This window comes from Acidimicrobiia bacterium (assembly GCA_041394025.1).
Classification (GTDB): Bacteria; Actinomycetota; Acidimicrobiia; order IMCC26256; family JAOSJL01; genus JAOSJL01.
In genome coordinates this window covers 807,017-852,082 of record JAWKJA010000003.1, presented here as the reverse complement: position 1 = coordinate 852,082, position 45,066 = coordinate 807,017, and the positions used below count along the sequence as shown (strand labels likewise).

Annotated in this window: 39 protein-coding genes (1 of these 39 running past the window's edge); 30 read left to right on the top strand and 9 right to left on the bottom strand. The window is 68.4% G+C overall.

The genetic code is table 11. The annotated features are described in order from the left end of the window. Positions 1-134: 134 nt before the first annotated feature. Positions 135-917, bottom strand: coding sequence for a hypothetical protein (locus tag R3A49_11435; protein MEZ5171346.1), 783 nt, complete (start codon positions 915-917; stop codon positions 135-137). 135 nt (positions 918-1,052) lie between these two features. Between R3A49_11435 and R3A49_11430 the strand changes: the two genes are divergently transcribed. The 7 genes from R3A49_11430 (at position 1,053) to ric (ending at position 6,167) form a co-directional block, all read left to right on the top strand. Beyond that, the gene (locus tag R3A49_11430; protein MEZ5171345.1) at positions 1,053-1,622 is read left to right on the top strand and encodes a TIGR03086 family metal-binding protein; all 570 of its coding nucleotides are present in this window, start codon (positions 1,053-1,055) and stop codon (positions 1,620-1,622) included. An 18-nt stretch (positions 1,623-1,640) separates the two neighbouring features. Next, complete coding sequence (locus R3A49_11425; protein ID MEZ5171344.1) at positions 1,641-2,156, top strand: shikimate kinase; 516 nt, start codon at positions 1,641-1,643, stop codon at positions 2,154-2,156. Between the two features lie 289 nt (positions 2,157-2,445). Continuing rightward, positions 2,446-3,567, top strand: a complete 1,122-nt coding sequence (locus R3A49_11420) for a DUF222 domain-containing protein (protein ID MEZ5171343.1) — start codon at positions 2,446-2,448, stop codon at positions 3,565-3,567. Between the two features lie 100 nt (positions 3,568-3,667). After that, entirely contained in the window at positions 3,668-4,237 is a 570-nt protein-coding gene (locus R3A49_11415; GenBank protein MEZ5171342.1) for a TIGR03086 family metal-binding protein, read from the top strand. A gap of 202 nt (positions 4,238-4,439) precedes the next feature. Continuing rightward, positions 4,440-4,838, top strand: coding sequence for a hypothetical protein (locus R3A49_11410; GenBank protein ID MEZ5171341.1), 399 nt, complete (start codon positions 4,440-4,442; stop codon positions 4,836-4,838). Between the two features lie 98 nt (positions 4,839-4,936). Continuing rightward, positions 4,937-5,353, top strand: a complete 417-nt coding sequence (locus R3A49_11405) for an Rrf2 family transcriptional regulator (protein MEZ5171340.1) — start codon at positions 4,937-4,939, stop codon at positions 5,351-5,353. 106 nt (positions 5,354-5,459) lie between these two features. Further along, on the top strand, positions 5,460-6,167 hold the full coding sequence (gene ric / locus R3A49_11400) for an iron-sulfur cluster repair di-iron protein (protein ID MEZ5171339.1): 708 nt from the start codon (positions 5,460-5,462) through the stop codon (positions 6,165-6,167). A gap of 91 nt (positions 6,168-6,258) precedes the next feature. Here ric and R3A49_11395 read toward each other — a convergent pair whose 3' ends face one another. From R3A49_11395 to R3A49_11375, 5 genes are all read right to left on the bottom strand, one after another. Continuing rightward, positions 6,259-7,446 carry a DUF1214 domain-containing protein gene (locus R3A49_11395; protein MEZ5171338.1) on the bottom strand — a complete coding sequence of 396 codons (1,188 nt, stop codon included), beginning with the start codon at positions 7,444-7,446 and terminating at the stop codon, positions 6,259-6,261. Between the two features lie 10 nt (positions 7,447-7,456). After that, on the bottom strand, positions 7,457-9,190 hold the full coding sequence (locus tag R3A49_11390; protein ID MEZ5171337.1) for an NAD(P)/FAD-dependent oxidoreductase: 1,734 nt from the start codon (positions 9,188-9,190) through the stop codon (positions 7,457-7,459). Positions 9,191-9,340: 150 nt separating this feature from the next. Then, complete coding sequence (locus tag R3A49_11385) at positions 9,341-11,008, bottom strand: NAD(P)/FAD-dependent oxidoreductase (protein ID MEZ5171336.1); 1,668 nt, start codon at positions 11,006-11,008, stop codon at positions 9,341-9,343. Positions 11,009-11,083: 75 nt separating this feature from the next. Then, a complete protein-coding gene (locus R3A49_11380; protein ID MEZ5171335.1) occupies positions 11,084-12,799 on the bottom strand; it encodes an NAD(P)/FAD-dependent oxidoreductase in 1,716 nt (571 codons plus the stop codon). Positions 12,800-12,881: 82 nt separating this feature from the next. Further along, complete coding sequence (locus R3A49_11375) at positions 12,882-13,391, bottom strand: MarR family transcriptional regulator (protein ID MEZ5171334.1); 510 nt, start codon at positions 13,389-13,391, stop codon at positions 12,882-12,884. Positions 13,392-13,634: 243 nt separating this feature from the next. Here R3A49_11375 and R3A49_11370 point away from each other — a divergent pair, with 243 nt between their 5' ends. After that, entirely contained in the window at positions 13,635-14,432 is a 798-nt protein-coding gene (locus R3A49_11370; GenBank protein ID MEZ5171333.1) for an SDR family oxidoreductase, read from the top strand. Between the two features lie 24 nt (positions 14,433-14,456). Then, the gene (locus tag R3A49_11365; GenBank protein ID MEZ5171332.1) at positions 14,457-15,638 is read left to right on the top strand and encodes an acyl-CoA dehydrogenase family protein; all 1,182 of its coding nucleotides are present in this window, start codon (positions 14,457-14,459) and stop codon (positions 15,636-15,638) included. 45 nt (positions 15,639-15,683) lie between these two features. Here the strand turns inward: R3A49_11365 and R3A49_11360 are convergent, their stop codons facing one another. Next, positions 15,684-16,373: a TetR/AcrR family transcriptional regulator gene (locus R3A49_11360; GenBank protein MEZ5171331.1), complete on the bottom strand. Its 690-nt coding sequence runs from the start codon at positions 16,371-16,373 to the stop codon at positions 15,684-15,686. 188 nt (positions 16,374-16,561) lie between these two features. On the opposite strand from R3A49_11360, the gene R3A49_11355 reads away from it, so the two are divergent. From R3A49_11355 to R3A49_11330, 6 genes are all read left to right on the top strand, one after another. Then, positions 16,562-17,086 (top strand): hypothetical protein, encoded by a 525-nt coding sequence (locus R3A49_11355; GenBank protein ID MEZ5171330.1) that lies wholly within the window; start codon positions 16,562-16,564, stop codon positions 17,084-17,086. Continuing rightward, positions 17,083-18,903, top strand: a complete 1,821-nt coding sequence (locus R3A49_11350) for an NAD(P)/FAD-dependent oxidoreductase (GenBank protein ID MEZ5171329.1) — start codon at positions 17,083-17,085, stop codon at positions 18,901-18,903. The genes R3A49_11355 and R3A49_11350 overlap by 4 nt, the downstream gene beginning before the upstream one ends. Before the next feature lie 94 nt (positions 18,904-18,997). After that, a complete protein-coding gene (locus R3A49_11345; protein MEZ5171328.1) occupies positions 18,998-20,644 on the top strand; it encodes an NAD(P)/FAD-dependent oxidoreductase in 1,647 nt (548 codons plus the stop codon). A gap of 118 nt (positions 20,645-20,762) precedes the next feature. Further along, on the top strand, positions 20,763-22,256 hold the full coding sequence (locus R3A49_11340) for an NAD(P)/FAD-dependent oxidoreductase (protein ID MEZ5171327.1): 1,494 nt from the start codon (positions 20,763-20,765) through the stop codon (positions 22,254-22,256). A 67-nt stretch (positions 22,257-22,323) separates the two neighbouring features. Further along, positions 22,324-24,078, top strand: coding sequence for an NAD(P)/FAD-dependent oxidoreductase (locus tag R3A49_11335; GenBank protein MEZ5171326.1), 1,755 nt, complete (start codon positions 22,324-22,326; stop codon positions 24,076-24,078). Further along, the gene (locus R3A49_11330) at positions 24,075-25,625 is read left to right on the top strand and encodes an NAD(P)/FAD-dependent oxidoreductase (protein MEZ5171325.1); all 1,551 of its coding nucleotides are present in this window, start codon (positions 24,075-24,077) and stop codon (positions 25,623-25,625) included. The genes R3A49_11335 and R3A49_11330 overlap by 4 nt, the downstream gene beginning before the upstream one ends. Positions 25,626-25,685: 60 nt before the next feature. Here the strand turns inward: R3A49_11330 and R3A49_11325 are convergent, their stop codons facing one another. Beyond that, the gene (locus R3A49_11325) at positions 25,686-26,366 is read right to left on the bottom strand and encodes a TetR family transcriptional regulator (protein MEZ5171324.1); all 681 of its coding nucleotides are present in this window, start codon (positions 26,364-26,366) and stop codon (positions 25,686-25,688) included. 157 nt (positions 26,367-26,523) lie between these two features. On the opposite strand from R3A49_11325, the gene R3A49_11320 reads away from it, so the two are divergent. The 6 genes from R3A49_11320 to R3A49_11295 are packed head-to-tail and all read left to right on the top strand — an operon-like array spanning position 26,524 to position 32,367. Next, entirely contained in the window at positions 26,524-27,483 is a 960-nt protein-coding gene (locus tag R3A49_11320) for an SDR family NAD(P)-dependent oxidoreductase (protein ID MEZ5171323.1), read from the top strand. 45 nt (positions 27,484-27,528) lie between these two features. After that, entirely contained in the window at positions 27,529-28,065 is a 537-nt protein-coding gene (locus R3A49_11315) for a MaoC family dehydratase N-terminal domain-containing protein (GenBank protein MEZ5171322.1), read from the top strand. A gap of 32 nt (positions 28,066-28,097) precedes the next feature. Next, the gene (locus tag R3A49_11310) at positions 28,098-28,559 is read left to right on the top strand and encodes a MaoC/PaaZ C-terminal domain-containing protein (protein MEZ5171321.1); all 462 of its coding nucleotides are present in this window, start codon (positions 28,098-28,100) and stop codon (positions 28,557-28,559) included. 27 nt (positions 28,560-28,586) lie between these two features. Beyond that, a complete protein-coding gene (locus R3A49_11305) occupies positions 28,587-29,753 on the top strand; it encodes an acyl-CoA dehydrogenase family protein (GenBank protein ID MEZ5171320.1) in 1,167 nt (388 codons plus the stop codon). Between the two features lie 47 nt (positions 29,754-29,800). Beyond that, complete coding sequence (locus R3A49_11300; GenBank protein MEZ5171319.1) at positions 29,801-30,850, top strand: acyl-CoA dehydrogenase family protein; 1,050 nt, start codon at positions 29,801-29,803, stop codon at positions 30,848-30,850. 50 nt (positions 30,851-30,900) lie between these two features. Further along, complete coding sequence (locus R3A49_11295) at positions 30,901-32,367, top strand: amidohydrolase family protein (protein ID MEZ5171318.1); 1,467 nt, start codon at positions 30,901-30,903, stop codon at positions 32,365-32,367. A 20-nt stretch (positions 32,368-32,387) separates the two neighbouring features. Here the strand turns inward: R3A49_11295 and R3A49_11290 are convergent, their stop codons facing one another. Continuing rightward, a complete protein-coding gene (locus tag R3A49_11290) occupies positions 32,388-33,470 on the bottom strand; it encodes an enoyl-CoA hydratase/isomerase family protein (GenBank protein MEZ5171317.1) in 1,083 nt (360 codons plus the stop codon). 41 nt (positions 33,471-33,511) lie between these two features. Here R3A49_11290 and R3A49_11285 point away from each other — a divergent pair, with 41 nt between their 5' ends. The 9 genes from R3A49_11285 to R3A49_11245 form a co-directional block, all read left to right on the top strand. Then, on the top strand, positions 33,512-35,074 hold the full coding sequence (locus R3A49_11285; protein ID MEZ5171316.1) for a CoA transferase: 1,563 nt from the start codon (positions 33,512-33,514) through the stop codon (positions 35,072-35,074). Between the two features lie 115 nt (positions 35,075-35,189). After that, on the top strand, positions 35,190-36,038 hold the full coding sequence (locus R3A49_11280; GenBank protein ID MEZ5171315.1) for a sulfurtransferase: 849 nt from the start codon (positions 35,190-35,192) through the stop codon (positions 36,036-36,038). Then, positions 35,990-38,368, top strand: coding sequence for a hydantoinase/oxoprolinase family protein (locus R3A49_11275; protein MEZ5171314.1), 2,379 nt, complete (start codon positions 35,990-35,992; stop codon positions 38,366-38,368). Before R3A49_11280 ends, R3A49_11275 begins: the two co-directional genes overlap by 49 nt. Then, positions 38,368-40,548 (top strand): hydantoinase B/oxoprolinase family protein, encoded by a 2,181-nt coding sequence (locus tag R3A49_11270; GenBank protein MEZ5171313.1) that lies wholly within the window; start codon positions 38,368-38,370, stop codon positions 40,546-40,548. Before R3A49_11275 ends, R3A49_11270 begins: the two co-directional genes overlap by 1 nt. Positions 40,549-40,594: 46 nt before the next feature. Beyond that, positions 40,595-41,101 (top strand): acetone carboxylase subunit gamma, encoded by a 507-nt coding sequence (locus tag R3A49_11265; GenBank protein MEZ5171312.1) that lies wholly within the window; start codon positions 40,595-40,597, stop codon positions 41,099-41,101. A gap of 18 nt (positions 41,102-41,119) precedes the next feature. Further along, a complete protein-coding gene (locus tag R3A49_11260) occupies positions 41,120-41,998 on the top strand; it encodes a xanthine dehydrogenase family protein subunit M (protein MEZ5171311.1) in 879 nt (292 codons plus the stop codon). A gap of 8 nt (positions 41,999-42,006) precedes the next feature. After that, positions 42,007-42,540: a (2Fe-2S)-binding protein gene (locus tag R3A49_11255; protein ID MEZ5171310.1), complete on the top strand. Its 534-nt coding sequence runs from the start codon at positions 42,007-42,009 to the stop codon at positions 42,538-42,540. Between the two features lie 48 nt (positions 42,541-42,588). Continuing rightward, positions 42,589-45,039, top strand: coding sequence for a xanthine dehydrogenase family protein molybdopterin-binding subunit (locus tag R3A49_11250; protein ID MEZ5171309.1), 2,451 nt, complete (start codon positions 42,589-42,591; stop codon positions 45,037-45,039). Next, positions 45,039-45,066, top strand: the 5' end (the start) of a protein-coding gene (locus R3A49_11245; protein MEZ5171308.1) for an amidohydrolase family protein. Its footprint extends 962 nt past the window's final position; only the first 28 of its 990 coding nucleotides appear in the window; the start codon lies at positions 45,039-45,041; the stop codon falls past the right edge of the window. The genes R3A49_11250 and R3A49_11245 overlap by 1 nt, the downstream gene beginning before the upstream one ends.

The window sequence follows — 45,066 nt, the reverse complement described above, 5'->3', positions numbered from 1 at the left end:
TGAGGGTTCCGTTCAGAGAGCGCGCACCCTTGGCGAGGCCATCGAGGGCCGGTCAGGCTCTGGAGATATCCGATCGGCTGGAGAACATGTCGCCAATGGGAAGGTCGCGACGACCAGTTCCGTTCTCCGACGTCCTATTGGGTGAGACCGACGGCGACGGGGAGGTGGTCGCTCAGGTCTCGTAGCTCGGGAGTGTCGAGTACCTCGGCGTGGGTGAGGACGTTCTCGTTGAAGAGCGGCTCGCTGGCGAAGACGTAGTCGTCCTGCCAGGGACGGTCAGATCCTTGGTGGACGTGGGTGTGGATGTGGCGGCATACGTCGCCGTCGGTGCATCCGCAGCCTTCGAGAGGGCAATCGGCCCTGAACGCGTCGAGGCAGTCACGGAGCCCGAAGGCTTCGATGCGCTGGAACGCTGCCCGGTGCCAGGGCAGATACCGCTCGTCGCTTCCTGTCCACTGAGTCGTGATGTTGAGATCGCCTCCGAGGATGACGTACTTGCCGAGACTCGGCTCGTCGAACAGCGGTACGAGATCGGTGAGGATCCTGTTGACGGTCGTGACGGCGTAGCCGTTGTCGATGACTCCGTAGGCGGACACGAGCGTGATCCGACGCCCGCCGACATCGACCCGGCCGACCGCAACCGATCCCGGCCACGTTTGGAGGAGATCAGAGTCTCGCTTGTTGGCACGCCCGCGCGCCTGCGCAATGACCTCGACCTCGATACCGAAACCGATGACGCCGGAGCCCCAGTCCTGCGTGTCGTGAATCGGTTGGAAGGACTCCGACCGGAGCTCATCCGGGGGAGAGGCCTCCTGCACGAGCGCCACGTCGGCGTTCTGCTTCAGCCACTCCCAGGCCTTCGGCCGAGTGTCGGCGGGCTGCCGCCAGTGGTGCATGTTCCAGATGATCAGCCGCACCGCGGACACTCCTCCATGAGTTGCTGCGACGACCGTATTCCCCTCCTGGGACTCGTCGCGTCCGACGCGCACCCTCCGTCTTTCGTCGTTGGGGCGCCCCACGTATTCTCCACGGACTCGAGCCGGGAGGGACCAATGGAGACGAAAGAGCTGGAGCAGGCGTTCGCGTCGACGCGAGGCGTTCTCGCGAACGTCTCACCCGATCAGATGGACGCATCGACGCCGTGCCAGTCGTGGAAGGTCAACGAGCTGGTCAACCACATCGTGGGTGGCGCGATGTGGTTCGGCAGCACCGTGGAGTCCGGCGGTTCCGACGACGACGGGTCCGACCTGCCCGACTTCGCCGCCGGCGACTACCTCGCTGCGTTCGACCAGGGCGTCGAGAGCGCGATCGCGGCGTTCGGCAAGCCCGACGCCGGCGACAAGATGCTCACGCTGCCCTTCGGCACGATGCCGGGCTCGGCGTTCTACGGCCTCGCCACGACCGACGCGTTCGTACACGGATGGGACCTGGCCAAGGCGACCGGCCAGGGGACCGACCTGGAGCCGGAGCTCGCGCAGATGCTCCTCGACGTGTCCCGGGAGAACCTCGACGACAACTGGCGCGGGCCCGACCCCGATGCTCCGTTCGGTCCGGAACAGACCGCACCCGACGGCGCGACCACGGCCGACCAACTCGCCGCTTTTCTCGGACGCAGCGTCTGAGCCGATGGGCGCCGAGGGGTGACGTCGCCGCCCCGGATTCTGTTGGTCGGGATGATGGGTGCCGGCAAGACGACTGTAGGGCGCGCTGTTTCGGCGCGGACAGGCTGGCGCTACCTCGACAACGACGAGTTGGTCCAGCGTGCCACCGGAAAGCCCACACCGGAGGTGCTCGGCGAGGCCGACGAGACGACCCTGCGTCGGGCCGAGGATGCGGCGCTCGACGAAGCCCTGGCGATCGCTCCGCCGGTCGTGGCGGGCGTGGCCGCGGGTGTGATCGAGAACGCCGACGCCAGGGAGCGGATGCAGCAGGAGGCGTTCGTCGTCTACCTGCGCGCACCGCTGGAGGTGCTCACGGCCCGTGTCGGCGACGGTGAGGGCAGGCCGTGGCTGGCTGAGGACGCCGCCGACGCCCTGGCGCGGCTCTTCGACGGCCGTGGGCCTCTGTACGAAGAGGTCGCCGATCTCGTCCTCGACGTGGCGGACGCAACGCCTGCCGACCTGGCGGCACAGGTCGTCGAGGCCGTCGGACGCTGATCCGTCGGGCTCCTTCCGGAGTTTCCCGGATTTCTCGGAGCTCGCCCCGGACCCAGATGGACCCTTCGATGTCACACCCGGTTGTTAGGTTGATTCTGTCGATCCGGCGGGTGTTTCCGCCGGTCGGTCTCTTCCCCCGATGGCTACGGCCGCGTGCGCTTGACTGCGCGCGGCTCGGTACCGGAAGGGGTGAGGAATGACTGGTGGAGGCGACAACAGGGGGCTGGGGGCGGCCACCGCTGGCGTGCCCCGCGTTCCCCGGGTTCGTCGTACGCCCGCGCCACCCGCGGTGCCGGCCGGTCCACTGGGTCAAAAGCTGCTCGACCTCCAGGGAGAGATCAACCGCCTGGAGGCTCGTTTCGTCGCCAGGCTGCGTGAGTTCGACCGGTCGGGAGAATGGAAGCTCGACGGCATGGCGTCGCCACAGGCATGGCTTCGTCACCACGGCCGGATGACGGGTCCCGCGGCGTCGAGTCGAGTGAAGGTGGCACGCCGCTTGGTGGAGCTTCCGAGGACCACCGAGGCGTTCGACGAAGGTGTGATCTCGCGTGACCACGTTGCCGTGATCGTGTCGGGCACCGAGCTCACCGACGGCCTCGACGGTTCCACCCGGGTCGATCGTGCTGAGATCGAGCAGGCGATCGCAGCCGGCGAGGAGATCTTCGTCGACTCCGCTCGCGAGATGGACCCGTCGAACCTGCGGAGGGTGGCAACGCACTTCCGCCACGCGGTGGAGCCCCAGGTCGTCGTTGCCGACGAAGTTGAGTCCGTGGCGCGACGCAGTCTCCACATGTCGCAGTCGCTCGACGGACGGTTCCATCTGAAGGGTGAGTTCGACGTCGAGGGCGGCACCATCGTCAGAACAGCACTCGACTCGCTGATGGTACCCGGCGGCACCGACAGCGAAGTCGCTGATCCTGCCGACACGCCTCCGCGGAGCGCTTCGCGTCGCCGTGCCGACGCGCTCGTCGCCACGTGCGAGAAGGCACTGAGCACCGGGGAACTCCCGAGCACGGGCGGCGAACGGCCTCAGGTGTCGGTCGTCGTCGACCTCGAGACGTTGACACGCCTTGCCGGTGTGCCCGCCGCCGAGTTGGAGGACGGAGCCCTCTCAGCGGTGAGGCTGCTCGTCGCCTCGCCTGCGACGCCGGTGTGGTGCGGGTCGTCACCGACGGCGTCAGCCAGCCGCTCGACGTGGGTCGCAAGATGTCGACGGTGCCCGCCTACATCCGACGGGCACTCGTCGTACGGGATGGCGGGTGCGCCTGGCCGGGATGTGACCGACCGCCCGGCAGGACCGACGCACATCACATCGTCCACTGGGCGCACGGCGGCGACACCTGCGTCGAGAATCTCGTGTTGCTCTGCCGGGCTCACCACACCAAGGTCCACGAGCACCGCTGGACCGTGAAGCTCACCGGCGACGGACGACTGGACGTGAAACCGCCCTAGGGACGTCCACGTTGGCGAGGTTCCACCTATGCTCCGCAGGTTCGAGCCGGGAGGAACTCATGGACACCGCACCGATGGAGCAGGCCTACGCGACGACGCGAGGCGTCCTCGCCAACGTGTCACCAGAGCAGATGGACGACCCGACGCCGTGCGCGTCGTGGACGGTCCGCGAGCTCATCAACCACATGATCGGGGGAGCGATGTGGGCCGCCGGCGCCGTCCAGTCGGGAACCTCCGACAGCGACGGGTCGGACACCCCCGACTTCACCGACGGCGACTACCTGGCGTCGTTCGACGAAGGCGTCGCGAACGTCACCGAGGCCTTCGGGAGCCCCGAGGCCGGCGACAAGACGCTCAGCCTTCCGTTCGGTGAGATCCCGGCTCCGGTGTTCATGGGCTTCGCCACGACCGACGCTTTCGTCCACGGCTGGGACCTCGCCAAGGCGACGGGTCAGTCGACCGACCTCGACCCGGAGTTCGCCCAGGGGATGCTCGACGTCTCGCGGGCGAACATCCAGGACGAGTTCCGCGGCCCCGACGGTCAGGCGCCTTTCGGTCCCGAACAGCCGGCCCCCGCCGGTTCGAGCGCCGCCGACCAGCTCGCGGCTTTCCTCAGGCGCACCGTCTGAGCGAATCGGCGTCACGGCGTGTCGCCGCCGGACACTCCGACCTGCGCGACGGCACCTCCACAGCCACGACGAGAACGACGTCCACTTCGTCCGCCGCTCCCACCGGGATCCGGGGGTTGCTGTCACACAGTCCCCCTATGGTGTGTCGAGGCTCGGAGCCCGGCCATCTGGCTCCCGTGAACGCAGACGACAGGGAGACGAGATGGCCATCGACGAGCACACCCGCCACCACCTTCACGAGGTCGCCCGCGAAACGTGGGACGACGAGGCCGCCGATACCCTGATGGAGATGCTTCCTCCTGTGGGGTGGGCCGACGTCGCCACGAAGCGGGACCTCGACGCCCTCGAGGAACGGATGGACTTCCGCTTCGGGGCCCTGGAGGCCCGTTTCGATGCGCGCTGCGACGCCCTGGAGGCGCGCTTCGGAGCCCTCGAAGAACGCACCGACGCACGTTTCGCGGCGGTGGACCATCAGATGCAGGGGCTCCGCCACGAGCTGATCGGCGAGATGCACGCCATGCAGTCGCGTCTGGTGATGTGGCTGGTGCCCACGATCCTCGCCGGTGTGGGAGCGTCGGCCGCCGTCGCCCGGCTCCTGTAGAGCGGCTCCGGATCGGTCGGGAGCACCTCCCGGGTCCTCGCTCGGGCGCCCCGTCCGAGCCGTTCGACAGGACGGGAAGTATCGTATAGTCTCGTACTATGAGATTAGAGGTTACGAGGCGCTCCGATCTGGCGACCCGGGCGCTGCTCGTGCTCGCCGAGTCGGGGGAGCGGCGCAAGGCGGCGGAGCTCGCCGACGTGCTGGGAGCGTCGCCCGGTTTCCTGTCCCAGGCGATGACGCCGCTGGTCGACCGCGGATGGGTGCGCTCCGAGCCCGGGCGGTCCGGCGGCTACGCCGCGGCAGCATCGCTGGCCGACCTGTCGGTGCTCGACGTCGTCGAGGCGGTGGAGGGCGAGACCGACCGCGACCGCTGCGTCCTCGAAGACCGGGCGTGCACCAGTGGCGACGGCCAGTGTGCGCTCCACGACGCCTGGGTGCGGGCGCGGGGGAACCTGCTGACCGAACTCGCCGAGACGCCCCTGGCCGCGGTCGCCGCCAAACGGAGCGCACCATGACCCGCTCACCCCGGAACCACGCGTCACCTGTCGCAGGGTCGTCGCGATCCCTCCCATCGTCCCTCGCACATTCGTTCCAGCGGTCTCGACACAACAGGAGAACACCATGACCACATCCACCACCCTCGCCGCCATCGTCGACGACAACCCCGCCGCCGCGCGGGTGCTCGAGCGCCACGAGCTCGACTACTGCTGCGGCGGGCAGGACTCCTTCGACGAGGCCTGTGCCCGACAGGGGCTCGACCCCGACCAGGTGCGCGCGGAGATCGACGCCGTTGCCACCTCCGATGAGGCGCCGTGGACGACGATGGGGCCGGCCGAGCTCGTCGACCACCTCGAAGCGACCCACCACCGCTACCTGCACGACGAGCTCCCCCGGCTCGCCGCGCTCGCCGAGAAGGTCCGTGACGTCCACGCCGAGCGCCACCCGGAGTTGCACGAGGTGGCGACGAACTTCCGGGCGCTGCACGCAGACCTCGACCCGCACCTCCGAAAGGAGGAGCAGGTCCTGTTCCCGATGATCCGCGAGCTCGACGGGGCCACGACCGCGCCGTCGTTCCACTGCGGCACGCTGAACAACCCCATCCGGACGATGCTGATGGAGCACGATCAGGCCGGCGAGCTGCTCGCCACGCTGCGCCGGGTCACCGACGGCTACCGCACACCGTCCGACGGCTGCGCCAGCTACGAGGCCCTCTACCGGGGCCTGGAGGAGCTGGAGGCCGACACGCACCTCCACGTCCACAAGGAGAACAACGTGCTGTTCCCCGCCGTGCTCGCACGCGAGAACGAGCTGGCGACGGACGCGCGCTGACGGACCGTCAGCACTTCGCGGGGACCAACGGCCGAACGGCCACCGAACGGCCGCCGGGCTGTCGCTGAACTACCGCTGAACTGCCGGGCTGCTACGAAGGCCCGGCGGAGTCGTCGGAGTCGTCGCGCAGCTCGCTCAGTGCGACGACGCGGACGACGGGCTCGGGATGCTCCTCGGCGCCGATCCAGCGCACGCACATCGTGCCGTGCCGGTGCCCGCAGGTGTCGAGCCAGTTCGGGACACCGGGATCCGACATGGCGACGACGACACGAACGGATCCGTCGGGTCGGTAGTGCGCCGTCCCCTGGTTGAGGTGGACGGGGAAGTAGCGGTAGTCGAGGCTCTCGAGCCAGTAGTTGGCGAGCTGGACGTTCCAGAAGTCGCACTCGGGCGGGTCGAGCTCGATCACGAGCGCCTGGCCGTCGTCGAGCTCGAACCAGCCGTGGTAGTAGGCGATGTTCGGGTCGCCGCCCGCCGCCAGCGCCGTCTCGGGTGGGAAGCGGGGAAGTGTGTTGGGTACCGTGCGGAAGTCTTCGGTCCAGGCGGCGAACATCTGTGACGCACCCTGGACGAACATCGTGGCTTCGCTCAGCGCCTTGTCGATCCGTTCGGGCGTGGGTGGCCGCGGGGCGCTCGGGCCGTCGATGCGCTCGATCTTCACCTGCGCCAGCACCTCGTTCTCGTGGTCGACACGCGTCTGGCGGATCTGGATCATGCGGGTCTCGGGCGCCATCTTCAGCCAGTTCACCGCATCGGGGGGCTTCTCCACCGAGGCGATGATCTCGAAACCTCCATCGGCGTCGACCTCGATGTCGTCCGCCTCGAGGTAGCCCGTCGTGTCGAGCGAGCCCGTCTTGCCGTACCCGCCCGCCTGCGTGCCGAATCCGAGGTAGTGCACGGTGCCCCGCACGCCGGTGAGGCGGTAGGTGAACTCACCCTTGACGGGCGCGGCGAGGTACACGTTGTCGGGGTTGTCCATGCCCATCTTGATGGTCTCGTCGACCGCGCGCGTGAAGGCGGGAGCCTCGGGGTCGGGTACCTCGAGGAAGAAGTTGAGAGAGGCGCGTGTCAGGCGCGTGAGATAACGCCAGCCCTCGGCGCGATCCTGCGTGTCCATCGGCACGGAGTCGGCCAGCACGACCGAGCCGGCCTCCTCGAGCGCGGCGCAGAAGTCGCTCCAGATGCGTCCGTCGAGGACACGGGCGTCGCTGCCGTCCGGGTCGTTCGAGTCGTCGGAGTCGTCGGACCGGTCGGAGTCGTCGGGCGCCGAGGTGGTCACGCCGCCATTCTCATCCGGTCGCCGACGCGTGGTCGAAACGACGGTCGACGCCCAGGTTCAGCGCCACGGTGCCCAGGTTCTCGAGGAACCAGTCGAGAGGACGCGCCCGCCACCACGGGACGTCCCGGCACCCGAGGTCCTCGGCGACCTCCACGGCTGCGAGGTAGCCCGAGGCGAGGTGGGTGGCGCCGTAGGGGTGGATCGAGTTCGACAGGTAGAGCCCGGGAAGGAAGCTGCGCGACACGCCTCCCTCGACGATGCCGGGGAGGGGCCGGTTCTCCGCGAACTGCTCGGGGATCGCACTTCCGCCGATCATGTTTCCCCGGACGGCGGAGGGGTTGTTCATCTCCTGGTTGTGGGGTGTCATCACGTGCCGTTCGGCGATCAGGTCCCCGAAGCCCGGCACGTACTCGCCGAAGCGCTCCGTGACGGCCTCGGCCAGGGGTTCGGCGAGCCCGGGCCAGGCGTCCCAGCCGTCGAGCCTCGACCCCCGCCAGCGCCTCGGGCACGGGGGGACGCTCATCCACACGTAGGCGGTGTGGCACCCCGGCGGAGCCTGGGCGGGATCGGCCCGGGTGGGGATGAACCAGCCGCCCATGACGTCGTCGGGGATCACGCCGGAGCTGAGATCGGCGAAGGCGCCGCGCATCTCGGCGAGGGTCTCGCCCCCGAAGTAGCCCACCCAGGCGCGCTGGATGGAGGGGTCGTGGGCGGCGGAGGCGAACTCGGGATCACCCTCGAGGGCGTACATGACCGCGAGGAGCTGCGGGTCGTCGTAGTTGAAGCGTTTGATGGCCCGGGACCGCTCGGCGCCGATCGCGTCTTCGCCGACGAGTTGCAGGAACGTGGGGGCGAGCGTCAGGTTCGACACCACGACGCCGGCGGTGATCTCCTCGCCCGGAAGCAGCGCGTCGGGGCCGAGCCGTATCCCCGACGCCTTCCCGTCGGAAACGAGGATGCGCTCGACGGGGCACGTGCCCCAGACCTCACCGCCGTTCGCGACCACGCACTTGACCAGGGCGTGCGTGAGCGCGTGCGACCCGCCCCGTGCGGTGTGCACGGCCATCGGCTGGAGTCCCGAGAGGCTGAGCGCGAGGGCACCGAGGCGCAGGCGGGTGGGCCACTGGCCGGTGAACTCGCCGAGCGCGGCGGGCGTCGTGCGGACCTCTTCGGAGTCGAAGAGCAGCTCGAGCAGTTCGATTCCCGTCATGCGGAGAACGTCGTCGCCGGTGAGGGAGAGCCCGAGGCGGGCGAGCAGGGCGTCGTCGAAGGCGGCGAGCCGGTCCAGGACGGCTGCTGTCGGCGGTCCGTAGAGGAGCTGACGGTTCAGGTCGAGGGTCTCGTCGAGCGCTTCGGCGAAGTAGGAGGCGATCGTCGCCTGCACGGCGGCGTCCTGTTCGGACGCCGCTGTCAGACTCGCCTCGGTGATCGCGGGGTCGAGCGCCTGCACGACGTTCGAACCCGTGGAGAACGTCTTGGCGAACAGGACGTCGGTGCCGCGCAGCTCGAGACCGAATCCCCCGAGGTCGAGGTCGCTCATGGCCGGGCTCATCGCCGGGACGAGCCACTGGGCGTGGGTGTTGTGCAGGAACCCCGGACGTCCCAGCTCGACGGTGTCGCAGTGCGCCCCGCACTGCCCCCGCGCCTCGAAGACGCCCACGGACATGCCCGCCTTGGCGAGGTACGCCGCCGTGGTCAGCCCGTTGATGCCTCCCCCGACGACGACGGCGTCGAAGTCGTGCATTCACTCCTCCTCGTCCGGGCTCATCCGGGCTCGTCCGGCTCGTCCGGCTCGTCCGGGTGGAGACTGTCTACACCTCAGGTGACGCCGGCATCTCCCCGATCGCGTGGTCCGGTCCCGTGTTCCGTCGTGTGATCGGTCCCGTGCCCTACGTCACGATCCGTCGGAGAGGTAGGTCCGGGTGTACCTGTCCATCTCGGGTGTCGGTTTCCACCACCTCGTGACGCCCATGTCGTCGGCGACCTTGTTGGCGGCGAGGTAACCCGGACCGCCGATGACGAGACCGCCCGGGTAGGTGGACGCACCGCACACGTAGAGGCCGTCGATGGGCGTGTCGGTGCCCGAGCAGTCCTGGTTCGGCCGGAAGCAGCCCAGCTGGAGCGGGTTGTAGTCGCCGTGCTTGATCGAGCCGCGCCGCATGTTCGGGAGACGGATCTCGATGTCCTCGGGGGTCTCCTGCGCCGTCATGATGAGGTTGTCGGGCGTCATGTTGGGGGCGGCCTTGCGCCACGTGGCGAGAACCGCCTCCTCGAGCTCGGGGCCGCGCGCCTCCCACCCTCCCTCGATGTCGTAGGGAGCGTGGGTCTGGAAGAAGGAGACGTGCCTGCCCGGGTGTCTGCTCAGGTGCGGGTCGAGGTGTGTCTGACAGGTGCTGTGGCCGCCGAAGGCCTCGAGGTCGATCCTGCCCGCGACGACGCTGTCCCAGTGGGCGAGGAGCTGGTCGGTGCTCTCGAAGCCGACGATGGTCATGAAGGCCTCGTCGACCGAGGTGTCGCGGCACGCGTACCGGGGCGGTTCCTCGGTGGCCACGTGGAGGGTGCTGTAGCTCCACTTGTCGTACTCCCAGCCCGAGACGTCGTCCTTCAGGGGGCCCGGGAGGTTCTCGGCGCCGACGAGGTCGAGGAAGGTCGTCTGCGGATCGAGGCTCGAGATGACGACGGGGCTGCGCAGGGTGCGCCCCTCCCACAGCTCGACGCCCGAGACCGCTCCGTCGTGCATGGTGATCCTGTTGACCTGGGAGGAGTCCAGGATGCACCCGCCCGCCTGCACGATCTCGCGCGCCAGGGCCCCGGCCAGCTTGTGCGACCCGCCCTGGCAGTAGGACTTGTTCATGCCGCGGTCGAGGAGCAGCGGCACGAAGAACCCCACGCCGCTCTCCCGGGGGTCGAGCCCCCACATGCACGCCGTGTAGAGCATCAGCGCACGTACGCGGTCGTCCTCGAACGTGTCGGTGATGATGTCGAGCGGGCTCTGTTCGCTGAGCTCGAGCAGCTCGGTGCCCGACTCGGTGCGCTGCATCACCTCGGTGAGATCCAGGGGTGCCATCGGCGGGATGTAGGTGGCGGGCGCGAGGACTTCCCGTGCGATCTTGCGCCAGTTCCGCATCACCCGACCGAACGTGACGGCGTCCTTCGTCGAGAACTTGTGAATCGAGTCGACCGTGTCCTCGAGCATGCGCGTCAGGAGCAGCGACGTGCCGTCCTCGAACACCATCGACGTCTGGAGGTTGGGCTTGATCCAGACCAACCCGTGGCGGCTCAGATCGAAGTCGCGCAGCACCGGCATGAAGTCGACCATCATGTGGTACACGGCGTGGATGTTGGAGTAGTAGCCCGGGAACAGGATCTCCTCGGTGGCGAGGCCGCCTCCTATCTCGTAGCGGCGCTCGACGAGCGCGACCCGGAGCCCGGCCTTGGCGAGGTACGCGGCGGTGATCAGGCCGTTGGGCCCGGCGCCGATCACGACGGCGTCCCACTCGCTCTGCGCGGGGAACTCGGAGAAGAAGCTCTGGGGATGGGGCTGCCCGACCAGTTCCTTCACATCTTTCCCTTCACGATCTTCCCTTCACCATCGTCACCATGACGGCGCTTCTTCCTGTGCGGGGTCCCGGGCGGATCAGGCGGCGTTGGCCGGCCGCTTTCCCTCTTCGGGGATGTACCAGGGCGACGGGTACCACCAGTCGCCCGGCTCGGCCACCTCGTCCTCGATGAGGATGTGCATCAGGTTGTAGCCCACGGCCATCAGGCACAGACCGCCGGGATGCGCGGCCGACTGGTGTGCGAGGTACAGGCCGTCGATACCCGGAACGCGGTAGCGGGCGAGCTCGGGGAGCGGACGCTCGTTCCACCACTGGTCTCGGTCGCAGCGGATCCCGTACCACGAGCCGCCGAGCATCCCGGTGTTGCGCATCTCCTGTTCGAGGGGGGAGTCGCTGATGATGCGGATCAGGTTGTCGTCGTCGAGGTTCTCGACGATGCAGGCGAGGCTCGCCCGCATGAACTCGTCCCACTTCTTCTTGTCGTCGGCCTTGTCCATGGCGGACATGCCGTCGACGTTGTACTGCGGCGTCGGGACCATCATCCACAAGGGCCCGTTGATGTGGCGGTCGGGCCGGGTGCACTGAGGATTGGTCGGGTCGTAGAGCGAGCTCGCCACCATGCCCCACATCGCTTCGTCGGGGGCCAGGGTCAGGTTCTCCTGACGGCCCAGCACGTTCTCCACGTTCTTGAAGTAGATCTCACGGGACTCCATGTTGAAGAAGGCGCCCGTGAAGGCGTCCTTGGGTGGTGGCAGGCGGTATTCGGGGCGGTACCGGAACTCCTCACGGGTCAGGTAGTGGCTCATGTAGAGGCTGCCGCCCTTGAGGCTGAGGTCCTTGATCCGTTGGAGGAAGCCGGCGTCGAGATGGCGCGGGCCGATCATGTCGAGGAACGTCGGCTTGATGTGCGCCGCGCTGATCACGGCCTTGCGCGCCCGGATCGTCTTGGTGGCCCAGGTGGCGTCGTCTCGGAGGCGCACGCCCGCGGCCCGACCGTTGCTGATGATGATCTCCTCGACCGGGCAACAGGTCCGGAACACTGCTCCGTGTGCGATCGCACAACGGATGAGCGCGTGGTAGTACCCGTGCATGTTCCCCCGTGCCGCGACGGGCTTGGCGATGGCCGGCGGCATGACGGTGGCGGCACTGCACAGTGCCGGGATGGCGACACCCTCCATGTGGCCGTGGGCACCCGAGCTGAGGGCGATGTAGGCCTGGCTCACCTTGAACGGCTCGGTCTCCAGGTACTCGTCCATGAGGTCGAACATCGTCATCTCGAGCAGCTCGCGCGTCCACACATCGGGCTGGTACTTCTTGTAGACCTGCATGAACGGGATGTTGTTCTCGTTGAGCTCCACGTCGGGTGGATGCGGGGGGCACCAGAACGTGGCCCGCATCAGGTCGCGGAAGGCGTCCTCGCCGGCGAGCATGCAGGCGATCTTCGCCCAGCCCATCTTGTCCTGGTCGGTCACCCGGGAGAGCCCGTCGCGGGTGAAGATGTAGCGGTCGGTGTCGAGCTCCACGGTGACGTTCGGGTCCCAGTCCATGCGGAAGCCGTACTTCCACAGCTCGAGCTGCTCCCAGCCGGGAGCCGAACCTCCGTAGTTGGCGATCGCATGCGGCTGGATCCGCACACCCGCGAGCGGCTCGACGGTCTCCTGCGCCCCGCCGGACTCCGGGCGCTCCTCCAGCACGCACACGCTCAACCCGCACTTGGCGAGGTACGCGGCGGTCGTCGTGCCGTTGTGGCCGGCGCCGATGATCACGACGTCGTAGGTCTCTTCTCCGGCCATCGTTGCCCCTCTCGCCCACGGCGGGTGCGGGGAGAATAGAGCCTCGAAAGCTTTCTGGCAAGCAATCGACCCTTGTGGTCTCTCAGCGGCGGAAGTTGTCCTCGATGATCGTGAGCAGGTCCTGCACCGCCTCGTTGATCGTCTCGAGCTCGGTGCGCGACGCGGAGCGCAGCAGTTCGTGGGTCCTGGCCACGAACGTCTCGAACGCCTCTTCTTCGACCTGCTTGCCCGTCTCGGTGAGGCGCACGAGCTTGCTGCGCCTGTCGGCCGGATCGGAGCTGCGTCGCACGAGCCCCAGTGACTCGAGGCGCTTCAGCATCTTGGTCATCCCGCCCGACGACCGCTCGAGAGCGGTGTAGAGCTCGTTGGGCGCGAGCTCGTAGGGCGGCCCGACGCGACGGAGTGCGGCGAGGACGGCGTAGTCGCTGGGCATCAGCTCGAACGGCTGGAGCGTGTCCTGTTCGAACGCCTCGATCAGCACGTTCAACCGGGCGAGGCGTGCGATCAGGAGCAGGCCCGACGTGTCGGCCGCATCGGGGTACTCCCGTGCCCACGCCTCGGAGAAGTCGTCGACCCAGCGCGTCTCTTTCACGGTCTCCTTCCTACTACCTCTCTCCTCTTCTCCTATTGCTTCCCTCTTCTGACGTCCCTTCTTCTGCTCGTGAGCCCTGCTCGTGAGCCCTGCCGGCGACGCCCGCGACCGCTCCTTCAACCGCTCCGAGCCGGACGCCGTGGCGCCCGGCGTTTGGCACCGCCCCGGCGGTCCGCCTACGCTACCCCCGAAAATTGGAACGCGTTGTAATTCCGTGAAAGCCGGGAGGGGAGTGTGGGGACCGTGGAGACAGCACACGACGAGAGCCAGAACGGCGGGGACCTCCCGGGCGCCGAGAAGGAGGACCGCGTCGCGCTCGTGACCGGCGCCGCGTCGGGGATCGGGCGGGCGACGGCACGCCTGTTCGGCGGCGACGGCGTACGGGTGGGTTGTTTCGACGTCGACGCAGCAGGTGTCGAGGAGACGGCTGCGGCCATCCGCGCCGACGGCGGCGACGCGCTCGTGATCGAGGGAGACGTGAGCAACGAGGTCGATGCGAAGGCCGCCGTGCTCACGACACTCGAGCGCTACGGCGCCATCGACGTACTGGCGAACGTCGCCGGAGTCGGACACTTCCGCCACTCGACCGAGGAGTCCCTCGACGACTGGAACCGGATCGTCGGGATCAACCTGACCGGCACGTTCCTCATGTGCCAGAACGCGATTCCCGCGCTCATCGAGAGGCGCGGCGCCATCGTGAACGTGGCGTCGATCTCCGGGTTGGGCGGTCACCCGTACGCCGCCGCGTACGGCGCGTCGAAGGCGGGCGTCATCGCACTGACCAAGACGCTCGCCGCCGAGTACGCGGCGGCGGGCCTGCGCGTGAACGCCGTGGCTCCGGGCGGTGTCCTCACGCCGATACTCGAGAGCTTCACTCCACCCGAGGATTCCGACGATCAGCTGATGGGTCGGGCCGTTCCGTTGAACGGGCTGTTCGTCGAGCCCGAGGAGGTCGCTCGCGCCATTGCGTTCCTCGCGTCCGACACCATGCCCAACACCACGGGAACCGTGCTCGTCATCGACGGCGCGACCACGGCGTGACCGCTCGCGAGAAGCGCGAAACCGATGGACCTCGCTGACTCGCGAACGGAAGCGGACTTCCGGGCCGAGGCCCGGACGTTTCTCGAGGACCACGTCCACCTGGCACCGCCGGAGCTCGGCGACAGCGCCGGCGAGTGGGACGAGAAGCTGGCGGCGTCCAAGAAGTGGCAGCGGCTGCTCTACGAGAACGGGTGGGCGGCGATCACCTGGCCCGTCGAGCACGGCGGCAGGGGGTGCGGCCCGGTCGAACAGATCATCTGGAACGAGGAATGCGCCCGCGCGCGGACGCCGTCGTCGGTCAACATCGTCGGCATCGGCATGGCGGGGCCGGCGCTCATCGCGCACGGCAGTGACGAACAGCGGGAACGCCACCTGTCGCTGATCCTGAGCGGTGAGGAGATCTGGTGCCAGCTCTTCAGTGAGCCCGACGCCGGCTCCGACCTCGCCGCGGTGGCGACACGAGCCGAACGCGACGGTGACGACTGGGTCGTGCACGGCCGGAAGGTGTGGTCGTCGGGGGCCCACTACTCGCGCCGCGCGATTCTGCTGGCGCGCACCGATTCGTCGGTCCGCAAGCACGAGGGCATGACGTTCTTCGTGGTCGACATGGACAGCCCGGGGGTGACGGTCCGGCCGCTTCGCCAGATCAACGGGGAGGTGCACTTCAACGAGGTGTTCCTCGACGGTGTGCGTATTCCCGACACCGACCGCGTGGGCGACGTCGGTGGGGGATGGCAGGTGGCCGTCACCACGATCCTGCACGAGCGCATGGCGCTCGGGGGGTCGATCAACGTGTTCCACATGGAGGACCTGCTCGCGCTCGCCCGCGACAGGCAGCACCTCAGCGCGCACGAACGCGACCTCGTCGTTCGCGTCTTCATCCAGGACCGGTGCCTCGAGTACCTGAACGCGCGGGTGATCACGAAGCTGGGCGCCGGGAGCGTGCCCACCGCGGAGGGCTCGATCGCCAAGCTCGCCGTGGCCCGGCAGCTCACGCTGGCTGCCGAGGCGGCGTTCGCCCTGCTGGGCCCGCGTGCCGTGGCCGAGCCGGGGCCCTGGCAGGATCTCTTCCTCGTCGCGCCCGGTGTCCGGATCGGCGGCGGCACCGACGAGATCCAGCGAAACATGCTCGCCGAGCGCGTGCTCGGCCTACCCCGGGAGCCCGACGAGAGCCGCACGGTCCCGTTCCGGGAGATCCCGCGGTAGCGGCCACATCGAAGCCACGCGCTGGCGCGTGATCAGCTCGCGGGCCTACGACGAGGACGCCGCGAGCGCGTCGTCGATGCGCGGCCCCTGCGGCGCGTCACGACCGCGTTCGGCGAGCTCGGTGATCGCCGGTTCGAGAGCCGCGAGCTCACCGAGCACACGGTCCCGGGTGGATGGCGTTGCCACTGCCAGCAAGGTCAGCCACAGACCGCTGAGGACCTCGGCGCGGAATCCCTCGAGCTCGGTCATGCCGATGGACCAGTTCCGCAGACCCATTTGTGCAATGAGAAGCACGTGATGAGCGATCACCGTTGCCGGGACGTCGTCGCCGAGCAGGCCGGCGTCGATCGCGTCAGCCACAGACTCCTCCACGAGGACCATGGTCCGCAGGCGGAGCTCGTCGGCGCCTTGTCCCACGATGGGATGACCCTCGAGCGAGAAGAGCAGCGGGCGGTACAACGACTCCCGCATCCCGAACGAGGTGACGAAGTCGTCGACGAGTGACCCCAGAGCGGTGATGGGGTCGGCGCCGGGCTCCGGTGCGGTCATCTCGAGACCGTCGATCTCGACCGAGAGCAGCATCAGGAGGATCGCGTCCTTGCCCCCGACGAGGTTGTAGAGCGTCGAGATGCTGACCTCGGCCTCGTCGGCGAGGTTCTGCATCGACAGATCGTCGATGCCGTCGGCTTCGATGATGTGCGCGGCGGCGTCGAGGATCCGCTGGATCCGACGCACCTTGCCACTTTCACGTAGACCGGCCATGCAATGAAGTTAGCACGATTTCCAAACTTGTAATGGCTTGTAGTTATTGTTAGGGTGCCCTCGGCACGTTCCGGAGCCTTCCTGTTCCGGAGCCGTCTCGTTTCGGAAGGAACTCGGTTGTGAAACTCAAGTCGCGGGGGTTGGGCCGCAAAGAGCTCGTCATGGATTTCCGTGAGTACACGGTCAGGCGTGACGGCAAGGAGATCGTGGTCGAGGGCACGATCAGGGAGCCCGTGCGCTGGGACTTCTCGATCCGGATGTGCGAGGACGACCTGCCCGGCATCGCCAAGATCGGCCTGAAGAGGCAGACGATCGGTCTCCTGATCCGAGGTGCGTTCAAGCGCAAGAAGCGCAGCCACTGGGATGTCGACCGCAAGACCCACCTGAAGGACGTGCGGGAGGCGATCGCGGCCCGCGACGAGAAGGCCGCCGAGGAGAAGAAGAAGGCCGAGGAGGAGAAGGCCGCCGAGGAGAAGAAGAAGGCGGAGGCCGAGAAGGCCGAAGCCGAGAAGGCGGAGACCGAGAAGTCGAACGGCGCCGACGCGAAGGCGGAGGCGGAGACGGCAGAGAAGTCGACGAACGCGGAGTCCACGGAGGTCGGCACGGCCGGCGCGGGCGCTGCGGTGAAGGCTACGGAGAACGGGGCCGGTGTCCTCGACTCCGCCACGGAGGGGAGCGCACGATGACACAGGCGACACAGGCGACCGCGGCACGACCGGCGATCGACCCCACGACCGGTGAGCCGCTCGACAGGCGCAGCGAGTACGACTTCGTGGTCGTCGGCGGCGGGCCCAACGGTCTCGGCATCGCCGCGTACCTGGCGAAGTGGGGATTCTCGGTCTGCATGCTCGAGGCACGCAACGAGCTCGGTGGTGGTGCCGAGACGGCGGAGCCGATCCCCGGCTACTCGATCGATCCCCACGCCGTCTACTTCTACGGCGCCGCGGGGCCCGCGCTCGAGCAGCTCGACCTGGCGAGCCACGGGTTCAGGATGTCGTTCATCCCGAACTACGGGGGCTGCATCACCCACGACCACCGCGGGTTCTTCGGGGGCAACACGTTCCACGAGCCGTCGATGCGTGACCCCGAGGTCTACGTGGAGCTGCTCGGCGTCGACCGCGACACCGCCAAGATGTACCTGGAGTTCATGGAGGCACTCCGTCCGCGGATGCGCGACTTCTTCCGCAGCATCTACTGGACCCCTCCCTACGACGAGAGCTGGAACATCCCCAAGAGCGAGTCGCCCGTCGCCAAGGTCCTGCGTGAGTGCCTGCCGATGTACGACGACGCCATGCTCGAGTGGTCGTTCATGGAGATGATGGACATGCTCGCGCTGCCCGACCCGATCAGGGCCGGCCTGCTCGTCGGCTCGTGGGGCAACGGCCCTCATCCGTACTGGAAGGGGATGGCGCTCCCCGGCTTCGCGTGCACGCAGCTCCAGTTCTTCTCGGGCTGCTCACCCGTCGGTGGGATGCACGCGTTGGCTCACTCCCTCGCCCGCTGCGCGCTCGCGCACGGGGCGAAGATCCACGTGAACAGCCCCGTCTCGGAGATCATCGTCCACGACGGTGTCGCCAAGGGTGTGCGCGTGGCCGACTCGGCGGCCCTCGAGGAGAAGACCGTCTGGGCGAGCATGGGCGTGATCAACGGAACGCACATCAAACAGTTCAACGACCTGGTCTCGTCGTCACACACGACGAGCAGCTTCCGTCAACGGATCGACGACCTGAGCCTCAAGGGCGGCAGCCTCTTCGTCACGAACATGATCGTGAACGAGCTTCCTGAGTACGTCGACGCTCCCGAGAAGTTCGATGGCATCAACTATCCCACCGGGATGGCTCTGCACTGCACGACCGACGCACTCATGGAGCTGATGCGCGACGTCTACACGTTTCGCACGCACCCGACGGACCCCGACCACTACATCTCGTGGTTCATCGTGCACAGCGAACACGACAACACCCGTGTCAGGAACCCGGAGGGTGGCCACGTCATCACGGTCAACCTCCAGGTGCCGGTGCCCGAAGACCACCGGGACGGTCCCGACGCCGTCAACAAGGCGAAGTTCGAGATCCTCGACAACATCAAGTCGGTTCTGCGCCACTACGCGCCGAACATGACCGACGACAAGTACATCGCCACGCCCATCAACACGCCGTACGACTCCGAGCAGCGCAACATGGGCTTCGTCGGCGGCAACTGGATGGGTATGCGCCAGTCCGAGGACGAGTGGTGGGAGCGCAAGCCGCTGCCCGAGCTCGCCCGCTACCGGACGCCGATCGACAACCTCTATCTCTGCAACCAGACGTCGTACCCGGGCGGTCTCTGTCTCAACGCCGTCCCGTACAACCTGATGCACACCCTCAAGGAGGACTACGCGGAGATCGAGAACACGACTCCCGAGTGGTGGTACCCGTCGCCGTGGCACATCACCGACGAAGAGGGAGCTGCGATGGCGTCACCGGGTGCGCCGTCCCTGGCGAGCTCGAACGAATCCGACTGATCCCGGGCATGGGGCCCGCACGAAGCAACCGATCGAGGAAGGCACGACAGTGAGCGACAAGACATTCGCTCGGCACCGTCCGAGCGAGGCAACCGTGGCTGAGTTGGGGCTACCGCCGGAGTTCGCCGAGGAGACCGAGACCGACGTCGTGGTGATCGGCGCGGGCCCCAACGGGCTGATCGCGGCCGCGTACCTGACGGCCGCCGGCTTCGACGTCACCATCATCGAGCGCCGCTTCGAGATCGGTGGGGGCCTGGCGACCGAGGAGATCCTCTTTCCCCACCACTACGCCAACACGCACGCGTCGTACCACTACATGGTCGACTACCTGCCACCGATCGCCGACTTCGACCTGGTCGACCACGGTCTGCACTACCACAAGCCCTACGGGCAGATCGGCGGGGTGTTCGGCGACGACTACGTCTACATCTGCCGGTCCCTCGAGGACAGCCGCGACTCGCTGGCCCGCTTCGGGCTCGACCAGTCCAGCGCGTTCGGTGACCTCGCGCTGCGCTTCCGCGGCATCGTGGAGGAGATTCTCGCCCCGGCGACGTATCTGCCACCCGACGCTCCCGTCGATCTCACCGAGGCGCTCCAGCGCACACCGGTGGGCGAGGACATGCTCGAGATCTCCGAGATGAGCGCCCTCGAACTCATCTCGAGCTACCCGCTGCGCGACTCGATCCAGGCGACCCTGCTCTATTCGGCCTGCCAGTGGGGCCTGTCGCCCGCCGAGAGCGGCCTGGGGTTCATGGTTCCGCTCATGGTCGACCGGGGCACCCAGAAGGCCTTCATCCACGGTGGCTCGCACCGGCTCGCGAGCAGCCTGGCCCGGGTGATCCTGCGCCAGGGTGGCGTGATCCTGGACAACGCCGCGGTCGTCGAGATCACGACGAGCAACGGGTCGACATCGGGCGTGCTGCTCGAGGACGGCCGTCGGATCCGGGCCCGCAAGGGGGTCCTGTCCAGCCTCGACCCGCAGAGCACCTTCCTGCACCTCCTCCCTGCCGAGACGGTCCCCGCGGACATGCGCGACGCAGCCGAGAACTGGGCGTGGGACAAGTGGTCGCTGCTCAGCGTGTTCTTCGTCACCAAGGGCAAGCCGACGTTGCGGCCGAACCCGAACAACGCCATGGCCGACCAGCCCGAGCCGTTCAACACGATCGTCGGTTTCGACGGCACCGACGACGTCGTGTCGTTCCTCAACGCGGTCGAGCAGGGTGACGTGCCGAAGTACGCCGGGCACTTCACCGTCGAGACGGCCTTCGACCCCACGCTCAGCCAGAAAGAAGGCGAACACGTCTGCTTCTTCCAGATGCCGGCGCCCTACGACTGGCCGTGGGAGGAGCGAAAGGACGAGGTCGTGCGCGAGGTCACGACGCTTCTCGACAGCCACTACGAGGGTTTCGCCGACAGCGTCATCGACTGTGTCGTCGAGTCACCCAAGACGATCGAGCAGCGGATACCGAACATGCGCCGCGGTTCGATCAAGCACGGTGACTACAACCCGCTGCAGATGGGCTTCAACCGTCCGAACGTCGAGTGCTCGGCGAGTCGGACCCCCGTCGAGGGTCTCTACCTGGGTGGTGCCTCGATGTTCCCCGGCGGCATGGTCATCGGAGGCCCCGGCTACATCGCTGCCCAGGTCATCTGCGACGACAACGGCGTCAAGTTCCCCTTCGAGCGTCCCGACCGCCTGAAGCGGTACCTGGAGACGTACTTCCCGGAGGGCAAGGACTGACCGTTTCGGCGGGCGGCCACCGACGGGTCCGCCCGCGGGCAGTCACGGGGCATTCACGGGAACATCCACCGGAAACATTCACCGGAAAGCATTCGACGGAGCACGGGAGGCAACGGACGTGGAGGACTACGACGTCATCGTGATCGGTGCCGGCTACGGCGGTGTGACGACCGGCGCGCTGTGTGCCAAGGCGGGCAAGCGGGTGCTGCTGCTCGACAAGGCCAACCAGGCCGGTGGCAAGGCCCAGACGATCCATCGCAACGGCTACGCCTACGAGATGTGGCCGGTGCTGAGCCTTCCCGCCGACGACTCCCGGTTCCACGAGCTCGTCGCCGAGCTCGGGATCGAGGACGACGCTCCGCTCATCGTTCCCGAGGGCGACAACGCCATCGAGCTCAAGTACCGCGACGACCAGGGCGACTGGCGCAGCTACATCGGCCCGTCGAAGCAGGCCGAGGACCCGCTCGCCGTCGAGGGTCTCGAGGCGACCTTCGGTGTCGACGCCGACGGTGTCGAGAAGATGATGGCGCTCGTCGGAGAGGTCTTCTCGATGTCGGAGGAGGATCTCGACACCCACGACGACACGGGAATGCTCGGCTGGATGCACAGCTTCGACGTGCCCGACCCGGTGATCGCCTACATGTCGGCGATCCTCAACCTCGTGTTCGTGGCACCGGTCGACCGGATCCCCGTCTCGGAGGGCGTGCGGACGTTGCGTCAGCTGTTCCTCGGCGGTGGTGGCCGCTACCACGCCGGTGGCTACGGACGCCCGGCCGAGGCCGCGGCCCGCTACATCGAGGAGCACGGGGGAACGTTCCTCCCGAAGACGCGCGTCGAGCGCGTGCTGGTGGAGGACGGCCGCGCCGTCGGCGTCGCAACGTCGGCGGGTGAGTTCCGCGCACCCGTGATCGTCTCGAACGCAGGAATCCAGCCCACCGTCCTCTCACTCGTCGGTGACGACCAGTTCTCCGACGACTACGTCAAGCGGGTCGAGACGCTCGAACCGGGTCTCGGCATGGTCGGTGTGCGCTACTTCCTCGACGAGCCGGTGCTCGACACAGGGATGATCGTGGCCTTCTCCAACGAGAGCTGGTGGGACACCGAGCGCTACGAGGCCGCACAGCGCGGCGAGTGGCCCGACGTCCCGCTCATCTTCGCCGCCGTCACGACGAGCTACGACACGTCTCTCGCGCCCGACGGGCACCAGATCATCCTCGTGGGCATCCTCGGGTCGCCCGACCCGGAGTCCGAGCTGAACGACGAGGCGATCGAGCGCGCCGAGAAGGCGATCGATGAGATGTGGCCCGAGATCCGCAAGCACACGATCCGACGGGAGCCGTACACGGCCAAGCACGTCTCCAACATGTGCCGCGACTCGGCCGTCGCCGGCCAGGGCGGCGAGTGCATCGGCCTGAGTCAGGTGATCGGTCAGTGCGGAGGGTCCAAGCCCGACGCGCGTACGCCGTTGCCGGGCCTGTATCTCGTCGGTACCGACGCCGGGGGGTACGGCTGCGGTACGCATCAGGCCGTCGACTCGGGATTCAACGTGGCCGCGATGGTCCTGGCCGACCAGGAAGCCCGTGAACGCGACCATGAAGAGGCGCGTGTCTGATCCCCGGGACCGGCCGGAGCCCGGCCCCGCGAAGCCCGCGAACACTACGGAACGGAAGCTGTAACACATGAAGGACTACGACGTCATCGTCATCGGTGGGGGGATCAACGGCTTGACCGTGTCCGCCTATCTCGCCAAGGCCGGGTTGTCCGTCGGCGTGTTCGAGGCCCGCGGCCAGTGTGGCGCGCACTGCGACACCGTCGAGACCGGCTCGCCGGGATTCCTCCACAACCTGCACGCCACCTGGCTCGCCACCTCCTACAGCCCGGCAATGGACGACCTCGACCTGCCCGGTCTCGGCTTCGAGCTCCGGGGCACCGACGTCACCTACGCCAAGCCGTTCGAGTCGGGCACGAACCTGATCCACGCGATGGACTTCGACACGACCTACGCCAACTGGGCGCGGGTGTCGGAGAAGGACGCGGCGCTCCAGATGAAGGCGCTCGAGTTCAATGCGACGAACCTCGAGGAGATGCTCGACGTGAACCGGCGGTTCTGGTACGGACCGCCCACCGAAGACACGATGCAGCGGATGTACTCGCTGCTCGACAAGTTCCTGGCCGCCCAGGATCAGCCCTTCAGCGGCGCCGAGCTGATGAACATGACCGGCTTCGAGGTCCTCGACCTCCTCTTCGAGTCCGACGAGGTGAAGACCACGACGGCGTCGATCGGATGGATCAGCGGCCTGCCACCCATCCACCGCAAGATCGGCGTGCTGGCGGCGGCGTTCATGGCGGGCATCGGCGGGCCGATGGCGGTCCACAACGCGCGAGGAGGGTCCCACTCCCTCACGCACTCGCTCGTGAAGGCCACCGCCCAGGCCGGAGGCGAGATCTGGACGACGTGCCCGGTGGACCGGATCATCGTCGAGGACGGCCGGGCCGTCGGGATCAAGCTCCGCGACGACGCGCTCCTTCCGGGAGAGGAGATCCGGGCCAAGACCATCGTCTCGAACGTGTCGGCCGTACCGACCTTCCTCGGCATGCTCGGAGAAGACATCATCGGCCCCGAGATCGCCAACCGCGTCAAGAGCTTCCACTACGACGAGCAGGTTCTCTTCGGCGTCTACTACAGCCTGCGCGACGACATCGAGTTCTCGACCGCCGACTGGGACCCCGGGATCCAGCGCTGCATGATGGGCTATCTCGGCGGCGACACCATCGACGACATGCGGCGCCACAACGTCAACCTCGTCTCCGGTGTGATCGACGACGACATCATGGGCAACTGGTTCGTGCCCACCCGCGCCGATCCCACGCAGGCACCCGACGGCTGCCACACGGCGTTCATCTGGGTCGACGTGCCACCGGCGCCACGCCGGTGGCGGGGCCAGACGATCACCGGCGGCCTCGACGCCTGGCCCGAGCTCGGCGGTCCGTTCGCCGACGCGGCAACGGACCGGATCGAGGACTTCGCGCCCGGCTTCAAGGACCTCATCATCGAGCGGCACGTGATGACCCCGCTCGACCAGGTGCGCAACAACCCGTCGTCGATGACGGGCAGCATCCTGGGAGGCAGCGTCACGCCCGACCAGTTCTACATGAACCGGCCGGTGCCGGGGATCATCACGAGCGGCGCGTCCCGCACGTTCCTACCGGGGCTCTACCTGTCCAACTCGATCCACCCCATGAGCGCGAGCTGGTTGGCGACGGGCTACCTGGCCGCTCGTGAGGTCGCCGAGGACACGGGCTGCCTCGACCAGCCGTGGTGGCAGGCCCGACCGTGGGACTGGTTCATGGACCACATGAACGACGTTCCGATGAACCTCGGCGTGAACGCCAAGTGGCAACTCGATGAGTCCTCCGGAGGGGACGGCCAATGACGGCAACCGTGACCAAGACCGACACCTACGACGCCGTCGTGATCGGCGGCGGACCGAACGGCCTGATCTGTGGCGCCTACCTGGCGAAAGCCGGCGCACGGGTGCTGCTGATCGAACGCCGACACGAGACCGGCGGCGGGCTCAACACCGACGAGTACCACGGGTTCCGGCTGAACCTGCACGCCATCTACCACATGATGAGCGACGTGATGCCGGCCTACAGCGACCTCGCTCTGGCCGACTACGGACTGCGCTACGTCTCGCCGCACGTCGCGTGCGCGTTCCCGTTCAAGGACGGCGCGTCGCTGGTCTTCACCAAGGACCACGAGGAGACCGTCGCGTCCATCGGTGCGGTCAGTGAACACGACGCCGACTGCTTCCGCCGGATGTGGGCGGAGTTCTCCCCGATGCTCGACGAGTACATCATTCCGCTCACCTACAAGCTGCCGTTGCCGGTCGTCGACCAGGTCGTCGAGATCGGCCAGAACGCCATCGGTGAGCGCCTCAACGAGATCTCCGACCTGAGCCCGGTCGAGGTTCTCGACGAGTACGGATTCACCGACCCCCGCGTACGGATGGCGCTGCTGTCGTTCTCGGCGATGTGGGGATTCCACCTCGAGGACCCGCTCGGCTACCTCTACCCGGTCTACCTCTGCCGGATGGTGAACTCCGCGCTCGTCAAGGGTGGTTCGCACCGCCTGTCGTCGTCGCTGTACCGGGTCTTCGTCGACAACGGCGGTGAGGTCCTCGACACCTCGGAGGTCACCTCCATCCACTCCGACGGCGACGCCGGCGTGCGCGTCGAGGTGGCCGACGGCCACCAGTTCGAGGCGCGGGCCGTGGCGTCCACGCTCAACCCCGAACAGACCTTCCTCAACCTCGTCGGGTCCGAGAACCTCCCGAACGAGCTGAAGTTCGCCGTCGAAGGTTGGGAGTGGGAGGAGCGCACGCTCTTCGGGCTGCACCTGGGGATCGACGGCGACCTCACGTTCCGGCACCCGGAGCCCCGCGTGAACGAGGCCATGATCACCTTCCTCGGCATCGAGACCGAAGACGAGCTGCACGAGCACCTCGCACGGGTCGACGCCGGCACCGCGGGTGGCGGCGAATGGGTCCACGTCACCGTCCCGAGTCACCACGACCGGTCGATGGCGCCTGCCGGCCACCAGGTGGTGCGTGCCGAACAGGTCGTCCGCTACGACGACGACTGGGAGAACGGAACCACCGGGTTCGGCGACGAGTGTCTCGGTCTCATCGAGGAACACGCCGATCTCGGCCGCATCGTGTTGCGCCGTGAGTACCCACCGACACACATCGAGGCGAAGCTGCAAACAATGAAGCGCGGCTCGATCAAGCACGGCTCCTACACGAACCTCCAGATGGGGTTCAACCGCCCGAACGACCTGTGCTCACAGGTGGCCACACCGATCCCCGGCGTGTTCACCTGTGGTGCGTCCAACTACGCCGGCGGCATGATCATCGGTGGTCCGGGGTACCTCGGCGCCAAGGTGGTCGGCGAGCACCTCGGTCTGGACGCGACCCCCTGAGCGTCCGGGAGCGGGTGGCCGCGTAGGAACTCGTAGGAGCGGGCCCGGTACGTGTCGGGCTCAGTGCGCCGCGCCCTCGGCGGCGGGTACCTGAGACGCCTCGCGGAGCGCGTCGTCGTCGGTGGGATGAGGTCGCTGCTGGGCGAGGATCTGGTCGACGAGGTAGTTGCGCCGTGCGATCAGGGCGTCGACCGAGTAGGGATCGGTGGTCAGGAGGCGCTCCAGCAGTGCGCCGTGGCAGAAGTACGACATGATCTGCACGTGGAGGTCGTGCACGAACAGTGCCGGGTCGACCTCGGCGACCCGGCCGTCGGAGGCGACCCGGGCTTCCTGGAGGCGACGTTTGGCGGGTTCGAAGACCGGCCCGACGAAACGGTCGAGGTAGGCGTCGCCGTACTCGCCACCCTCGAGCAGTTCGCGCAGCATCAGGCGGGCGACGGACGGGTCGGCGGCCACGTGGCGCTGGAGCTGGTCGAGGTACCAGCTGAGCCGCTCACGGTTGAACTCACCGTCGAGGAAGTCGTTCATCATCGAGATCACGGGCTCGAGCGCATGGTCGAGGACCGCCTCGTGCAGCGCCTCCTTGGTGCCGAACTGGTACAGCACCGTCGTCTTGTGGACGCCGGCCTGATCGGCGATCTCCTGGACGGCGACCCCCCCGAAGCCACGCCGGGCGAAGAGCTCGGTGGCAGCCTCGAGAATCGCCGCGCGTCCACCTCGCGCTTCTGCTCGCTCCGCCATCGGCGCTCCTTCGCTCGGCCCTTTTCGCTTCCCGTTGCCCGGACGGCGGCGGGTATCGGGCATACTACCAACTGGTAGCAAAGTATAACCGTGTGGCTAGTCCGGTGGACCGTCACCGACATCCGCGAGACACCGGCATCCACGAGAGAGGACAGCGATGCTGCTGGAGGGCAAGACGGCAATCGTGACGGGCGCCGGACGCGGCCTGGGGCGCGCGCACGCCATGGCGCTCGCCGCGCAGGGCGCCCGTGTGGTCGTGAACGATCCGGGTACCGACATCCGCGGTGAGGGTACGGCGAACGTGGCCGACGGAGTCGTCGACGAGATCACGGACCTCGGAGGTGAAGCGGTCGCCAACGTGGACTCGTGCGCCGACTTCGACGCCGCCGAGGGTCTCATCCGCCAGGCCGTCGACACGTACGGCGGCCTCGACGTGCTCGTCAACAACGCCGGCAACCTGCGTGACCGCACGATCTTCAACATGACCGAGGACGAGTGGGACGCCGTCATCACCGTGCACCTGAAGGGTCACTTCGCGCCGACCCGCCACGCCTGTGCGTACTGGCGCTCCGAGACGAAGGCCGGCCGGGCACGCACCGGCCGGATCATCTCGACCACGTCGCAGTCGGGGCTCTTCGGCAACCCCGGACAGGCGAACTACGCGGCTGCCAAGGCGGGCATCGCCGCGATGACCAGGGTCGTGGCCATGGAGATGGCCCGGTTCGGGGTGACGGCCAACGCGGTGGCGCCCTCGGCGCGTACCCGGATGAGTGAGGACCTCATCGGACCGGCACCGGAGGGAGTCGACCCGTTCGCCCCCGAGAACGTGAGCCCTCTCGTCGTCTGGCTCGCCTCCGACGACGCCCAGTGGGTGAGCGGGCAGGTCTTCCACATGATGGGCGAGCGCTGCGACCGCGTCGAGGGCTGGCGGATCACCGCCACCCGCACGCGAACCGGCCGGCACTGGCAGGCCGAGGAGATGGCCGACGCCGTGCGGGGGCTCTACGACGTCTTCCCGGGCGGGCTCGGCGGAGCGCTCGGCGCCGAGGAGGCCGTGGCCGCCACCGGCATCGGCCAGACGCGCCTTGCACAGACCGAGGCGGACGCCACGTCCTAGACACACCTCGCCGGGCACACCGGGAGCAACGCAAGGGAGGCACGGATGGGAACGCTGTTCGAGGAGCGGCTGCGCCACCACATCGGCAACGAGTCGCCGCGCACCGAGGCGGTCGACGCCGTCTGCGCGCAGATGATCCGGCACTGGGTCGAGGTCATGCGCGACGAGAGCCCGGCCTACACGGACCCCGAGTGGGCCGCCCGGTCCCGTCACGGTGGCATCGTGGCACCCGCAGCGATGATGCAGGTGTGGAGCATGGCCCCCCTCTGGCCGGCCCGCGACGTCGACCTGCCGATCGCCCCGGTCGACGAGATCCTCGAGGAGGAGGGCTACACGAAGATCGTGGCGACCGGGCAGTCCCAGAGGATCGAGGCACTCGCCCGGGACGGCGACACCGTCTCGTTCACCGTGCGCCTCACCGACGTCAGCGAGACGGATCACAAGACCCGACTCGGGATGGCGTACTTCGTGACCTTCGAGTACCGCTTCACCAACCAGGACGACGACCTGCTCGGCACCCAGAGCTTCACGTACATGCGCTTCAAGCCCGAAGCCGACACGGCTGAAGCACCCGCGGCCTGACGACCGGCCCGAGGACCCGAGGAGAGACACCGATGTCGACCGACTGGATGACGCCCCACCTGACGTACGACTCGAGGGCGTGGGACGCCGTCGAGGAGGGCGAGGAGCTGCCGACCGTCGTGAGGGAGGTCGATGCCACCCTCGTCGTCGTCGGAGCCGTCGCTGCTTCTCGCGACTTCTACCCGGTTCACCACGACAAGGCGTTCGCCGAGCAGTCGGGGAGCCCCGACGTCTTCGTGAACATCCTGACCACCAACGGGCTGATGGCCGCCTACATCACGAACTGGTGCGGTCCCGACTGGGACCTCGTCGCCATCGATCTCCGTCTCAAGATCCCGGTCTTTCCCGGCCAGACACTGACGACCACCGGCGCGGTCACCCGCAAGTACGAACAGGACGGCCACCACGCGCTCGACATCGGGTTCAGCGCCGACGCCGACTACGGAACGCACTGCACGGGCACCGCCACCATCCGGCGCGCCGAGCGCGCCTGAGAAGACGAACCCGACCGAGGGGGCAGGGTGGACTTCGAGCTCACGGGACCGCAGAAGGATCTCGTGACGCGCGTGCGTGAGTACCTGGCGACGCACATCACCCCCGAGCTGCGCGCCGAGATCGCCGAGACACCCGAGGGTGGCGGACCACACTGGAAGGCCTACATCCGCCGACTCGGGGCCGACGGAATGCTCGGTGTGGGCTGGCCGATCGAGTACGGAGGCCTCGGCCACGGTCCCGTCGAGCAGTACCTCTTCTTCGAGGAGATCTGCCGGACGGGCATCCCGATCCCGGTGGTGGCCGTGCAGACCGTGGCGCCGGCGATCATGCGGGTGGGTACCGACGCGCAGAAGGCCCGCTACCTGCCGGGCATCCTGCAGGGTGAGATCGACGTGGCGATCGGCTACACCGAACCCGACGCCGGATCCGACCTCGCGTCACTGCGCACGAGCGCCATTCGCGACGGCGACGAGTGGGTCATCGACGGCCAGAAGGTGTTCACGTCGGGGGCGCACATGGCCGACTACATCTGGTTGGCGGCGCGCACCGACCCCGACGTCCCCAAGCACAAGGGGATCTCGATCTTCATCGTCGACGCCCACTCACCGGGCATCTCGATCCAGCCGACCGAGATCATGGGAGGCCTGCGGACCAACACGACGTTCTACGACAGCGTCCGGGTACCGGCCGACGCCCTCGTCGGCGAGCTCAACGAGGGGTGGTCCTACATCACGACCCAGCTCAACTACGAGCGCCTGGCGCTGGCCACGGCCTCACCGGTCGAGCGGGCTCTCGAGGAGACCGTCGCGTGGGCCAACGAGAACCGGCGCAACGGGCGCCGCGTCGCCGAGGAACCGTGGGTACGCGACGCCCTGGCCGCCATCGCGGTCGATGTCGACATCCTGTCACTGCTGAACCTCCGCACCGCCTCGATGCTCGCCGAGGGGACGGTGCCCTACCACGACGCGTCCCTGAACAAGATCTTCGCCACCGAGCTCCACCAGCGGGCCTTCGGGACGTGCCTGCGGATCATGGGCCGCACGGGAGGGCTCGTGGGGGGGATCGGCGTGCCCGACGGGGGCCAGCTGGCACGGTGGTTCATGACCGACGTGCTGCTCACCTTCGGTGGCGGCGCCAACGAGGTCCACCGAAACATCGTGGCCATGATCGGCCTCGGGATGCCCCGGTCATGAGTGCCACCGCAGCGCCGACGTCGCGGTACCGACCCGAGGAGCAGTAGGTGGACTTCACCCTCAGCGCCGACCAGGAGGAGCTGCGCACGGTCGCGCGGTCCTATCTCGAGGACCGGTGCCCGTCCGAGGTCGTGCGCCGACTGGAGGACGACGAGCGCGGATATCTGCCCGAGATGTGGTCGGAGATGGCCGAGATGGGCTGGGTGGGTCTCGCCCTGCCCGGAGGGGGAGGCACCCTGCTCGATCTGGCCGTGATCTTCGAGGAGCTCGGGAGGGCGGTGAGCCCCACACCCCTGTTCTCCACGGTGGTGCTCGGCGGGCTGACCCTCGCCGAGGCGGGCCGTCTCCCGCCCGGTGTCGCCGACGGCGAAACAGTGATCGGTACCGCACTGGCCGACGTGGCTCCCGACGCTCTCACTGCCGACGTGAGCGGATCGACGGCCCGCGTGACCGGAACCGTGGCCTTCTCCTATGACGTGGCATCCGCCGATCTGCTGCTGGTCGCGGCAGGTCCCGTGCTCGTTCTGCTCGACGGCAGCGGGCCCGGCATCGAGGCGTCGCGACTCGACACGATCTCGAACGACCGTCTCTTCGAGCTGCGCATCGACGGCGCCGACGGCGAGGTCGTGGGGAACACCGCCGATCTCCTGCCCGGTGCACTGGTGCGGGCCACGGCGCTACGAACCGTCGAGATCGTCGGCGTGATGGCCCGCGCCCTCGAGATGGCAGCGGAACACGCCAGGACCCGCGTGCAGTTCGGCAAGCCGCTGGGCGCGTTCCAGGCGGTCCAGCACCGGCTCGCCGACATGCTCCTCGACCTCGAGGGCGCCCGCTGGGGTGCATACCGTGCCGCGTGGGCACTGTCGCAGGGCTCCGGCGCCGAGCGCGAGGTGTCGGTTGCCAAGGCGTGGGCCGCCGATGCCTGTCAGCGGGTCGCCTTCGGCGCCCAACAGGTGCACGGTGGCGTGGGGGTCGATCTCGACTACGACCTCCACCTCTACTTCCGGCGCGCCAAGGCGCTCGAGGTCGAGTTGGGTTCGGCGCCCGAGCACCGCAGCCGGGTTGCCGGGACCCTCGGGCTGGTGGACCAGGCCTGAGCGCGCCGGCCTGAGCGGGCGCTGCCCGCCCGCGGCGATGATGTCCGGCGATGATGTCCCGCGTGCCCGACGTACCCGACGTTCTGGTGGACGATGTCGAGATCGGGGGCCGCGCCGGGCTGTCGGTGCGGGTCCGGGGCGGCGTCGTGGCCGAGGTGGGGCCCTCCGACGCCGTCGGCGGGGCCGCCGGTCCTACCACGGCGCCCGGCGTCGCACGGGTCGCCGGACGCGGGGCGGCGTTGCTTCCCGGCCTGCACGACCATCACGTCCACCTCTTCGCCCTGGGAGCCCGAGCGGAGTCCCTCTGGTGCGGGCCACCGGCGGTCACACGACCGGACCACCTGGTCGACCGACTGCGTGAGGCGGCGCGGGAGAACGCGCGTGAACGACAGGGGGGCTGGCTTCGCGCCGTCGGCTGGGACGACACGCTGGCGGGGTGGCCCGACCGTCGCAACCTCGACGCCGCGGTCGCCGATTGCCCTGTCCGGCTCCAGCACCGCAGCGGTGCGCTGTGGGTGCTCAACAGCGCTGCACTCGCCCACCTCCACCTCGACGCCGGTGACGAGCTCCCGGCGGGCGTCGAGATCGGTGACGACGGCTCCCCGACGGGCCGGATCACGGGCCTCGACGCGTGGCTGCGCGAGCGCATCGGCGGGGAGCCACCGTCGTTGCGGGCGGTGAGCGCCGATCTGGCCGCCGCCGGGGTCACGGGCGTCACCGACGCGACGGCCCACAACGGCCCGACCGAGCTCGCAGCGCTGGGCTCGGCGCGACACTCGGGTGAGCTGGCCCAGCGGCTGACCGCCATGACCGGCAGCGCTGACGCCACCGCTCCCGACGGGGTTCGCCTCGGCCCCGTCAAGCTGGTTCTCTTCGAGGCGGCCCTGCCGCCGATCGCGGAGTTCGCGGCGCGCATCGCGACCGCTCACGCGAACGGGCGTGCCGTCGCCGTGCACGCGGCGAGTCGGGTCGCGGTCGTGTTCGCCGTCACGGCCCTCGCCGAGGCCGGCGCCGGTCCCGACGACCGGATCGAGCATGCGAGCGTCGTGCCGCCCGAGATGCTGCGTGCGATCGAGCGCCTCGGCGTGACCGTCGTCACCCAGCCGCACTTCATCAGCGAGCACGGCGACCGGTACCGGGCCACGGTCGAGGTCGCCGACCAACCCTGGCTCTACCGAGCCCGGACACTTCTCGACGCGGGTATCCCGTTGGCGGCGGGGTCGGACGCCCCGGTGGGGGAGCTCGATCCCTGGGCGGCCATGGCCGCCGCCGTCGAGCGGCGGACCGCCGAGGGCCACGTCATGGGGCCCGACGAACGGCTCTCACCCGAGCAGGCCCTGGGTCTGTTCACCGGCCACCCGGCCCGGCCGGGTGGCCCCCCGCGTGAGATCAGGCCCGGAGAGCCCGCCGACCTGTGCCTCCTCGACCGTCCGTGGGCGACCGCTCGTCGCGATCTCGCCGACGTGCGCGTCGAGGCGACGATCATCGGTGGACGTGTCGTCTACGACGGAACCTGACCGGCCCCCGGACAGCCCGGTCACGACAGTTCGTCGACGAGACCCCAGGCGAGAGCGGTGTGGGCGGGCAGCCGTTCACCGGTGAGCGTCAGGTAGGCGCTTCGGTGCCGCCCGATCCGGCGGGGGAGGCTGACCGTCCCGCCGGCCCCCGGAACGAGGCCCATGCCCACCTCGGGCAGCTCGACGACGACGTCTTCTGCTGCGGTGACGTGTCCGGCGAAGGCGGAGAGCTCGATGCCGGCACCGATGCAGGCTCCGTGCAGTTCGACGTGGACGCGCTCGGCCACACGGTCGATCCAGTAGCCGGCGCTGCGGGTCGTGCGGATCAGGTGCGCACTCGCGGGATCCGGAAGGGTGCCGAACTCGCGGAGATCGCCGCCGCTGCAGAACGACGGTCCGCGGCCCGTGAGCCTCACCGACTCGATGCCGGGGTCGGCGGCCGCCAACTGGAGGGCCTCGACCAGGGCATCGCGGACCTCGAAGCCGAAGGCGTTGTGGATCTCGGGTCGGTTGAACACGAGTCGCAGCTCCTTCTCGGAGCGCTCGACCAACAGGGGCACAGGATCGACATCGACCTCGCCGCGCGTCGGCCGGTGATCGAGCCAGTGCGCGAACTCGGGCCCGGCCTGGAGGGTGGAGTAGGTCAGCGACTCGGCGACCAGCCCGTCGACGGTGTCGAGGCCCTCCGACAAGCGGAGAAGCCGCACGGCGGCCACCGACGCCTGCGGGTGGGAGCGCACACGTTCGTCGATCGTCGCCACCACGCTCGCGACGCCGCCGTCGGGTGCCAGCCAGTGGACGGCGCCGCTATCAGCACCGGCACCGGCACCGGCACCGGCAGCGGCACCGCCCGCCGGATTCTCCGCCACCAGCACGTCGAAGGCCGCCATGCCCGCACCACTCGCTCCGGACGCGTCGTCGCCGACGGCGACGGTGACCGCCGGGAGAGCCTTCAGCGCGTGGGCGGCCTCCCGGTCCACGGTTCGACCGGTGACGTCGGTGACCAGGAGCGGTACGGAGGCGTCGGGCACGAGGTCGTCGCTCGCGTAGGGTGAGCGCAATGCGTCGACGATCTCCGCATAGGGGTGCACCGCGGTGGACATCGGGGCCAGCGTATTGGCTCGCCTCCTGACCCGGTTGCCCCGTGGGTGAGCCGGTGGGCGAGGCATCGGACCACCCGGTGGACGACGACGCGGCCCACCCGTCCGGACGCCCCCTGGAGGGGACCGCCGTGCTCGTCGGCCCCCGGCCCGCGACCCGCTACGGGGCGCGGCTGCTCGAGCTCCTGGGCGCCCGCATCGAGCCCGACGACTCGATCGACGGGCTCGCATGCGGGGATGCACCGCCCGTGGGCGCCGGCGTCGCCGCCCGTCACGAGACCGCCGACTGGGCCGAGAGCGGCGCCATGGCCCTCACCGGTGAGCCCGACGGGCCACCGCTGGTCGCCCCCGGAGCCCCGGCGACGGCCGCCCGCGGCGCGGCACTGGCGATTCAGGCCCTGACGTCGGCCCTGACGTCGACCCGGTCCTCGGCCCGGTCCTCAACGATGCCCGCGGCGTCGACCGTGGCCGTCGACGGCGGCCGACTGCTGGGTGAGCACGCCGCGATCCTGGGTCTTCGGCGTAGAGGTGACGTCTCGCCGGGCGGTACCTGCCGCCTGATCCCCGCTCGCGACGGTGTGTTGGCGGTGAACCTGGCCCGCCCCGACGATGCCGATTCGGTCGGTGCCTGGCTCGAGGTGGACGTCGGGGACGACCCGTGGGCAGCCGTCGTGGCGACGTGTCCGGATCGCCCCGGCACCGAGTTGAGCGAACGCGCGCAACTCCTCGGCATTCCCGTCGCGCTCGTCCCCCGGCCGGACGACGTCGCGGACGACGAGCAGAGCCGGGTCCGCCACGAGCGGTCTCCCGTCGAACCGTGGCGGATCACACACCGATTCACCGGCGCGAAGCCACGGGAGCCGGGCCTGGTCGTGGATCTCTCCTCGATGTGGGCGGGCCCTCTCTGTTCCCACCTGCTCGGTCTGGCGGGCCTCCGCGTCGTCAAGGTCGAGTCACACACGCGCCCCGACGGGGCACGGCGGGGACCGGCCCCTTTCTACGATCTCCTCCACAGCGGCCACCGGAGTGTCGCGTTCGACCTCGCCGACAGGGCCGACCTGGAGCGGCTGGGATCACTTCTCGGGTCAGCCGACGTGGTCGTCGAGTCGTCGAGACCCCGGGCGCTCGACCAGCTCGGTCTCGGGCCCGACGCGGTCCTGTCCCGCTCGCCGGCAACGGTGTGGGTGTCGATCACCGGCTACGGGCGCGGCGGCCCGTGGAGGAACCGGGTGGCCTTCGGCGACGACGCGGCCGCCTCCGCCGGCCTGATCGCCCGTGGGAAGAACGGCCGTCCCGTGTTCTGCGGTGACGCCATCGCCGACCCGCTCACAGGCCTCCATGGCGCGCTCGCCGCTCTGGCGATGTACGACGGGGGTCACGGCGGACTCGTCGACGTTCCCCTGCACGACGTGGTGGCGTCCACGCTTCGCGACTCCCCGAACAGGCCCGGCGAGTCGCCTGCGGCGAACCGTTCGGGTGGTGTCTGGACCGTCGACGCGAACGGTGAACCGACGACGGTTCACGAACCGCTCGCCCGGCGTGCCACCGGACCGGCAGCGGCTTCGGGCGCCGACACCGACGAGGTGCTGAGCGAACTGGTGTGCTGAGAGCGCGGGCGAAAGCCGCTGCCCGCCCGGGAGGACCGGGCCCGGGGAAGCCGTTAGTGTCGCCACCGTCGGCGACAGCCTTCGCCGAGGCCGTGTGACACAGGAGTGGGCCGTGATGGAGACGCTCGTGACCACCGACTGGTTGAGTCACCACCTCGACGATCCGGATCTGGTCGTTCTCGACTGTTCCGTCGACCAGCAGCCCGACGAGGGTGGCGGCTTCCGCTACGTGAGCGCCCGGCCCGCCCACGACGACGGCCACATCCCATCCGCCGGATTCGCCGATCTCACCGGCGATCTCTCCGATCACGACAGTCCGCTCGACCTCGCGCTGCCGACTCCCGAACAGTTCTGCGCCGCCCTGGGTGCGCTCGGTGTCGGTCCTGACTCGCGGGTCGTGCTCTACGACGGAGCCTCGTCGGTGTGGGCCGCTCGCGTCTGGTGGATGCTGCGCTGGGTCGGTGTCGACCGCGCGGCGATCCTCGACGGCGGCCTGGGGGTCTGGACCGCCGAGGGCCGACCACTCTCGACCGACCCGGCGCAACCACCGGCGCGAGAGCTCACCGCCGATCCCCGTCCCCGACTGATCGCCGACCGCGACGAGGTCTTCGCCGCCGTCGGCGACGACGCCGTCCACCTCCTGGACGCGATGCCGGCGGAGCACTACCGGGGCGAGATGGCCCTCTACGACCGCCCCGGCCACGTCCCCGGGGCGTCCAACCTCTCGGCGTTCGAGCTCGTCGACGGGTCCGGTCGGTACCGTCCGCTCCCCGAACTGGGGGCCGTGGTCGAGCGGGACCGCGACGTGCGCACCATCACGTACTGCGGCGTGGGGGTCGTGGCGTCGTCGGTCGCCTTCGTCCTGGCCCGGCTCGGTTTCGCCGATGTCGCCGTCTACGCCGCGTCCCTCCAGGAATGGGCCGCCGACCCCGCAAACCCCCTGACCGTGGATCCGGGATGCTGACCGGGAAGCTGACGGGGATGGTGACGGGCCCGCTGCGGCTCTTCCGGCGGCGACTCGCCAGTTGGTTACACTTTGCTACCCATTGGTTAGGACTTCCGGCAGACGGTAGTATCCAGCGCCAGGACCGAGCGCCGGGACCCGACGTCGGGTCGGCAGGAGAAGAGGGAAGGCCCGCAATGGCTAACTATTTCGTTGCTTGTGACGCAGGCGGGACGATGACCGACGTGATCATCGTCGACGAAGAGGGCCAGAGCGTCATCGGCAAGGCTCCGACGTCGCCCCAGGACGAGAGCATCGGCTACATGGAGTCCCTCGAGGAGGCCCTCGAGTACATGGACGTCGACCCGTTGCGGGAGGGTCGGGAGTTCGGCAAGCAGATGGAGACGGCCATCTACACGGGCACGTCGATGCTCAACACCGTGATCAACATGAGCGGCTACAAGACCGGCTTGTTGGTCACAAAGGGCTTCGAGGACATCATCGTCCAGGGTCGCGGCTCCCAGACGTTCATCGGTGCGCAGTGGAGTGAGATCACCCACATGCAGTACCGCAAGCACCGGATCCCCCTCGTGCCGCGCGAGCAGGCGCGTGGGGTCACCGAGCGCATCGACATGTTCGGCCAGCCGGTGATCCCGCTCTACGAGCACGACGTCGAGCAGGGTGCACGCGAACTGCTCGTCGACGAGGAGTGCGAGGCGCTCGCCATCGTGTTCCTGATGTCCTACACCAATCCTCAACACGAGGAGCGCGCCGCGCAGATCGTGCGCCGTGTGATGCAGGAGGTGGGCCGTGAGGTCCCGCTCGAGATCTCGAGCGAGGTCGCGCCCACCACACGCGAGGTGTCGCGAGCCAACGCCACCGTGATCCAGGCCTATGCGTCCCACGCTGCTCGCGAACAGCTCTTCCGCATCGAAGAAGAGCTCGAGAAGATCGACTACCCCCGCAGCCTGAAGACGGTTCTGGGCTACGGGGGGATCACCAACATCCGCTATCCCCGGCTCTTCGAGTCCGCCATGTCGGGGCCGGTCGGCGGGCTGATGGGGGCCAAGTACCTGTCGAGCGTCATCGGCGAGGACAACATCGTCTGTTCCGACGTGGGCGGAACCTCGTTCGACGCCGGAGCGATCACGGCCGGCGTGTTGCCGATCGACCGGGAGCCCGGCTTCCAGGACATGTACGTGAACGTCCCGATGCTGGGGATCACCTCCATCGGTGCGGGGACCGGCACCTACATCCGGCTCGACCCACAGACGAGTCGTCTGAAGCTGGGTCCCGACTCTGCGGGCGGAGTACCCGGCCCCACCTTCCTGGAGGCGGGCAACACCACTCCCACCATCAACGACGCCAACCTGCTGCTCGGGATCTTGAACGAGGACAACTACCTGGGCGGGAAGCTGAAGGTCAACAAGCAGGTCTCCTACGACCTGTTCAAGGAGAAGATCGCCGACCCGCTGGGCATGGACGTCTACGTGGCCGCGGAGACCTGCCTGGAGGTGCTGAACGTGATGATGCGTGAGCACCTCGTGCGCAGTCTCATGGTGGGTCACGACCTCCGCGACTACGTACTCCTGGGCTACGGCGGTGCCGGTCCTCTTCACCTGCTGGGTTACGCGGCCGACGACCCGTGGAAGGCGGTTGCCACGGTCCCCCACGCCGGTGCGTTCTCGGCCTGGGGCGGCGCGTGCATGGACTACTCGTACCGGCGCCACAAGAGCGTCGCGACCATGATCACACCCGACCTCGACGATGCGATGAAGGTCGGGTACCTCCAGCCGGTCAACATGGCCTGGGAGGCGCTCGAAGAAGAGCTCCTCGCCGAGCTCAAGGAAGAGGGCTTCACGCCCGATCAGATCTCGACCACCCGCGTCGTCTACATGAAGTACCTCGGCCAGCTCGACGACATCGAGGTCGAGACACCGGTGCAGAGCATCGACTCTCCCGAGGACGTGGGCCGGCTGATCAAGGCCTTCGAGGACCGCTACACCGAGATGTTCACGCTGGTCGCCAAGACCGACTCGGCCGTCGCCTCCTACCAGATCACGGAGGTGTGCGTGGTCGCCAAGGTCGCGACGGTCAAGCCCAAGCTCCGCAAGCACAAGCTTGCAGGAAAGAAACCCGACAGCGAGGCGTTCAAGTTCAAGCGGCCGGTGTTCAACGGTGGCGAGTGGCACGACGCCGACGTCTGGGAGATGGAACGGCTCGTGCCGGGCAACGAGATCGACGGTCTCGCCGTGATCGAGGCGTCGAACACGACTCTGTACGTGCCGCCGGAGTGGCACGTGCGGATCGACGAGCACGACATCTACTGGCTCGAGCGAAAGGACCGATGATGGGGCTCAGTCTCGCGGAACAGATCCAGGCCAACGACGAGGCTCTCACGAAGACGGGCCACCTCTTCGGCCTCGAGACCCTGAGCCGCAAGGACAACGACCGCGGCGAGTACGAGGCGCTCTGGCACATCCTCTCGAACCTGTGCAACGTCGCCTGGGAGACCGGCTGCAAGGTGTCTTCGTCACCGATCGCGGTCGAAGGCGGTGACGCGCTCTGGGGCCTCCATCTCCCCACCGGTGAGGCGATCTGCGTCTCGCGCGGCATCACGGCACACCCGGGGCTGCTGGCCGACATGATCCGGCACTTCATCACGTTGGGCTACGAGGACTACCCGGGCTTCAACCAGGGCGACATCTTCGAGAACAACGACCCCCACTACGGCGGCATCCACGCACCCGACTTCGACATGGCGATGCCGTTGTTCTACGAGGGCAAGCTCGTGGCGTGGGCGAGTTCGGTGACCCATGTCAGCGACTGCGGGTCGGTGACGCCGGGTTCGGTGGGTTTCCTCAACCCCGACTGCTACTCGGACGGCCTCTGCATCTCGATGGAGAAGGTCGGCGAGAACGACGCGTTCTACCCCTGGTACGAGCGACGTGTCCGTTCCCGCACGCGCACGCCCGACTTCGTGATGGGAGACGCCCGGGGACGCCTGGCCGGCTGCGTCACGATTCGCGAACGACTGATCGAGGTGATCGACAAGTACGGCCTCGACTTCTTCCTCGACGCCACCCAGGAGTTCGTCGAGGACAGCCGCCGCTACGCGGTGGGCCGGGTCAAGACGCAGGCCGTGCCCGGTCGCATCCGCAAGTCGCAGTTCAAGGACCTGGCGATGAAGGACAAGAACATCGTCCTGGGCAAACAGGACGTCGACTGCCTGATGAGCCTCCCCATGGAGCTCGAGGTCGGAGCCGACGCGGGCGTGCGGCTCTCGTTGCGCGGCGCCAGCGGCACCGTGCCCTTCGGCGAGAACATCAGCCCGACGGCACTCAAGTCGGGGTTGCTCAACGGCTACTCCCACATCGTCGGCTTCGACATGTTCAACTCGGGTCCGACCGCGGCCTGGGACGTCGACACCCCGCCCTCTGGTTCGTGGGCCAACCCGTTCGAGGTCGACTACTCGGCCTCGTCCGGTGTGGCGTGGGCACCGGCCGTGATGTGGATGAGCAACCTCTACGAGGCCTTCGGACGTCTCTTCCAGATGCGCGGCTTCGTCGAGGAGATGGCGGCCGGTGCGGCCACGACGATGACGGCCGAGTTCGCCGGCATCACCCAGCTCGGCTACTACCTCGCGGGCCTGACCCTCGAGCAGGCGAGCAACGGCTCCCCCGCACGTGGATTCGCCGACGGCGAGAACAGTGCATGGTGCATCTACACACCGAATGCCGATTTCGGCAACGCCGAAGTCACCGAGCTCTACTACCCGATCCTGTACCTCGGACGGAACATCGAGCCCGACTCGGGTGGCTACGGTCGCTTCCGCGGCGGTCTCGGCCACACGGCAGTGTGGATGGTGCACAACACGCCCGGGCTGGACTACCAGTGCGGCGACGCCGGGATGCGCAGCAAGGTGGTGTCCAACCACGGCATGTACGGCGCGTACCCCACATATCCCGACTCGCCGAGCTACGCCCACGACACCAACGTCGAAGAGCTGATCGAGGCGCGAAAGCCCCTCGTGCACGAGCGCGGGCCGGCCGAGACGCCCACGATCGAGACGGCGATCGAGGCGCGTGAGCTCCAGAGCCCCGCGGCCGCACCGTTCCTCACGCCCGAGCCGCTCCAGAACTACGACGTCATCATCCACCCGATCTCGGGCGCCCAGGCGATGGGCGATCCCATCGAGCGCGATCCGGCCGCGGTCGAGGTCGACCTCAACAAGGGGTGGACGAGCCCGCGGGTCGCCTCCGACATCCACGGGGTCGTGGTGTCGCACAACGGCACCTACAGCGTCGACACCACCGCCACCGAGGCGAGGCGCGCGGAGATCCGCGAGGAGCGCAAGAAGAGGGCCGTCCCGTTCAAGGAGTGGTGGACCGAGGAACGCAAGAAGGTGGCCGCCAAGGAGAACATGGATCCGGCCGTCCTCGACATGTGGCGTTCGTCCATGGAGCTCTCCCCCGACTACGGAGCCGAACTGCGCTCGTTCTGGGACCTCCCCGACGATTTCGAGTTCTAGGAGATTGTGCTGTGGCGGACTTCACAAGGCCGATATCGAGAAGCTCATGGACGGGGTGCTGGCGTGGCCTGCGGTCCAGGAGATGATGAAGAGCCCCAAGGACGTCGATCGTTTCGACAAGTACGTCGAGATCCTCCAGGAGCGTGTCGGGTGGGACGATCAGATCCTGTTGCCGCTCACTCCGTCGTTGTTCATCGTCGCCAAGGACGGTGGGCGTGTGGTGAAGTGCCGTTGCGGCCACGAGTTCGGTGACTACCGGGTGAACTGGAAGATCTCGGCGTTGATCAGTGTGCGTGACACCGAGGAGAGCCTGGCCGAGGTGTACAAGGGCCGTGAGATGCCTGATCCTGCGTGGGTCCAGTTGCGTGAGTACGTGTGTCCGGGTTGTGGCGCTCAGCTCGAGGTGGAGGTCGTTCCGCGGGGGTGTCCTCCCGATTTCGACTTCCTTCCCGATCTCGACACGTTCTATGCCGAGTGGCTGGGCCGTCCTCTGCCCGACGCCGCCGAGTACAAGGACCTCACACCCGAGGCCGTCGGCGCATGGGTCGGGTGAGGACCCGACGAGGCATCCATGAAGCCGGCATCTGTTGACTATGCGGCTCCGACGTCGTCTGCGGAAGCGGTTTCACTCCTGAGTGATCCCGATCGTGAGGCGGTGGTCCTCGCGGGCGGTCAGTCTCTGATGCCGATGCTCAACACGCGTCTGGCACGCCCAGAACTCCTCGTCGACCTGGGCCGTATCGACGGGCTCGACTACATCCGTGGGAACGACGGCCGCATCGAGATCGGCGCCATGACGACCAAACGCTCCGTGGAGCGCTCGTCGCTCGTCTCGAGCCGCCAGCCGTTGTTGCACGCGGCGACGCTCATGGTCGGTCACCCCCAGATCCGCAACCGGGGCACGATCGGCGGATCCATGGCGCACGCCGATCCCGCCGCCGAGTACCCCGCGGTGGCCGTCGCGTCCGACGCCCGGATGCGGGTGCTCGGACCTCAGGGTGAGCGCACCATCCAGGCCGAGGATTTCTTCGTCACATACCTCACAACAGCCCTCGAACCCGCCGAGATACTCATCGAGGTGAGTTTCCCGATGGTGGCCGAAGGAACCGGTTGGGCGTTCACGGAGCTGTCCCGGCGTCACGGCGACTTCGCGATGGCCGGCACCGCGATCACGCTGAGTGTCGACGCAGCCGGGAGCTGTGCCGACGTGCGGATCGTGCTGTTCGGTGTGCAGCCTGCGGCGACGCGGATGCGCGGGGCCGAAGCGGTCGTGGACGGTGGGCGTGCCGACGAGGAGCTGTTCGCCCGGGCGGGCAGCGCCGTGGCCGACGAGATCAGCGATCCGCTGGCGGACGTGCATGCCACGGCGGACTACCGCCGGCACCTCGCGGATGTCCTGACACAGCGGGGACTCGCGGAGGCGGTGGCGCGAGCCACCGCGTCACCATGAGCCCGCCGGTGGCGCCCGACAGCCGGGAGGCCTCGCAGACGGGCGGCGAGGCGGTGGTCCGCCTGAGAGTCAACGGCGAGCCCCACGAGGCGTCGGTCGAGGCGCGCCTCACCCTGGCCGACTTCCTGCGCGAGGAGCTGGGCCTGACCGGCACCCACGTCGGATGCGAACACGGTGTGTGCGGGATCTGCACCGTTCTCGTCGACGGCGCGGCCGTGCGCTCGTGCCTGATGCTGGCCGTACAGGCCGAGGGCACCGACGTCACGACGGTGGAGGGACTGACGGGTCCCGACTCCGGGCTCCATCCGATCCAGGAGGCCTTCGCGGAGGAACACGGCCTCCAGTGCGGCTTCTGCACCCCCGGCTTCCTCATGGCGGTCCACGAGTTGCTGGACGACAACCCGAACCCCACAGAAGACGAGATCCGCGACGTGCTCGGCGGACAGCTCTGCCGGTGCACCGGCTACCAGAGCATCCTGCGCGCCGTGCACGTGGCAGCCGCCAAGCTCGGGGCGGCCCGCTCGGCGGATGCCCATGCCTAGCCGCGGCTCGCTTCGAGGCAGTTCCCGCGAGCGAAGGAGCGGGTGCTCATGGTGACAGAGATCCCGAAGAGACCCGAGGATCTCCCCACCAGCGCGCTGCGGTGGGTCGGACGCCGCGTTCGGCGCACGGAAGACCCGGCTCTTCTCACCGGCCGCACGGAGTTCATCGGTGACGTCGTGCTGCCGCGGATGCTCCACGCCGCCATCCTCCGCAGTCCGTTCGCCCACGCGCGCATCAAGAGTGTCGACACCAGCCAGGCCGAGGCGCTGCCCGGCGTGGTGGCTGTGGTGACCGGCGACGACGCCCGCGCGTGGTCCAACCCCGCTCGCTCCGCACCCGAGGGATGGGGCACGCACTGCCTCGCGACGCACAAGACGCACTTCGCGGGCGAACCGGTGGCAGCCGTGGCGGCCACCAGCCGCTACGTGGCCGAGGACGCCCTCGAGTTGATCGAGGTCGACTACGAGCCGCTCGAGGCCGTGACCGACCCGTTCGCGGCCATGGAGGCCGACAGCCCCCTCGTCATCGAGGAGAACGACACCAACGTGATGATGCACCGTGTCTTCACCTGGGGTGAGGTCGACGACGCCTTTGCCGAGGCGGCACACGTGTTCACCGAGAAGTTCCGCTGGAACCGGGTGGGGGCCAATCCCACCGAGACCTACGGCTGTGTCTGCGAATGGGACCCCCTGAGCCTCGAACTGACGGTCCGCGGCAGCATCCAGTCGCCGGCCTTCTTCGGCCTGGGCCGTGCGGCCACGCTGGGCATCCCCTCCAACAAGGTGAACGTGAAGAGCCATCCACACGGTGGGAGCTTCGGTGGGAAGGGAGGCGGTCGCTGTACCGACGTCGTCAGCATGCTCTCCCGCAAGGCGGGGGGTCGGCCCGTCAAGTGGATCGAGGACCGCGTCGAGTACCTCACCTCCGGTGGCAGCCAGGCCTGGGATCGGCACTACGAGGCGTCGCTGGCCGTCGACGGGGACGGCCTCGTCACCGGCCTCGAGGTGAGGTTGATCGACGACCTCGGCGCCTCCGGCGAGGGCTACGGGGCGATCAGCGCCGCCAAGCCGCTCGCGGCCTTCACCGGGCCCTACACGATCCCGGTCGCCCGCTACGACCTCACCCTCGTGGCGACCAACAAGTTGCCGGCGAGCCCCTACCGGGGGATGGGCCCGCCGCCGCACTTCTTCGTCCTCGAACAGATGATCGACATCGCGGCGCGGGGTCTGGCCATCGACCCGGTGGAGTTCCGACGCCGGAACTTCATTCGCCCGGATCAGTTCCCCTACACGATCCCGAGCGGCAACGAGTACGACAGCGGGAGCTACGAGGAGGTGCTCGACGCGGCACTCGACCTGGCGGGCTACCGCGAGCTACGCGAGCGCCAGCGCGAGGCGCGCGAGCAGGGGCGCATCATGGGTGTCGGGGTGGCGAGCGCCATCGAGCCCGGTGTGTTCGACTGGAACGCCTACGCGATCGTCGGACTGCCGCAGACGGGAGTGCCCGAGGGTGCGACCGTCAGCGTCGACGTCATGGGGATGATCACGGTGCGCGTCGGATTCTCGCTCGAGGGTCAGGGCCAGTACACGCTGGTCAGTCAGCTCGTGGCCGACTTCTTCGCTGTGGAGATGGACGCCGTGCGCGTGGTCCAGCTCGACACCCAGTCGGCGCCACCGTCGTTCGGCCCGGGCGGCAGCCGTTTGGGTGTGGCCATCACGGGCGCCGTGCTCGGTGCGTGCGAACGTCTCTCGGAGAAGATGTGCGCTGTCACGGCGGCGTTGACGCAAGCCGAACGGGTCGACGTCGAGCTGCGCGACGGCATGTTCGTGGTCAAGGGCAAGCCCGGAGCCGAGATGAGCCTGCCGAAGGTGGCGGCCACGATGCTGGCGCGCAGCGATCTGTTGCCACCCGACATCGATCCCCGTCCCGAGGCCACCCACGTGTGGACCGCTCCGGGGCGCACGGCGGCCGACGAGGAGGGACGGGCCAAGAGCTATCTCACCGCGGCTCAGGCGGTGCATGTCGTGGTCGTGGAGATCGATCCCGACACCGGTATGGTCGATATCGTCCGCTACTGCATCGCCGACGACTGCGGCACGCGCCTCAACCCGGTCGTCGTGGACGGTCAGACGGATGGCGGTGTGGCGCAGGGGGTGGGGGCCGCTCTCTTCGAGGAGTACGTCTACGACGACGAGGGTCAGCCGCTCACCGCGAGCTTCATGGACTACCTGATGCCCACGATCAACGACGTACCCCCGACCGAGAAGGTGGAGGTCGTGACGCCGTCACCCTTCACACCGCTCGGGGCCAAAGGGTGCGGCGAAGGCCCGATCCACACCACGCCGGCCGCGGTGATGTGCGCCGTCAACGACGCGTTGGCTCCGCTCGGCACACGGGCGCACGAGGTGCCCGCAGCGCCGAAACGCGTCTGGGAGCTGATCCGCAAAGCCCGCGATCAGGTGCAGGCCGACGACCGACGCGGAACCCGGGAGGCGTGATGAGCGACGACCATTTCGTGGCGCTGT

Coding starts and splice junctions, on each gene's coding strand:
- R3A49_11290 (MEZ5171317.1), bottom strand. CDS start 33,470: ATGTCCACCGCGGTGCACCCCTATGCGGAGATCGTCGACGCATTGCGC.
- R3A49_11355 (MEZ5171330.1), top strand. CDS start 16,562: ATGGATTTCCGTGAGTACACGGTCAGGCGTGACGGCAAGGAGATCGTG.
- R3A49_11280 (MEZ5171315.1), top strand. CDS start 35,190: ATGGAGACGCTCGTGACCACCGACTGGTTGAGTCACCACCTCGACGAT.
- ric (MEZ5171339.1), top strand. CDS start 5,460: ATGACCACATCCACCACCCTCGCCGCCATCGTCGACGACAACCCCGCC.
- R3A49_11270 (MEZ5171313.1), top strand. CDS start 38,368: ATGGGGCTCAGTCTCGCGGAACAGATCCAGGCCAACGACGAGGCTCTC.
- R3A49_11390 (MEZ5171337.1), bottom strand. CDS start 9,190: ATGCACGACTTCGACGCCGTCGTCGTCGGGGGAGGCATCAACGGGCTG.
- R3A49_11410 (MEZ5171341.1), top strand. CDS start 4,440: ATGGCCATCGACGAGCACACCCGCCACCACCTTCACGAGGTCGCCCGC.
- R3A49_11315 (MEZ5171322.1), top strand. CDS start 27,529: ATGGGAACGCTGTTCGAGGAGCGGCTGCGCCACCACATCGGCAACGAG.
- R3A49_11325 (MEZ5171324.1), bottom strand. CDS start 26,366: ATGGCGGAGCGAGCAGAAGCGCGAGGTGGACGCGCGGCGATTCTCGAG.
- R3A49_11260 (MEZ5171311.1), top strand. CDS start 41,120: ATGAAGCCGGCATCTGTTGACTATGCGGCTCCGACGTCGTCTGCGGAA.
- R3A49_11350 (MEZ5171329.1), top strand. CDS start 17,083: ATGACACAGGCGACACAGGCGACCGCGGCACGACCGGCGATCGACCCC.
- R3A49_11380 (MEZ5171335.1), bottom strand. CDS start 12,799: ATGGCCGGAGAAGAGACCTACGACGTCGTGATCATCGGCGCCGGCCAC.
- R3A49_11335 (MEZ5171326.1), top strand. CDS start 22,324: ATGAAGGACTACGACGTCATCGTCATCGGTGGGGGGATCAACGGCTTG.
- R3A49_11320 (MEZ5171323.1), top strand. CDS start 26,524: ATGCTGCTGGAGGGCAAGACGGCAATCGTGACGGGCGCCGGACGCGGC.
- R3A49_11430 (MEZ5171345.1), top strand. CDS start 1,053: ATGGAGACGAAAGAGCTGGAGCAGGCGTTCGCGTCGACGCGAGGCGTT.
- R3A49_11415 (MEZ5171342.1), top strand. CDS start 3,668: ATGGACACCGCACCGATGGAGCAGGCCTACGCGACGACGCGAGGCGTC.
- R3A49_11265 (MEZ5171312.1), top strand. CDS start 40,595: ATGGACGGGGTGCTGGCGTGGCCTGCGGTCCAGGAGATGATGAAGAGC.
- R3A49_11405 (MEZ5171340.1), top strand. CDS start 4,937: ATGAGATTAGAGGTTACGAGGCGCTCCGATCTGGCGACCCGGGCGCTG.
- R3A49_11275 (MEZ5171314.1), top strand. CDS start 35,990: ATGGGCCGCCGACCCCGCAAACCCCCTGACCGTGGATCCGGGATGCTG.
- R3A49_11295 (MEZ5171318.1), top strand. CDS start 30,901: ATGATGTCCCGCGTGCCCGACGTACCCGACGTTCTGGTGGACGATGTC.
- R3A49_11250 (MEZ5171309.1), top strand. CDS start 42,589: ATGGTGACAGAGATCCCGAAGAGACCCGAGGATCTCCCCACCAGCGCG.
- R3A49_11330 (MEZ5171325.1), top strand. CDS start 24,075: ATGACGGCAACCGTGACCAAGACCGACACCTACGACGCCGTCGTGATC.
- R3A49_11365 (MEZ5171332.1), top strand. CDS start 14,457: ATGGACCTCGCTGACTCGCGAACGGAAGCGGACTTCCGGGCCGAGGCC.
- R3A49_11310 (MEZ5171321.1), top strand. CDS start 28,098: ATGTCGACCGACTGGATGACGCCCCACCTGACGTACGACTCGAGGGCG.